The following is a 55907-nucleotide window of genomic DNA, read 5'->3' as shown; positions in this document are numbered from 1 at the left end:
CTGTTGCGTCCGTTGCGCATGGTGAAGGTGTACACGGCCGTGCAGCGACGGCGGGGGGAGCCCCGCCTGAGTCTGCACGCCCGAGTGATCACCTACGCGGGTATGTCGGCCGTACTGCTCGGGTTCGCCGGCGCTCTCGCCGTCTACCAACAGGAACACTCCGCGCCGGACGCCACGATCCGTACCTTCGGCGACTCGCTGTGGTGGACCTGCTCGACGCTGACGACTGTCGGATACGGGGACGTGGCGCCCGTGACCGCACCCGGCCGGGTGATCGCGGTGGGCCTCATGACCAGCGGGCTCGCCCTGCTGGGCGCGGTGACCGGCTCGTTCTCGTCCTGGCTGCTGCAGGTCTTCGGGCAGGAGGACGAGGGGAGGCCTCCGGGGAACGACAGCTCCCCGGAGGCCTCCTGACCTGTGTACCGACCGGAGCCGACTACAGCTGGACCCTGTCCTCGACGACCTTCGCGATCTTGGCGATGGCCTCGTCGACCGGGATGCCGTTCTCCTGCGAGCCGTCGCGGTAGCGGAAGGAGACCGCGCCGTTCGCCACGTCCTCGTCGCCGGCGATGACCATGAAGGGGACCTTCTGCTTCTGGGCGTTGCGGATCTTCTTCTGCATCCGGTCCGAGGAGGCGTCCACCTCGAAGCGCAGCCCCTTGGCCTTCGCCTTCGCGCCGAACTCCGCGAGGTGCGGGACGTGCGCGTCGCCGATGGGGATGCCGATCGCCTGGACGGGGGCGAGCCACGCCGGGAAGGCGCCCGCGTAGTGCTCCAGCAGCACGGCGAAGAACCGCTCGATCGAGCCGAACAGTGCGCGGTGGATCATGACCGGGCGCTGCTTGGTCCCATCGGGGCCGGTGTACTCGAGGTCGAAGCGCTCAGGCAGGTTGAAGTCCAGCTGGACGGTGGACATCTGCCAGGTGCGGCCGATGGCGTCCTTGGTCTGTACCGAGATCTTCGGACCGTAGAAGGCAGCGCCGCCCGGGTCCGGGACCAACGGGAGGCCCTGCTTCTCGGCCACCTTGCGCAGGGTCTCGGTCGCCTCCTCCCACACCTCGTCGGAGCCGACGAATTTCTCCGGGTCCTTGGTGGAAAGCTCCAGGTAGAAGTCGGTCAGGCCATAGTCGCGCAGCAGGTTCAGCACGAAGGTCAGCGTCGAGTCGAGCTCGTCCGCCATCTGCTCCTTGGTGCAGTAGATGTGGGCGTCGTCCTGGGTGAAGCCACGGGCCCGGGTGAGGCCGTGCACCACGCCCGACTTCTCGTACCGGTACACGGTCCCGAACTCGAAGAGGCGAAGCGGGAGTTCACGGTAGGACCGGCCCCGCGCATCGAAGATCAGGTTGTGCATGGGGCAGTTCATGGGCTTGAGGTAGTAGTCCACGCCCTCGTCGAGCTGCATGGGCGGGTACATGCCGTCGGCGTACCAGTCCAGGTGGCCCGAGGTCTCGAACAGCTTCCCCTTGGTGGCGTGGGGGGTGTAGACGAACTCGTAGCCCTCCTCCTCGTGCCGGCGGCGCGAGTAGTCCTCCATGACCCGGCGGATGACGCCGCCCTTGGGGTGGAAGACCGCGAGGCCCGAGCCGATCTGCTCGGGGATGGAGAACAGGTCCAGCTCACTGCCCAGCTTGCGGTGGTCGCGCTTCTCGGCCTCGGCGAGGAACTCCAGGTGCGCCTTGAGCTCTTCCTTGGAGGGCCACGCGGTGCCGTAGATGCGCTGCAGCATCGGGTTCTTCTCGCTGCCGCGCCAGTACGCGGCGGCGTTACGCATCAGCTTGAACGCCGGGATGTTCCGGGTGGTCGGCAGGTGCGGACCGCGGCAGAGGTCCTTCCAGCACAGGTCACCGGTCTTGGCGTCCAGGTTGTCGTAGATGGTCAGCTCGCCGGCGCCCACCTCGACGTCCGCGCCGTCGTCGTGGGAGGCCGAGCCCTTGAGACCGATCAGCTCCAGCTTGTACGGCTCCCCCGCGAGTTCATCCCGGGCGGCCTCGTCGGTGACGACGCGCCGCGAGAAGCGCTGTCCACGCTTCTGGATCTCCTGCATCTTCTTCTCGATGGCCTTGAGATCCTCGGGGGTGAAGGGCTTCTCCACGTCGAAGTCGTAGTAGAAACCGTCCCGGACCGGCGGGCCGATACCGAGCTTCGCCTCGGGGAACAGCTCCTGCACGGCCTGCGCCATCACGTGCGCGGTCGAGTGGCGCAGAATGTTGAGGCCGTCCTCCGAGGAGATCTCGACGGGCTCGACGACCTCGCCCTCACCGATCTCGTACGCGAGGTCCTTCAGGTCGCCCGCGATGCGTGCGGCGACAACGGTGCGCTCGCCGGCGAAGAGCTCGGCCGCCGTGGTGCCCGTGGTCACCACGCGCTCTTCCCGCTCGGAATCGCGTTGGATGATCACACGGACGTCTGACACCGGTCTCTCCTGACTGAGGGGGCGCGACAGCGGACACTGCGCGCCTGAATCGTACCGAGCCGGGAGGGTGCCAAGCGAAACGGTTTGCGCTGCGCTCACCGGCCGGGGACAGCACGTCCCTGCCCGGCGCCCCGCGTGCGGCCCCGCCGGCTCAGTCCTCCTCCGTGCAGGCCTCCTCGAAGAAGTCCAGGTTCTCCTGGAGAGACTTCATCAGGCGGTCCCGCTCCACCTCGTCCAGCCGCACCGGCATCACCTCCGAGGGGTCGGTCAGCCGGCGGAAGCCGCCCCGGCTCTCCAGCCGTCCATTGACCCGGATCGGCAGTCCCACCAGGTGAGCGTGGCCGGCTATCCGGTACGCCTCCTCGTCGAGCACCGTCCTGACGTGCGGGATCTCCGCCCCCGCCAGGACCCGAAGGCGTACGGTCCCGCCGCCACCCGGTGCCGACCGGCGCATCCGTACCACCGCGCCCGCGATCCGGACCGGTACGGACGGCTCGTCCGTCATATAGCGCGCCCCGGCGAGCCGGAGGGCGGGCAGGTCGCCGGGCGAGAACTCCACCGGCTCGGGCCGGGCCGCGCAGCCCTCGGGCACACCGGCCGCCGGCGCCCACTCCAGCGCGATGCCGGCCCCCTCCGAACCGCGGACGAGCGCGATGACCGCCTCGGTCAGCTCGCGGCTCACCCCCGCCTCGACCGCCGCGTCGAACGCCTCCATGCCGCCGGTCGTCCGCTGGTAGTCGGCCGCGTCGCGAGCGGCGTGCAAGGCGTGGTGGAGTCTGATCACCGCCGCCCGTCCCAGTTCGGCCGGTACGAACGCCGTCAGCCGGCGGCCGCCCGGCGCGGGCCCCACCAGTACGCCTTCCAGCGCGCCCTCCGCCTGCCGCCGGTGGCGGGCCCCGTAGTAGCCCGCGCGCGCCCGCGCCGCGAGCGCACCGGCCAGCAGCATGCGGCGGGCCGCCGAACGCAGTTGTTCCTCCGCCGTCCAGGAGGACGCCCCTGAGGGGTCCGGCGGCACATCGCGCCACCAGCGCACCTCGTCGCTGGGCACGGTGAGCCCGACGAGCACGTCGCGCGCCGAGGGCACCGCGCTGCGCGACAGCGCGGTGAGCGCCTCGCCGAGCAGGTCCTCGCTGTCGGGGAACGCCCTGTTCTCCGGTACGAGCAGGCTCGTACCGCCGAACCCCCCGCCCGGCGGCGTCCACCGCGCGTACCGCCCGGCGGCTCCCCCGCGCCGCTGCCACCCGTGCCGGTCCAGCAGAGCGCCGAGCACGGCGGGGTCGACCTGCGCGGGCTCGGGGCCGGTCGCCTGCGCCCAGAAACCGGCGGGCGCGGCGGGGTGCGATCGTGTGCCGGACGGCACTGCTTCGTTGACAGGCTCGTCGAACGGCCGGTGCATCAGGGTCTCCCTCCCGCCCCGACCCGCGTCATGATCTCGCAGAGCGCTCTGTCGTCGAATATCCGCGTGGTCGGAATGCGCACGGTGGTCCTGCGGCTGCCCGTCACCGGGTGGCCGGCCAGGTTGGTCCAGTAACAGCAGTGCCGCAGGTCGAGGCCGTCGTGACCGGCGCGCAGCCAGTCGTCCTGGGACCGCGGTACGAGCATCACGACCAGGATCTTGTGCACCGAGACCGGCGTACGGGCGAGCTTGACCAGGTGCGGGTTGTCGAGCGTGAAGGAGAAGGCCGGTCCTGCCGGGTGCGGCGGAATCTGGTACGTGCACTTGAGCTGTACCTTGATCGTCACTTCGTCGTCGACGGTGTGCCCGGGAGCGCTGTGGCTCACGTGCCAGTCGATGCCGTTGTCCGGAAACGGCTGGGAGAGCGAACATCCCGCAGCAGCCGCGACTGCGTGCAGGTAGCCCACCTGGAGAGTCTCCATGCAGGCGGTGGTGGCGAGTCCGCCGCGCAGCGGTGTGATCCGCTCGGGCAGCAGCCCTCCCCCGTTTCCTCCGGCACGGTAGGTGCCCCCAGGTTCGGGCTGCGGGAGCGCCATGACTCTGATTGCCTTCCGGGCCGTTCCGATCGGTTCTTCCCATGAGTGACCGTCAACCGACCAGTCCCCTCACCTGTGTTGTCTCCGCAGCGCGTAGCCCGCAAACGGCGTACGGCGCAAACAGCCCGGGTATCACCGAATCGGGCAGGGGGACGCACGCCATCTGCCAAACGGGTATGAGGAGTTCGGACATGACGTGCTGGTACGAGGGACCCCTGGCCGCCTTCGACACCGAGACCACCGGAGTGGACGTCGAAGTGGATCGCATCGTTTCGGCTGCCATCGTCGTCCAGGACACGACGGGCGCCCGGCCGCGCGCCACCCATTGGCTGGTGAACCCGGGGATACCGGTTCCCCCCGGAGCCACGGAAGTTCACGGCCTGACGGATGATCACCTCCAGCGCAACGGCCGCTGGCCGGCTCCGGTGGTCGAGGAGATAGCCAGGGCGCTGGCCGAGCAGAGCGCCGCCGGAAGGCCGCTCGTGGTGATGAACGCGCCGTTCGATCTGACGCTGCTGGACCGGGAGTTGCGGCGGCACCGGGCTTCGTCGCTCGCCCGCTACCTGGACAACCGACCGTTGTACGTGCTCGATCCCCGGGTGCTGGACAAGCATCTGGACCGCTACCGCAAGGGCCGCCGCACGCTCACCGATCTCTGCGCCCAGTACGGCGTGGTGCTGGACGGCGCGCACGACGCGGCCGCCGACGCCGCCGCCTCACTCGAGGTCGTACGGGCGGTGGGGCGCCGCTTCGCCTCCCGCCTGGAACGGCTCACGCCGGCCGAGCTGCACACCCTCCAGGCCGTGTGGCACGCGGCCCAGGCCCGGGGCCTGCAGGCCTGGTTCGCCCGTAACGGCTCGGAGGAGGCGGTGGACCCGCACTGGCCGCTGCGCCCCGACCTTCCGGCCGCCGCCTGATCGCTCGCACACAAGTAAGGCCGGTCCGTCAGCTGACGGACCGGCCTCTCCCGGTGGGCGATACTGGGTTCGAACCAGTGACCTCTTCGGTGTGAACGAAGCGCTCTCCCACTGAGCTAATCGCCCGGGAACGCACTGAACCATACAGGTGCGGGCCGGTTTCGTTCAAACCGGATTGCCGGTCCGGGGTACTCGCCCCTACTCACCGCGAATCTGAGTATCCGCGCCCATACCGACGCGGGGTGACCGGGGCCACACTCCAGGCCATGGACAACGTTCCGCCACCCGCCGAGGAACTGGCGATCCTCGACCGCGAGCTGGCTCACATCGAAGCCCGGCGGGCCCAGTTGCTGGCCCGCAGAGCCTGGCTGCTCAGTGTTCTGCAGCCCTCCGCGCCACAGCCCTTCGCGTCACAGCCCGCCGCCCCGGGGCCTTTGACCGCACCGCACTTCGCCGCGCCGGCCGCAGGCTCGGCCGCCGCCCGGGAGGCCGCGGGTCCGAGGGTGCAGAACGTGCTGCTCACGCTCGGCGCCATCCTGCTGACGATCGCCGCGATCGCCTTCACCGTGGTCAGCTGGGGCCATTTGGGCATCGGCGGACGCTCGGCCGTCCTCGGCGCCGTGACGGTGGCCGCCCTGACGGCGCCGGTCGCCCTGGTGCGACGGGGGCTCACCTCGACCGCGGAGTCCGTGGCGTCACTCGGCCTGGTGCTGATGGTGCTGGACGCGTACGCCCTGCACCGGGCGGCACTGCCGGACACGGACGGAGTCGGCTATTCGGCAGTCGTCTCGGCCGTACTCGCGCTGCTGTGGGCGGCGTACGGAATGGCGCTCGGCCGGCTGCGGCTCCCGCTGCCCGTGGCCGTGGTCACCGCGCAGCTGCCGATCGTACTGTGGGCCCTGGCGGCCGGCGCCGGACCGCTGCTGCTCACCTGGGCACTCCTCACGACGGCCGCGCTCGACACGGCGATCGCGCTGTGGGGGAAGGGCGTTGCCGTACGTGCCATCGCCTGTGCCGGCGCCTGGGCGACGGGTGGATGGGCCGCGCTCGGCGCCGGCTGGATGTCACTGGAGGCGGACACGACGGCCGGCGCGTTCGCGCCGGGCGTCCTGCTGCTCGCGGCGGCGGCGCTGGCCCTGTTCGGTGCATGGCGCGCTCCATCCCCCGAGGCCGCGCGGAAGGAACTCGTCGCCGCGGCCGCGTTGGTGGCCGGTCTCGCGGCGGTCACAGGGGTCGGCGGCGTGCTGCGCACCGACCTGGCGGACGCCTGGACCGTACTCGCGTACCTGCTGCCGGCGGTGGCCCTGCTGACCGTCGTACGCACCTCCCTGCCGGCCCGGATGCGCCTCGGGCTCGCGGCCGCGTCCGGCGCGGTGCACGCGGCGGCGCTGCTGTGGGCCATGCCCGTGGTGGCCCTCGCCCTGCTCGGCCCGCTCGGCCAGGCGGACTCCGTCTGGTCGGGGGCGCCGGGTGACACGCGGGAAGCGCTGGGCATCGGTGTGCAGTGGAACGGCATGACCGCCGCGCCCGCGGTGCTGCTGATCGTCGCCGGCGTGCTCGCGGCCGTTCACCAGACCGCCTCCGCCGGACGCCCCTGGGCACCCGCGGCTTCGTGCGGCGCTCTCGTCCTGGTCTGGTCGGCCGCGTTCGTCCTGCCGCCGGCGCTCGAACTCCCGTACGCTGCGGCGGTCGCCGCCCCCCTGCTGCTCACGGCGGCGGCCCTGGCGACGGCGGTACACGGATTCGGCGCCTCCACTGCTCCGGCACACCCCGCCGGGCCGGTACGGGTCGCGGCGCTCGTCTGCGCCCTCGCGGGGGCGCTCAGCGTCTCGCTGCTGTCCCTCGCCGCACGCCCGGCCACCTTCGCCGCGCTGGGTGCGCTGCTCGTCCTGTTCACCGCCGCGGCGGTGACCGCCCCTGGACAGGCGCTGCCCTTCCGGCGTCTGACACAGGAGCTGTCCGCCTGTGCCTCGGTCGCGTACGCGACCGGGCTGACGGCCGCCGCCTCGGCCGCCCTCGGCTTCGCTCCCCACCACGTGGCGTTCGCGGTGCTCGTGGTCCCCGCCGTGGTGGCCCTGCTCGCGTTCCGGCTCGGTGGCCACCCGAGGCTCGGGCCTCTCCGCGGTCCTGCCGAGATCACCGGCGCGGCCGTCGGTGTGCTCGCGGTGCTCCTCGCACTGCGGGACGCCCCCACCCTCGCCCTGGTGCTCGCGTTGTGCGGCGTCATCTGCGCGGGCACCGCGCTGCGGGCCGACCGCCGAAAGGCGGGGTATGCCGCCGCGGTGCTGTTCGTGCTGGCCACGTGGGTGCGGCTGGCGGCCTCCGAGGTGGTGATGCCCGAGGCGTACACGCTGCCCGTCTCCGTGCCTGCCCTGGCCATCGGGTGGCTCCGGCGGCGGCGCGACCCGCAGGTGTCCTCCTGGGTCGCGTACGGGCCCGGTCTGGCAGCGACCCTGCTGCCGAGCCTGTTCGCCGCCTGGGGCGACGGACACTGGCTGCGTCCACTGCTCCTCGGTGTGGCGGCCCTGGCCGTCACACTCACCGGGGCCCGGCTGCGGCTCCAGGCCCCGCTGGTGCTGGGCGGCGCCGCGCTCGCCCTGGTCGCGCTGCACGAGCTGGCCCCGTACGTGGTCCAGGTGGTCGGCGCCCTCCCCCGCTGGCTGCCGCCTGCCCTCGCGGGCCTGCTCCTGCTCGGCGTGGGGGCCACGTACGAGCAGCGGCTGCGCGACGCGCGCCGGCTGCGGGACTCGCTGGGCCGGATGCGCTGACCGGGTGGCCCGCGCCGCCTCGGAAATACCGAAGGCCCGGAGACTCTGAAGTCTCCGGGCCTTCGGTCCGGGTGGGCGATACTGGGTTCGAACCAGTGACCTCTTCGGTGTGAACGAAGCGCTCTCCCACTGAGCTAATCGCCCGGACGCAGGGGAAACATTACCCCATGTCAGCGGCTCCCCCGGACCGGCTTTTGGATCACTCGTCGACGTTCCACGGCATCGCGACACCGAACTTCCAGGCGTAGATGCCGACCAGCACGGCGACGATCACGAGACCGATCGTCGTCAGGATGATGTTGCGCCGGCGGACCCGGGGATCGAGCGCTTTCTGCGCAGCCTCCGTCACTTTCCGTTTCGTCCAGCGCAGGACGAGTTGCGCCCAGACGAATTCGGTGGCCCAGATCGCCATACCGCCGAAGATCACCAGCCACCCCGGACCCGGCAGCGGCAGCATGATCACACCCGCGCCCACGACCGCGAGTCCGACGATGAAGACGCCGACCTGCCAGCTCAGATGCAGGGTCCGGCGTGCCTTGATGAATTCCGGTGCCCGGGAGCCGAGCGCCGGCTCATCGTTCGTCTCACTGGTCGTGGCGCTCTCGCCCCGACCGTCACTCCCCGTATTCATGAGGTCCAACCTACCGGACTCGAACTGGTCACCGGTATGGACGCAAAGCATGAGAAAGCACTCCGCCGTAAGAGGGACCTGAAGACCCGCAAAACGGTCAGAGGGGTTTACAACGGCACCGTAGGTGGCATGTCGATTTCGCCGACGTGCGAATCCCCGAGCGCACACTGAGCGAAAGGCCCTGGCGCTTATGAACACCACGGTCAGCTGCGAGCTGCACCTGCGCCTCGTTGTGTCGAGCGAGTCATCACTGCCTGTACCCGCGGGCCTGCGGTATGACACGGCCGATCCCTATGCCGTGCACGCCACCTTCCACACCGGAGCCGAGGAAACCGTCGAATGGGTGTTCGCCCGCGACCTCCTCGCGGAGGGCCTTCACCGGCCCACCGGAACCGGCGACGTCCGGGTGTGGCCGTCCCGTAGCCACGGCCAGGGCGTTGTCTGCATCGCCCTGAGCTCCCCGGAAGGAGAAGCCCTGCTCGAGGCCCCCGCGAGGGCCCTGGAGTCGTTCCTGAAGCGGACCGACGCCGCAGTGCCACCCGGCACCGAGCATCGTCATTTCGATCTCGACACGGAGCTTTCGCACATCCTGGCCGAGAGCTGAGCCAGCGCGAGAGCCGCTCGACGCCGTCCGACTCGGGGCGACGGTGCGGGCCGCACAACCGCATATGGCAGATACCGGCGCTGTCTCCACGGAATCCACCGTGGGGACGGCGCCGGTGCGCTTCGGGGCGAGCCGCTAAAGTCGGCCAGCATCGGCGGGCATCCGCCCGCGCAGGCCAGGGAGCGAAACCGTGCTGATCCCCCACGACACCCGTCGGGCGCTCGACGTCGTCGTCGATCTGGTGAACACCGCCCCAGAGACCGACCAGCCCGACGGACTCTCGAATGTCGAGGCACTGAACGAGTTCGTACGGCTGCACAAGATCAGTGACGTCGGCGTGCTGGGCGCGCGCGACCTGGCCGCCGTCCGGGCCGTACGGTCGCGCTTCGCGCAGGTCTTCGCCGCCGGCGAGTCCCGTGCGGCGGCGGAGCTCATCAACGAGCTGGTGGCGTCGGCCGGGACCACCCCGCAGCTCACGGACCACGACGGCTACGACTGGCATGTGCACTACTTCGCCCCCGGAGCGTCGCTGGGCGACCATCTCGCGGCCGACTGCGGGATGGCCCTCGCCTTCATCGTGGTCTCCGGCGAGCAGGAGCGGCTGCGCCGCTGCGAGGCCCCGGACTGCCGACGGGCCTTCGTGGATCTGTCGCGCAACCGTTCACGCCGCTACTGCGACAGCCGCACCTGTGGCAACCGGCTGCATGTGGCGGCGTACCGGGCCCGGCGCAAGGAAGCCGCGGAATGAGTCTGCGAGGCCCTCACAGCAGATAGAGATCGTGCATCGCCGCTATCAGCAGCAGGCAGCCAATCACCCCGAGAAAGATCATCAGGGGCGGCTGGGAGAGCGCGAAGAGGCAACCGCGCTGCTCATCGGTGGGTACGGGGGGATCGCCCCGGGAGGTGTCCAGCATCTCGGGGGCATGATGACGCAGCGGCCGGACACGTCGAGGTCAACACGCCCATCGGGCACGGGTGTTCGTTAAATCCCGTGCTTCTTCAGGATCGCTTCGATGTCGGAGAAGTCCTCGCCCTGCGACGCGGCGGACCCCGGCTCGTTGGCGGCGGGCTGAGCCGCCTTGGTGCGGCCCGGCCCCAGCGAGGGCGCGGAGGCGGCCGGCGCGGCCGCTTCCCGGCGGGCGGCCCGGGCCTGCTTGCGTTCCTGGCGGGTGCCGCCGCCGCGGCGCTCCACCGCGCGCGTGGTCATGAGAAGCGCCCAGGCGAGGCCGAGCAGCCCGAATCCGGCCCAGACGGTGGGATTGAAGACCAGGTCTGAGACCCAGTCGATCACGCCGGTCAGCACCAGGCCGATGGGCACCAGCGCGTACGCGGCGATACGGGCAGCGGTCAGGAAGCGCTTGCGGTACGCCGTGATCGCGGCGATGCCCAAGCCGGCCACTGACACCGCGGAACAAATGGTCTCGACGAGCATCCGGTCCTCCTGCGGTGGGAGCTCTGTTCCTCCATCCTGCACCGGTCACCTGCACATAAGCCACGATCCGGTACGAGGTCAGGGAGATCTCGGGGGTGCGATCCTCCCCAGGGTCCCGGTTGGGGAGCTGCCGGAGATGCTGAAAGACTGTGAGCATGAGCGACTCCCGTCCCGGCCGTCCCGACCGCCCCGTCCTCGATGTGTGGTGCGAGCTGCAGTGTTCCGACTGCCACAGCGCCCTGGAGGACCTGCGGGCGCTGCGGGAGCGCTACGGCGACCGGCTCGATGTACGACTGCGGCACTTCCCTCTCGAGAAGCACAAGCACGCCTTCGCCGCCGCACAGGCCGCCGAGGAGGCAGCCGAGCAGGGGAAGGCCTGGCCCTACGCGGAGGCGGTGCTCGCCCGCACCGAGGAACTGGCCGGGAAGGGCGAGCGCTTCCTGGTGGACGTCGCACGCGAACTGGGGCTGGACGCCGAAGAGTTCGACACGGCGCTGATCGACGGCCGGCACATTCTGATCGTCGACGCCGACCAGGCGGAGGGGAAGGCGATCGGGGTGACCGGGACCCCGACCTACGTCATCGGCGGCGAACGGCTCGACGGCGGCAAGAGCCAGGCCGGCCTGCGCGAGCGGATCGAGGAGATCGCCGACCGGCTGCTGGCCGGCCAGGGCGGCGGCGGCCGGAGCGACGGCCGGTAACGACGGCTCGTGCGTTCCTGGGCAGTACAGCTAGAGCAGCTGCTTGTACAGGTGGTAGTCGGTCGTCTCGTAGCCGAGCGACTCGTAGAGACGCACCGCGGGGGTGTTGTCGGCGAACACGTTGAGGCCGAGCTCGGCCACCCCGGCTGCCCGTGTTTCGCGCTCGGCCAGCAGCATCAGCGCGCGCCCGTGGCCCCGCCCCCGGTGTTCGGCGGCCACCTCCACGTCGAAGACGAACGCGCCGGGCATGCCGGGCCGCACCGGACGCAGCGCCACCCACAGGGTTCCCACCTGGGTCCCGTCGTGCAGGAGGACACCCAGGTAGGTGTCCGGCGTGTGTCTGCCGTCCGGCAGCGCCGAGGAATGGTCGGACTCCGACTTCGCCCTCGCCTGGTCCTCCGGAATGCCCCGCCCCATCAGGCTGCGTACGTAACCCTGCCGGGTGCGCTCGATCCACAGCTCGTACTCCGGCCCGCTCATGGGCCGTCCTTCGCTGTCCGCGGGCAGCGAAGGCGGCTCGACGGGCAGGCGCTTGAGCATGTTGCGGCTGCGCACCACGTAGCCGAGGGCCGACGCGAGGTGGCGGGCCGCCGCGGCCTGCGCCGTGATGGAGGCTTCCACCCGGGTGCAGCCCCACCCCCTCAGCACCTCCTCGGCGGCCAGGACCGCGACGGTGGCGCGGCCCCGACGACGGTCCTGCTCATCGATCCGCAACGACGCGATACGGCCGACGGAGGGGCCGAACCGGTGATCGGTACAGAGCTCGATCGTGCCGACCGGGCGGCTGTTCACACATACCCGGTACTGCCGCGACTTCGCACCGCCGGCGCCGTGCTGTATCGGCCCGGTGGGCCGCAGGGTGGTGGTCATCAGGGGCTTTCTACCCCGAACGGCGCCTGCCGTCATCCGGATTACGGATCCAGATCCGACCCGGCCCGCTCGTCGAAGATGCGCATGGCCTTCACGGTCACCGGCCCCGGCGCGCCCGCCGGTTCGCGCTCGTCGACCCGGTGGACCGCCTGCACGTCACGCAGCGTCGAGGTCAGGAAGATCTCCTCGGCCCGCTCCAGGACGTCCATCGGCAGGTCGGTCTCGCGGGCTCCCGTCCACTCGACGGCCAGGGCACGGGTGATGCCGGCCAGGCACCCCGAGGCAACCGGCGGCGTGTGCAGTTCGCCGTCGACGACGACGAACACGTTGGAGCCGGTGCCTTCGCAGAGCTGCCCGACCGTGTTGGCGAACAGCGCTTCGGACGCGTCCTGCTGGTGCGCGCGGGCGAGCGCCACGACGTTCTCGGCGTACGAGGTGGTCTTGAGCCCGGTGAGGGCGCCGCGCTCGTTCCGGGTCCAGGGCACGGTGATCACCGCTGTGGTGTCGGGTCGCCTCTTCGTCTCACCCAGCGCGACAACCAGGGTGGGGCCTGTGTCGCCGCGGTCGGAGCCCAGCGGCGAGAGCCCGCCGGTGTAGGTGATGCGCAGCCGGCCGAAAGCCATGGGGTTGGCGTCCAGGACCGCCACGCAGGCCCGGCGCACCTCGTCCAGGTCGGGTTCGGGCAGTCCGAGGCCGCGCGCCGACCGCGCCAGCCGGTCAAGGTGGCGGGTGACGGCGAAAGCCCTGCCCTCCACCGCCTTGAGCGTCTCGAAGACGCCGTCGCCCACGGTCAGCCCGTGGTCGAACACGGAAACCCGTGCTCCTTCGGCGTCCTGCAGTGTTCCGTCGAGCCAGATCTTCACCGTACGGTCCCTCCACTCGCCACGTACTCTCCCGACGCTACCGCGAGCAGCCGGGCAGCCTTCAGCTCGGTCTCGTCCCACTCCCGGTCCGGGTCGGAACCCCAGGTGATGCCAGCACCGGTGCCGAAGCACAGATTCGGCCCGCCGATCGCGTCCCGGTCGATCCAGAAGGTCCGGATACCCACGGCCAGCTCGCCCGTGCCGCGGTCGGCGTCGACCCATCCGATGCCGCCGCAGTAGGGGCCGCGCGGCGCCGTCTCCAGGGCTTCGATGATCCGCAGCGCGCTGGACTTGGGGGCGCCGGTCACCGAGCCGGGCGGGAACGTGGCGGCCAGCAGCTCGGCCCAGCCGGCGTCGGCGGCCAGTTCGCCTCGGACGGTGGAGACGAGGTGGACCAGGCCGGGGTGGGCTTCCACGGCGCAGAGTCGTGGGACGGTGACCGACCCGGTGGCGCATACTCGCCCGAGATCGTTGCGGACCAGGTCCACGATCATCACGTTCTCGGCGTGGTCCTTCTCCAGCAGGTCTTCGCGGTTGCGCCCGGTGCCCTTGATCGGACCGGAGTCGACGACGCGGTCTGCGCGCCGCAGGAACAGCTCGGGCGAGGCGGTGGCGATCTCCACCCCGTGCGCTCTCAGGCGAATCGTTCCGGCGTAGGGAGCGGGGTTGCCGCGGGCCAGCAGCGACGTCAGCGCGTCGACGTCGGCGGTGGCGGGCTGGGGCAGAGGTGCGGACAGCACGCGGCACAGGTTGGCCTGGTAGACGTCCCCGGCCGCGATATGCGCACGTATGCGCCGTACGCCCGCGGTGTACCCGGCCCTGTCGAGCGAGGACGTCCAGTCCCCCGTACCGGGGCCGGCCCATGCGCCGGGCAGCGGGGCGGGCACCGGCTCGGCACGTACATCCCCGAAGCGGGCGCAGGTCAACCGGCCCTCGAAGTCGGCGGCGACCGCCCAGAAGCCGGTGGATTCGAGGGCGGTGGGATCACTGGTCACGTCGCGGAGGTCTGTCGCGACGAGGCCGCCGAAGCGGGCCATCGGGGGGAGGTCGTGCACGGCTGTGAGTCTATGGCGGGTGTCGAGGAGGTGCCGGAGCGGTGCTGGTGGAGGTGCACGTGAGGTACGTCGGGCTGAACGCAGCGCAGCACGCTGGGGAAACGCGTTTTTGAGCTGGACCGGGAATCCGCTAGAGTTCAACACGTCGCCGGGGAACGAAAGCGCCCCGGAGGCTGCACCTGCGGACGTGGCTCAGTTGGTAGAGCATCACCTTGCCAAGGTGAGGGTCGCGAGTTCGAATCTCGTCGTCCGCTCGAAGTGGGGGATCTTCCCGGACCCCCGCGCTCTGTGGTGGAGTGGCCGAGAGGCGAGGCAACGGCCTGCAAAGCCGTCTACACGGGTTCAAATCCCGTCTCCACCTCCAAGGACGATTAGCTCAGCGGGAGAGCGCTTCCCTGACACGGAAGAGGTCACTGGTTCAATCCCAGTATCGTCCACTGGATCCCCGCTCGTGCTTGACGAGGGCGGATCCGACCCGCGCGATTAGCTCAGCGGGAGAGCGCTTCCCTGACACGGAAGAGGTCACTGGTTCAATCCCAGTATCGCGCACGCAGCACGCCCCATCGCAGTTCACGCACCACCTCAGCAGCACCGTCCCGCGCGATTAGCTCAGCGGGAGAGCGCTTCCCTGACACGGAAGAGGTCACTGGTTCAATCCCAGTATCGCGCACCACCGCAAAAGCCCCCGGCCGTCTCCACGGCCGGGGGCTTTCTGCATCAGAGCTGCTCGGGTGGATCGATCGCTCAGGACGAGAAGAGCATCCGCCCGAAGCCCTTCTGGCGGTGGTGACCGTAATGGCCACCGTGACCGCCGTGCTGCGGGGCGCCCCAGGCAGGGGCGGGAGCAGCCGGGTAGGCCTGGGGGGCGGGCCCGGCCGGCGGGGCCTGCTGCGTCCACTGCGACTCCAGGCGGGTCAGCGCCTCCAGTTCCCCGTAGTCGAGGAAGATCCCCCGGCAGCCGCTGCACTGCTCGATCTGGACACCATTGCGGTTGTACGTGTGCATCGCTGCATGGCACTTCGGACACTGCATGTCGGCTCAACTCCTCGCCGTCGGGTCGGCATCGCCGGATGCATGCCCGGCGACGCTCGGCTCACCCTACGATGACGCCTCGAACGCCAACTCGGGCGGGAGTGCGGCGATTCGGCCACAGGCTTCGACCATCAGCTCTTCCACCTCGTCCAGTGCCCGGTTCTCCGCGGCCGACTTTGCCAGCGCGAGGGCGGCCGTCTGCACGGTCAAGGCGCGGGCGGGAACGTCCAGTTCGGGCCAGGGGTCGCCCTCGGGGCGCACGGCGGGCCCGCCGGCCGCCCGGTACGCGCCGAGGAAGCTCAGCCAGATCTCCGGGTCCAGCAGGCCTGCGGCGTACCAGGCGGCCGGGCGGGCCAGGTCCCAGGCCGGGTCGCCGAGGCCCATGTCGTCGACGTCTATCAGCAGCCAGGGGCCGTCGTGGGCCGGGTTCCGGACGAGCTGTCCGAGATGGAGGTCTCCGTGGCACAGCATGCCGCTGCTTGGCGCGGGCGCCTCGTTACGGGCCCACGCCGGGAGCCGGCGCCAGGCAGCGAGTACGGGGGTGGCGGCCGGACCGGGGTCGGCGGCCCTCATACGCCGTACCGCGCGGGCGGCCTTCGCCGGCCCGCGCATCGCCGGGAGTGGGCCGGGCAGTTCGTCCAGGGGCACGGCGTGCAGCCGGGCGAGCAGCCGGGCCGCGTCCTCCCAGGGGGCGGCTTCCGGATGCTCGGGATCGACGGGCGTGCCGTGCGGCCAAACCGTCACCGGACGGCCGTGCAGTACGGCGGACAGGGCGCCCTCACGGGCGAGGACGGGCAGCGGGGGCAGCAGGATGCCGCCCATGCGGGCGGCGGCGGCGACGCGGATCCGTATGTCGAGCGCCGCCCGGTCCGTGTCCGGGGCGTGCGCCTTGGCCACGACGCCCCCGCTGTGGACCACGGTGCCGTCGGGGCGGTCGGCGAGCGTTGCGTGCTGCCCGGTGGCGCGGCGCGGAGCGGGCACGCCGGCGGCGAGCGCGGCCAGTTCCTCGGCGAGCGGTACGGGCACGGTCTCCCCCGGGGTGCGTCGGTGCCGGGCGGATGACGGCCCTGCCCTGGGATGGTACGCGGGGCGGCCGTCCCGGGCATGGCCGAAGGGGTGGCCCGGGCGGCAGCGCCAGGGCCGGTGGCCCCTGAGAAAAGGGTTGGCCCGCACAGCTCCCCAGCTGCGCGGGTCAACCCTTTCCTGCCGTCCGCCGCACCCCCGTCCCCACGGGGCTGATGGGCCGGATGTCCCCGGCCCGGGCCGCTCTCCCGGGCCTGGGGCGCCGCTCAGCGCCCCAGCATCACACCCACGGACGACGCCTGTGTGACCACCGCTTCCCAGCCGCCGAAGACGACTACGAGCAGGGTCGCCAGGGGAAGCACCATCGCCGCCGCCACCAGGGGGTGGCGAGTGCCGGACCGGCGGCCGCCGAACGCGGCGTACGCCTTGCGTCCCTGCGTGCGGATCATGCTCCGCGATGCCGTGTCCGCCATGGTCCCTCTCCTGTCGTTTTGAGCGCGGCGAGCGTGTGACCTCGGGGGACGAGTGCTGCGCCCGCCGCTTGACTTCAACACTAGGGGCGGGGCGATACCCGGGCGTCATGCCCTCGTACCGATTCCCGGGCCTCCCGGAGGATGACGGGCACCCCGGCCGCCTACTCCCCTGGGTGGAGACGAGGTCCTAGGACTTGGGGTCTTCCCGGAGGGGCTTCTCCGAGGAGTCCTCCCGCGGCACCGGCTGCTCGACCAGAGCCAGCACCCGGTTCGCCATGAACCGCGCCGTGCGCACCACCGATCCGTTCCGGGTGACTTCGCTCACTTCCACGACCCCTCTGCGCACCGCCGTCTCCACCCGGCGCCCCGCCCGGCTTGCCACCACTTCGTACGTACGGGTCGTGTCTCCCGCGTCCACGACTATCTCCACGCGATCGCCCTTCATTTCCCAATCCCCCTTCTGCGACGGACCTTTGAGATCTCGCACGGGTGAGGAGAGAGCGCCGGCCGCCTGTCCCCTGACCACCCCTCAAGTTTCCCATCGGACACTGACAATCGGCCGGGCCGCGAGGGCGCGGCCTCTCCGCACACCGGCCCGATGGTCCGTAAGCTGTGCCACGTCAAACGGACCGGGCAGCGGGGATGAACATGGCGATGATGCGGCTCCGGCGCGAGGACCCGCGTGTCGTCGGCTCGTTCAGGCTTCACCGTCGGCTGGGCGCGGGCGGCATGGGCGTCGTCTACCTCGGCTCCGACCGGCGGGGTCAGCGAGTCGCGCTGAAGGTGATCCGGCCGGACCTGGCGGAGGATCAGGAGTTCCGTTCGCGGTTCGCACGTGAGGTGTCGGCGGCCCGGCGCATCCGCGGTGGCTGTACGGCCCGGCTGGTGGCCGCCGATCTCGAGGCGGACCGCCCCTGGTTCGCGACGCAGTACGTCCCCGGCCCTTCGCTGCACGACAAGGTGGCCGACGAAGGCCCCCTGCCGGCCGCCCAGGTGGCCTCGATCGGCGCCGCTCTCTCGGAGGGCCTGGTGGCAGTCCACGAGGCAGGGGTGGTGCACCGCGACCTGAAGCCGTCGAACATCCTGCTCTCGCCGAAGGGCCCCCGGATCATCGATTTCGGTATCGCCTGGGCGACGGGCGCCAGCACCCTGACGCACGTCGGTACGGCTGTCGGCTCGCCCGGGTTCCTGGCGCCCGAGCAGGTCCGCGGTGCCCTGGTCACGCCGGCGACGGACGTGTTCGCGCTGGGCGCCACCCTCGCGTACGCGGCGACAGCGGACTCACCCTTCGGACACGGCAGTTCCGAGGTCATGCTCTACCGGGTCGTGCACGAGGAACCGCAGCTGTACGGGGTGCCCGACGCCCTGGCTCCGCTGGTACGGGCCTGCCTGGCCAAGGATCCGGAGGACCGGCCCACCACCCTCCAACTGTCGATGCGGCTCAAGGAGATCGCGGCCCGGGAGGCGCAGGGCCTGTCGGAGATCCGTCCGCCCGCTCAGCGGAGCGAGGCCGACCGGCCCACAGGACGGCTCGCCGAGCACGCCGACCGGCCTACGCAGCACACCGAACGGCGCACGGCGAGTGCCCCCGCGCCCCGCCTACAGGCGCCGCGTCCCTCCTCGCCGCCCCGCCCCTCCTCGCCGCGCCCCACGGGATTCCGCCCGGCGGCACCGCGCAACACCACCCGCCCCGGAGCCCGTACGAACGGCAGACCCGTCCCCCGTACGACCTCGGCGGGACGGCGTCCGGCCGGACCGAACCGGCGTCTGCTCCGCCAGCGGCTCATCGTGTTCGTCGTGGTGACGGTGATCGTGGCGCTGGGGATCGCCGCGGCGCAACAGCTCTGACCTCCGGAGCTCTGACCTCCGGTCAGTCCTGCGGGCGGCCCGAGGCCACCGCGTAGAACGCGACCGCAGCGGCCGCCCCCACATTGAGCGAGTCCACGCCGTGCGCCATCGGGATCCGGACCCACTCGTCCGCGGCCATAAGTGCCTGCGTGGAGAGCCCGTCGCCCTCCGCGCCCAGCATCAGCGCAACGCGTTCGAGGCTGTGCGGGGCGGCGTCCTCGATGGGCGACGCCTTCTCGTCCGGGGTGAGGGCGAGGAGCCTGAAGCGCGCCTCCCGCACCGCGTCGAGGCCCCTGGGCCACGTTTCCAGACGCGCGTAGGGGACGGAGAACACCGCGCCCATGGAAACCTTGACCGAGCGCCGGTAGAGCGGGTCCGCGCAGTCCGGCGAGAGCAGTACGGCGTCCATGCCGAGGGCGGCCGCGCTGCGGAAGATCGCGCCGATGTTGGTGTGGTCGTTGACCGCCTCCATGACCACCACGCGGCGGGCCGACCCGAGGAGTTCGCCGGCCGTCGGCAGGGGCTTGCGCTGCATCGAGGCCAGGGCGCCGCGGTGCACGTGGTACCCGGTGACCCGCTCGGCGAGGTCCGGGCTGACCGCGTACACGGGGGCCGGGACCTCGTCGATGACGTCGCGCATCACATCGACCCACTTGGCCGAGAGCAGCATCGACCGCATCTCGTAGCCGGCGTGTCCGGCCCGTCTGATGACCTTCTCGCCCTCGGCGATGAACAAGCCCTCCGCGGGCTCCCGCTTGCGCCGGAGCTCGACGTCGGTCAGGCCCGTGTAGTCGCGCAGACGCGGGTCGTCGGGGTCCTCGATGGTGATGAGATCAGCCACAGGGTGATACTGCCTTGTCCTGGGTGTGGTGCCAACGGCTTGGAACGAGATCGGTTACCGGCGGTTACGCGCTCTTGGGGGCACCCGCGCCCGGCCCGACACCGACGACCTCGCCGATGACGATGACCGCCGGCGGACGAATCTCCTCGGCCCTGACCGTGTCGCCGACGGTGGCCAGAGTCGCGTCCACCCGGCGCTGGGCCGCGGTCGTCCCCTCCTGGATGACCGCGACGGGCGTCTCGGGCGACCTGCCGTGCGCGGTCAGGGCGGCGGCGATCGGGCCGATCCGCTCGACCGCCATCAGCAGGACGAGTGTGCCCCGCAGCTTGGCCAGAGCCGTCCAGTCGACCAGCGAGCGCGGGTCGTCGGGGGCGACATGGCCGCTCACCACGGTGAACTCGTGGGCAACCCCCCGGTGGGTGACCGGGATTCCCGCCGCCCCCGGCACACTGATGGAGCTGGAGATACCGGGGACCACGGTGCACGGGATACCGGCCTCCGCGAGCGCCTCGGCCTCCTCCATGCCGCGGCCGAAGACGAACGGGTCACCGCCCTTCAGGCGGACCACGGCCTTGCCGGCCTTCGCGTGCTCGATGAGCGCGTGGTTGATGGCCTCCTGGGCCATGAAACGGCCGTACGGGATCTTCGCCGCGTCGATCACCTCGACGTGCGGGGGGAGTTCGTCGAGCAGGTCGCGCGGGCCGAGGCGGTCCGCGATGACGACGTCCGCCTCGGCTAGCAGACGGCGGCCGCGCACGGTGATCAGGTCCGGGTCGCCCGGGCCGCCGCCGACCAGGGCTACACCAGGGGTGCGGGTGCGGTGGTGGGGCGCGGCGAGAGTGCCGTCGCGCAGGCCCTCGACGATCGCGTCCCGCACCGCGGCGGACCGGCGCGGGTCGCGCCCGGTGAGCACTGCGACGGTCACGCCTTCGCTGCGCCCGGTGGCCGGGGTCCAGGCAGTGGCCGCCTCGGCGTCGTCGCTGCGTACGCACCAGGTGCGGGTTCGTTCCGCCTCGGCGGACGCCCTCGCGTTGGCTTCCGCGTCGCCCGTCGCGACGAGGGCGTACCAGGCGTCGGCGAGGTCACCCTCCGCGTACGGGCGGCGCTCCCAGCGGATCTCGCCGGCCTCGGCCATCGCCTCGACGGACGGGGTCGCGGACGGTGACACGAGGACGATGTCGGCGCCGGCCGCGATGAGCGCGGGCAGGCGGCGCTGGGCGACCTGGCCGCCACCGAGGACGACGACTCGCCGTCCGGACAGACGCAGTCCGACGGGATAGGCGGGGTGCTCGGCGGGCTCGGCCATGGCTGTGCGGCTCCTCGTGCGGTCTTGCGTGTACGGGCCGCTGCGACGGTGGAGCGGCGCTGGTGGGGCGGCTTTCCGGGCCCCGCGCCCACCTTACGGTCCGGGGCCGGGGCGGGCCGGGGTGGGGATGGGCCGGTGGGGAGGCGGACGGGGCCCGCGGGAGTGCCATTCGGTAGCACATGACGTACGGCGCTTCAGCCGGGTCACTCCGGCTGCCCGGCGCCACCCATCACGCTGCTACGTCCCGGACGTCACTCCCTCCGAGCCCCGTCCCCTCCCGCGCGTCATTTCTCCGTCACACCCGCCGAGTCGAACGTCGCCACCTCGTGCATCGCACGGGCTGCGCTCTGGACCACCGGAAGCGCCAGGAGCGCGCCCGTACCCTCGCCGAGGCGCAGGTCGAGGTCGACCAGCGGGCGCAGGCCCAGCTTGTTGAGCGCCGCCACATGGCCCGGCTCGGCGCTGCGGTGGCCGGCGATGCAGGCCGCCAGGGCCTCCGGCGCGATGGCGCGGGCGACCAGGGCCGCGGCTCCGGCGCTCACGCCGTCCAGGATCACCGGGGTGCGCAGCGAGGCGCCACCGAGAAGGAGGCCGACGATCGCGGCGTGCTCCAGGCCGCCGACCGCCGCGAGGACGCCGATCGGGTCGGCGGGATCCGGCTGGTGCAGGTCGAGCGCACGGCGTACGACGTCGACCTTGCGGGCGTGCATCTCGTCGTTGATGCCCGTACCACGGCCGGTCACCTCGGCCGGGTCCGTGTCGGTGTAGACGGAGATCAGGGCGGCCGACACGGTGGTGTTGGCGATGCCCATCTCACCGGTGAGCAGGGCCTTGTTCCCGGCAGCCACCAGGTCGCGGGCCGTCTCGATACCGACCTCGATGGCGGAGAGGACCTCTTCGCGGGTGAGCGCCGGGCCGGTGGTGAAGTCGGCCGTGCCCGGACGCACCTTGCGCGGGAGGAGGCCGGGCGTTGCGGGCAGGTCACCGGCGACGCCGACGTCGATCACGCACACCTCGGCGCCGACCTGGTTGGCGAAGGCGTTGCACACCGCGCCGCCACCGAGGAAGTTCGCGACCATCTGCGAGGTAACTTCCTGGGGCCAGGCGGTGACACCTTGCGCGTGCACGCCGTGGTCGCCGGCGAAGATCGCGACGGCGGCGGGCTCGGGGATGGGCGGCGGGCACATCCGCGACAGTCCGCTCAGCTGGGCGGAGATGATCTCCAGCATGCCGAGCGCACCGGCCGGCTTGGTCATCCGCTTCTGGCGTTCCCAGGCCTCGCCGAGCGCCTTGGCGTCGAGCGGACGGATGTTGGAGATGGTCTCCTGCAGCAGGTCGTGCGGCTCCTCGCCGGGAAGCGCGCGGCGGCCGTACGTCTCCTCGTGCACGACCCAGGCCAGCGGGCGGCGCTTGGACCACCCGGCCTGCATGAGCTCGGGCTCCTCCGGGAACTCGTCGACGTACCCCACGCAGAGGTAGGCGACGACTTCCAGATGCTCGGGGAGGCCGAGCGCGCGCACCATCTCGCGCTCGTCGAAGAAGCTGACCCACCCGACACCGAGCCCCTCGGCGCGGGCCGCGAGCCAGAGGTTCTCGACGGCGAGTGCGGAGGAGTACGGCGCCATCTGCGGCTGGGTGTGCCGGCCGAGCGTGTGTCGGCCGCCGCGGGTCGGATCGGCGGTGACGACGATGTTGACCGGGGTGTCGAGGATCGCCTCGATCTTCAGTTCCTTGAACTGCTTGGCCCGGCCCTTGGGCAATGACTTGGCGTAGGCCTCGCGCTGACGGGTGGCCAGTTCGTGCATCGACCGGCGGGTCTCGGCGGAGCGGATGACAACGAAGTCCCACGGCTGGGAGTGACCCACGCTCGGTGCGGTGTGCGCGGCCTCGAGTACGCGCAGGAGGACCTCGTGCGGGATGGGGTCGGAACGGAAGCCGTTGCGGATGTCCCGACGTTCACGCATCACACGCAGGACGGCCTCTCGCTCGGCGTCGTCGTAGCCGGGTGCGGGCGCGGGGCGCGCCGCCTCGGGGGCGGCGGCCACGGCGGTTCCAAGCTCGGGTGCCGCGGATTCGGGCGCCGGGGCCGCGGCTTCCGGCTCGGTCTCAGGCTCGGCCGCCGACGCGGTTACGGGCTCCGTCGCTGCCTCGGACGCAGACTCCAGGACTGCGGACTCGGGCGCGTCCGGGGGCTCGGCTTCGGTGACGGCCAGGGGCTCCGGCTCGGGGTCCGCGGCGAGCGTGCCGGTCCCGGGCTGCGGCGCGAGCTCCGCGGCGGGGTCCTGCGCGGTGGGAGCGTCCTGCGCGGTGTGGAACTCCGGTTGCTCGGTGACGGCCTCCGCCGCCGGGCCGGCTTCGGCTGCCGGCACCGGCTCGGGATGCGGAGCCGCCTCGCCGCCGTCACGCGGGGTGGGAACCAGCGGAACCGCCTGCGGGTCCTCGTCGACCGTCTGCTGCCCGCCGGGCTCGTGCGCCTCGTCCGCGGCGGCCCGCCCTTCGGCCTCCGCCGCGGGGGCGGGGGCCGCCGGGTCCTGGTGCTCGGGCCGGGACTGGATCTCGGCCGGGTACGGAGCCGGCTCCTGGCCCTGCTGCCGGCCTTCGTGCCGGTCGCCCTGGCTCCGCCGCTCGCCCTGGTCCCGGACCGGCTCGTGGTGCTGCGGCCCGTTCTCGTCCATGGGCTCGGACGCCTGCTCGGGCGCCGGCACGGCTTCGGAAACGGCCTGGACGGGGACCGCCGGGGCGCTCTGCTCGTCCGGTGAAGCCGGCTCGGGCGCGGGCGCCGGCTCAGGCGCGGGCGCCGGCTCATGCGCTGCGTTGTCTGGGCCCGCCGCGGCCACAGCGGCCTCGGCGGCCGGTACCGGCTGCGGTTCGGAGGCGGCCTGCGACCGGCCGACCGCCCGGGACGCGGCACCCTCGGGGGTCACCCCGGGCACGGCCGCCTCGGCGACGGGAACCGGTTGGGGCTCCGCCGGGGCCGGCGCCAGGTTCTCCCGGGACGGCAGCGAACCGTCCACCGGGACGAACTGCCCGACCGGCTGCGCCGGTTCCGGCACCGACGGGGCCTCGGGGACGACCGTTTCTGCGGGGGCCGGGGCAGTCTGGACCACCTGTGCCGCCTGCGGGCTCCACGGGCCGCCCGCGTGCGGCGGGATCTCGCCGAGCTGCGGGCCCGGCAGGACGCCGGCGCCGGTGCGCGGCACATCGAGGTACTCGGGGCCGTTGGTGGGCGGACCCGCGTGCCGTACGGGGGCCGGGTTATGCGGCGCCGAAGCGGGGCCTCGGTCCGCGAGAGAGCGAACCACCCCGCCGGTGGCCTCCGGCACGGGCGGTCCCATGTGAAGCGGTCGCCGCGCGGGAGCGGGGGCGGCCACGGGCGGCGCGACACGTACACCACTGAGGTCGACGGAGCCGGAGTCGCGGCCGCCGGCCTCGTGGGCGTCGGGCTGCGGGTCCGGAACGGGCATCGCTGCGGGCGCGGCGACCATGGCCGGGGGCACCGGCTGCGGGTCGCTCCACGCGCCCTGCGCGCTCGGCATCAGCAGCAGGTCGTCGTCCTCGGCACCACTCTCCGCAAGGTGGGCAGCGTCTGCGGGGTCGAGGAAGGAGTACGCGCCTGGAGCGGAGATGCCAGGCTGGTCCACCATGCCCGCGTTCTCCGGCATTCCCTCGCCCGGAACCTGGCCGGTGTCAGTCATGCGTACCCCTCGCCCATCGGTTGTGCTCCTTCGACCAGCTCGCCCGGGCGCCCGGTCGCGGCACACCTGTCGCCCGTCATGAAGAACGAGCGTGTGCGCCGCGCGGCACGAACACCCGCCGACATGAGTCATTGTCGCGGCCGTTTCGCCGCCATGGCAGCCATACGTGCCACGGCCCGCTGTGGACTGCGCCACGTCGCGCGTCCTCCGGTTCCGCCATACCACACAGACACCCAAACCGGGCGCCCTTTTGGGACATTGGCGAACGAAGCACCGAACGCCCCCAGGCAGTACAACGATCGGCCAGCCTACCCCGCGTGGCGCGACGGAGGGATCACGGGGCGCGATCCAGGCGCCTTCCGGAGAGCAGGAAGGCCACCGCGCGCTCGCGTTCGGACCAGGTGCGGGTGTCGAGGTCGACGGACTGCAACAGGGCGCATTCGACGGCATAGCCGCTCTCGGAAAGCGTCCTGCCGACCGCCTCCGCCTCGTCGCGCGTCGCAGCGTGCGTGACGATCCGCTCGGGGCGCCGGTCGGCGCACGCGGACACCACGGGGACTCCGCCGCCGCCGATGCGTACGACGTCGGGTTCGGGGAGCCTCTCCAGGACGTGCGGTGCGCGTCCGTTGACGACCTGGAGCTGGACATGGGCGTGCCGGGCGGCGGCATCGACCCGGGCGCAGGCGGCGGGGTCCTGGTCGACGGCGATGACGGCTGCGCCGAACCGGGCGGCCTCCACGGCAAGTGATCCGGTGCCGGTGCCGATGTCCCAGACGAGGTCGCCGGTGCGCGGGCCGAGGCGGGCCAGTTGTGCGGCACGCAGCTGGATCGATTCGCCCTCCGCCGGGCCGGGCTGTCCCGGTTCGGCCGGCAGGGCCCAGCCGCGCTCCGGCGACGGGCCTCCCGGTTCGTGGCCCGCGATCCAGCCGGCGTCCCGGTCCGCGCCGCCCCCTCCGCCGCCTCCGATGGCGATCACGACATTGGGGTCGCGCCAGCTGTGGTCGGCGGCCTTGTCCGAGGTCAGGACAGTGACCTGCTCCCGCTCGGTGCCGAGTTCCTCGCAGATCACAAAGGTGCGGTGGACGCCTTCGAGGAGCAGGGCGAGTTCGGCGGGGCCCGCTCCCGGCGAGGTGAGGACGGCGACCTTGGGGTGCGCCCGGCAGACGTTGACGGCGCGGCGCAGCGTACGGGGGTGGGCGACGACGACGTGGGCGTCGTCCCACGGCATCCCGGCGCGCGCGAAAGCGGCGGCCACGGAGGAGACGGCGGGCACGACTTCGACCTCGAGGCCGTGTTCGGGGGCGCGCAGAGTCCGTACGACACCGAAGAAGCCGGGATCACCGTCCGCGAGGACCACCGCGCTGCCGCGGTGTCCGGCGATCCGGCGGGCGGCGAGACCGACGCTGCCGAGGCGGATCCTTTCCGCGGATGCGGGCACCTCGGGGAGTGCCAGGTGGTGTGCGGCACCGGCCACCAGCGTGGCGGCCGAGAGGGCGGACCTGGCGGCTGCGGTCAGGGGCGAACCGTCCCAGCCGATCACCGTGACCCGGTCGGCCATCGTCGTCAGTCTCCTGGATGTGTCGCAGGTCGGGGCAGCCCGCACAGCGGCGGGCACGGTGAGACTACCTGGTCATCAGGTCAGTTCCAGTCGGTGTACCCGGCGTAGCCGCCCGCGTCGGCCATCTCGTCGGAGACCCCGTCGAGGTCCTCGGGGAGCAGGCTCCAGACGATGAGGTCGGTGCGCAGATCGGTCCAGCTGCCGTCCTCCGTCTGCGTGCGCGCTATCCACGCGTTGCGAAGGACGCCTTCGCTGATGCAGCCGATCTTCTGGGCGACCTGCTGGGAGGCTGCGTTGTCGGCGGCCGTACGCATCTCCAGGCGCTCGAACCGTTGATCCCGGAACAGCCACTGGGCGACCGCGAGCACCGATTCGGAGGCGTAGCCCTCTCCCCGCGCCCAGGGCGCCGTGACGTAGGACATCTCGGTGGACCGGCAGCGCCAGTCGGTGTTGCGCAGATGGACGACGCCGACGAGCCGCTGGGTCAGGAACTCGGTCACCGCGAAAACGATCCCCCGGCCCTCGGTGCGTTCGTCGTGCGCCAGCCGGGTGGCCCAGTCGTGGGCATGGGCCGTGGTGTAGGGGTGCGGGACCGAGGTCCACGCGGTGACGAGTTCGTCGTTCATCATCTCGGTCAGCGCCGTGACATCGGGCTCCTCGAAGGGGCGCATCACCAACCGGTCCGTGCTGATGGAGATGTCCGGAAAGGTGGTAGTCATGCGCAACTCCATGCCAGAGACCGTTGTCAGGGCCGTAAAGGCACAGCATGCAGCATCGGTACGCGGATGCGCATGGCCGGGTGGACGCGCGAGGGCCCCGCGCACCGGGCGGGGTGCGCGGGGCCTTCGCCCACAAGGGCCGTACGGGCGTCAGGACTTGACGGCCCCGAAAGCCGGAATGACCGAGCCGTCACCGAACTTGCTCTCGATGAACTGCTTGACCTCGTCGGAGTTGAGGAGCTTGGAGAGCTTCGCGATCCGCGGGTCGTTCTCGTTGCCCGCCTTCACGGCAAGGAAGTTGGCGTACGGGTTGCCCTCGCCCTTCTCCAGGGCGAGCGCGTCCGTGGAGGGCTTGAGCTTGGCACCGATGGCGAAGTTGCCGTTGATCACGGCGGCGTCGAAGCCGTCGAGGCGGGGGGCGATCTGGGCCGCCTCCAGCTCGGTGAACTGCAGGCCCTTGGTGTCCTTGATGTCGGCAAGGGTGGCATTGCTGCCGGCGCCGTCCTTCAGCTCGATCACACCGTTGTCGGCGAGCAGCCTGAGTGCGCGGCCCTCGTTGGTGGCGTCGTTGGGGACCGCGACGGTCTGGCCGGGCTTCAGGGCGCTGAGCTTCTCGACCTTCTTCGAGTAGAGGCCGAGCGGCTCGATCTCGACATTGACGACCGGCACGATGTGCGTGTTGTTCTGCTTGTTGAAGTCGTCGAGGTAAGGCTTGTGCTGGAAGAAGTTGGCGTCGACGTCACCGTGCTCGGTGGCCTTGTTCGGCTGGACGTAGTCGTCGAAGACCTTGACGTCCAGCTTCAGCCCTTCCTTCGCCGCGAGGTTGTCCTTGACGTACTCGAGGATGAGGGCGTGGGGGGTGGGGCTGGCGGCGACGGTGAGCGTGGCGGCCGGATCTGCCTTCCTGCCCGCGGTCGTTTCCTTCTTCGGGTCGGAGGGCGCGCTGCAGGCGCCGAGCCCGAGAGTCAGGGCGGCGGCGGCCGCGAGGGAGGCGGAGATCTTTACAGGGGTACGCACGAAGAGTGCCTTTCTTGCGGGGTTGAACTGTCCGGCAAAGGGTCCGGACATGCGGGGTCAGGAAGTCTTGGCGGGCGCCGGACTCGGCCGGGTCCCGAAGAGCCGCAGACCTGCGGCGGCCGTGGAGCGGCCCGAGCGGTGGGCCAGGCGCCGCACGACGAGGTCGCCGGCCAGCTGCACGAGGGTGACGAGGACGACCAGCAGGGCGATGTTGGCGATCATCCAGCTGCTCTCGAAGCGCAGGTATCCGCGGGTGTACGCCAGGCTGCCGAGGCCGCCGCCGCCGACCGCGCCCGCCATCGCGGAGTAGCCGATGAGCGTGATCACGGTGGTCGTGATGCCGGCGATCAGCGACGGCAGCGACTGGGGCAGCAGCACCTTGAAGACGGTGGTCCATGTTCCGCCGCCCATCGCCTGAGCGGCTTCGACGAGGCCGTGGTCGACCTCGCGAATGGCGGTCTCGGCGAGCCGGGCGAAGAACGGGACGGCGCCGATGGCCAGCGGCACGACGAAGGCGGTGGGTCCGCTGACCTGGTTGGTGACCCAGGCGGAGAACGGAATCAGAACGATCATCAGGATGAAGAACGGCAGCGAGCGGCCGATGTTCACGATCGCTCCGACGGCCTTGTTCACCACGGTGTTCTGGAGCAGCCCGCCTCGGTCGGTGAGGATGAGCAGGATGCCGAGGGGCAGTCCGCCCAGCACCGCGTAGAAGGTGGACCAGCCGACCATGTAGAGGGTGTCCAGAGTGGCGTTGACCAGCTCGGGCCGCATTTCGGTCCAGTTCACTTGGCGCCGACGTCGATCTGAAGGCCCTGCTCGCGCAGGAAACCGATCGGTACGACGTTCTCCTCGAAGCGTCCGGGGAGTTCGATCCGCATACGGCCGACCTGCTTTCCGCCGACGGTGTCCATCGCGGCCCCGAGGATCGATATGTCGACGTTGTAGGTACGCGAGAGCTGTGAGATCACCGGCTGGGTCGCCGCGTCGCCGTGGAAGGTGACGTCGACGACCGTGCGGTCGTCGCCGGAGGCCGTTCCGCTGACCGGGAAGAGTTCGTGGGCCAGCTCGGAGCCCGGCGTGGCGAGAAGTCCGGCGACGGTTCCGGACTCGGTGATCCGCCCGTCCTTCATCAGCGCGGCCGAGTCGCAGATCGTCTTGACGACATCCATCTCGTGCGTGATGAGCAGAACGGTGAGGCCGAGCTGCTGGTTGAGGTCGCGCAGCAGCTGGAGGATCGAACGGGTGGTCTCCGGGTCGAGTGCGCTGGTCGCCTCGTCGGAGAGCAGCACCTTCGGGTCGCCGGCGAGGGCGCGGGCGATGCCGACACGCTGCTTCTGCCCGCCGGAGAGCTGCGCCGGGTACACCTTCGCCTTGTCGGCGAGGCCCACGAGGTCGAGCAGTTCCAGCGCCTTGCGGGTGCGCTCCTTGCCGGAGACGCCGAGGATTTCCAGCGGCAGTTCGACGTTGGCCTGCACGGTGCGCGAGGAAAGCAGGTTGAAGTGCTGGAACACCATGCCGATCCGGCTGCGCGCCTCGCGCAGCTCCCGGCCGGCGCGGCGACCGCGTCGGGCGAGGGCGGTGAGGTCCTGGCCGTCGACGGTCACCGTGCCGGCGGTCGGACGCTCCAGGAGATTTACGCAGCGGATGAGGGAGGACTTGCCGGCGCCGCTCTGGCCGATGACTCCGAAGACCTCGCCCTCCCGCACGTGCAGATCGACGCCGTCCAGGGCGGTGACCTCACGGTCTCGCGACTGGTAGACCTTCTTCAGGCCCGTTGTGGTGATCACAGGGATTTCCGTCACTGTCGAGTGCGCGGCGCAGTGTCCGCCGGGCACGGGCAATTCGTCAGGGAACGCGAAACGGCTGAATCGGTGGAAACCGGTAGTCAACGCGTGCGCGGGGCAGGCACGTTCCGCGGTTCACGGACGTGGCTCGGCCGGGTCTCGCTTCGGGGCGCGAGGCTGCAGGAGGGGGCCCTCAGAAGGCGCACATTCGACACATACAGCGAGCACCGGGCGTAATCATCGCCTCGGTCGCAAGGGTGCGGCTGCTCGTCGTGGTCATGGCCCCAGTAAACCAGACGAGTATCCAGAGCCGATCACCGCTGTCCGAATAGCGGACACGCCTGGACAGGCTCCGACCGCCCGGGCGACTGCCACTCCGCCGCCCATGACCTGGGCGAACGCGGTCGACAGGTCCCTCGCTCGCCGGGCGGCGACGGACGGGCGGGGCCGTCGCTGTGGCCAACACCACGGCCGCCCCGGGGCCGGGCGCACCAGGTGTTTTGGCCCGTAATACCCTCGCTGCATGCTTGACGCCCTGACGGTGACACTCTGTGTGACCGCCCTCGCCCTCGCCGTGTGGTGCGGATTCGCCGCGTTCCGCGACCAGCCCACCAAGGACTGGCACTTCATCGGCATGGCCGTGGTCTCCGTGCTCGCTCTGGTCCAGCTGATCGTCGGGTTCGTGCAGCTGGCCCGGGGCGAGAAGCCCGACGAGGGCGGCGTGATCTTCGTTTCGTATCTGATCGGTGCTTTCGCGGCCGTCCCGGCCGCCGGCTTCCTCTCGCTGGCCGAGCGCACCCGATGGGGCTCGGCAACGGTCGCGGCCGGCGCGGTGGTGCTGGCCGTGCTCGAAGTCCGGCTGTACGACATCTGGGGAGGCAGCGGTGCCTGAGCCCGCCACCGGCCGGCGCGAGCGCACGCGTACCCGGCTGGTCACCGGCCCGGGGCTGCTGCTGGTCTGGGTGTACGGAGTGATCACCGTCGGCGCGGTCTCGCGCTCCGCCTACCAGATCGCCACCGAGTACGACCGGGCGCCGCTGGCCTACGCGCTCTCCGCCGCGGCGGCGCTGGTGTACGCGTTCATCACGTACTCGCTGGTGCGCGGCGGGGAGACGGCCCGCAAGGCGGCCCTGGTGTGCTGCGCCGCCGAGCTGACGGGCGTCCTGGCCGTCGGCACCTGGACGCTGGTGGAGCCCTCCGCCTTTCCCGACGCCACCGTGTGGTCCGACTTCGGCATGGGCTACCTCTTCATTCCGGTGATCCTGCCCGTGACCGGGATGCTGTGGCTGCGAAGGTCCAGGGCCGCCGCGGGCCCGCTGGGCGCCGGGCGCTAGGCCCTGTCCGGGTCCCGCCGGTACGACGCCATTCGATCAGCCGGGCTTTAATTGACACGTGGGGTTCGCACACCAGGCCGCCCCTTTCTGCCTGGAAGTGATTCCTGTGGCTCACCGTTCCCGGCCGCGGCGGCTTCTGATGCTCGCCACCGCTACCGCCCTGGCCGTAGCAGGCGTAGTGCCGCCCACCAGTGCGGCTCTCGAGACGCCGCGTGCCGGCACCTCGACCACGATGGCAGCCGGGCACGGCGGTCACGGTCGCGAGAACCACGGCATCACCATCCCCGCCGTGGAGTGGGTGAAGACGACCGACTCCCCCAGCGGCATCACGGCCGAGCTTCCCGGAAGTTCCACGGTCAGGAAGTCGGCTGTGCCCGTCGACGGCAAGATCGTCGACGTTCGTCTGTACGGGGTGGAGGTGGCTGACGGGTTTGTGGGCTTCGTCGTCTTCGACCTGCCCGGCACCCAGCAGGATCTCGACAAGATGCTTCAGGGCTCCCTCGAGGCCTACGAGCAGGTGACCGGCGAGACTCTCACCAGCAGCCGCATCCGGAAGTCCACGGTCGACGGCCACCCGGCGCTCGACGCGAGGCTCTCCACCGAGGGGGGCGTCCGCCTGGTGGGTGCCACTCGCTTCATCGCCGACGACGCCCACCTCGTCCAGGCCGTGACGCTCGTTCCTGAGGCGAACGAGAAGGCCATGAACCAGATGCATCAGCGGCTCATCGCCGGCATCCGCATGCCCTGACCCGTCTTCGAACGCTCCTCGAACCGCCCGGACCCGCACCACGGTGCCCAACGGCCGTCACTCGTTTCGGCTCAGCGGCCCCACCACATGGGCCAGGTCGGTGATCTCGTAGATGAGCTGGTCGTTGCCCGAGCGGGTCACGTTGATCTCCACTTCGGGGAGGCAGTGGGAGTTACGGGTGATCTCCTCCCGGACCACGATGCCGTCGGACGACTCCCTGAGAAGAATCCACCGCCCCCCGCAGCCAAGTGACGGGTAGTCGACGCTCGCGACCCGCTGCCCGACCTTTCCGCCGGTGTAGTCCACCTTCACCGAGTAGTCCTGGGAACCGCCCTGCCGCAGCAGGCCACTCCACTTTCCCCGGTAGGTGAAGGACTTCGAGGCGGGCTTCCTGGTGGGGGACGAGGTACTGCTGCTCCCGTCCTTTCCGGCGGTCGCGGGCGATGACACCCACGGGGCCGAGGCGCCGGGATCCGCCGTCCGGTCGTCTCCCCGGCCGCCGTCGTCCGGCTTCACCAGCATCACCAAGGTGGCCAGTACGGCGACCGCGCAGACGGTGCTCAGGACCGGTACGAGGGCACGACCACGGCGCGTGTCGCCGCCCGCCGGCGAGACGGTCGGCCACGAGGCGGGAGTCCGCGGGGCCGCGGGCCGCAGGGACGGAGGGTAAGGGTGGGGGTGGGGCTGCTGGACCTGAGGCGGGGGCTGGGGCTGGGGCCGGGGCTGCGAGTGAACGGTCGGCAGGGCGTGGACACCCTGGGAACCGTCCAGCCGGGTCTGCGGCGGATCGTCCAGGCTGAGAAGGCGGGCGGTCCGGAGGCCTATCTCCGCCGTCAGCGCCGGCGGGAGCCAGGTGCTCTGATGCTCGCCGGCCGTCGCCGCGGTCGCGGCCTCGGCGATCTCACGCAACGGCGGGCGCTGTCCGGGGTCCTTCGCCATGCAGCGCAGCACCAGCCCGGCCAGCGGTCCCGACAGTCCCTCCAGGTCCGGCTCCTCCTCGATGACCCGCATCATCAGCGCGTAGCTGCCGCTGTCGGAGTCGCCGAACGGATGCCGGCCCGTGGCAGCGAAGGCAAGTACCGAGCCGAAGCTGAAGACATCGCTGACCGCGAGGACATCCCGGCCCCTGACCTGCTCCGGGGACATGTAGCCGGGAGAGCCGATCACCGCGCCGGTCCGGGTAGCGACACTGGCGTCGGCCGCCCGCGCGACGCCGAAGTCGATCACCCGGGGGCCGTCGAGGGAGAGCATCACGTTGGACGGCTTGAGGTCCCGGTGCACGAGCCCACTCTCGTGGATGTTCCGCAACGCTCCTGCCAGCCCGGCGGCCAGCGACCACACCGACCGTTCGGGCAGCCGATCGCCCGGCCCGGTCACCGCCTCGTGCAGGGTGAGGCCGGGCACGTAAGCGGTGGCGAGCCATGGGGTGGCGGACTCCGTGTCGAAGTCGAGAACGGGTGCCGTCCAGGCGCCGTCGACCCGCTGCGCGGACCGTACCTCGGCGCGGAACCGCCGCCGGAACTCGGGGTCGTGGGACAGCTGCGCGTGGATCACCTTGACCGCGGCCATCCGGCCCTGGGCCGAGCGCCCCAGGTACACCAGCCCCATGCCGCCCGCGCCGAGCCGGCCGAGCAGCCGGTAGCTGCCGATCCATGACGGGTCCTCCGCCCTGAGTGCCTCCACGGTGATCCGCGCCCCCCGACTGGTCTCACGAGCCGTGCGCACACATTCTCGCACCGCGTACGGCCCTGGCGGGCCAACTCGAGGGTGTCCGGGCGCCGTAGAGGACCTAAGCGCTGGCGACGAATGCCCGGGGGTCCGCCTCCTTCTCCAGCGTGACCAGCGTCAGGGCGGGCCCGATACGCCGGCTGGCCACCGCGGCGTAGCCACGGCTGCGGTAGAGGCGCAGATTGGTTTCGCTGCGGTGTCCGGTGAAGAGCTGGAACCGCTTCGCCGCCCGCTCGGCGGCGAAGTACGTCTCTATGGCGGCCAGCAGTCTGCCGCCCAGCCCATGTCGCCGCATCCGCGGGTGCACGATCAGCTTGGCAATCCGGGCGGTACCCGCCTCGTCCACGCTGCCGCGCACCGAGGCCACCACTTCATCGCCGAGGCGGGCCACCAGTCCGTAGCCGCCGGCGAGTTCGGCCCTGATGCCGGCGAGCGTCTGGGTGAGCGGCTCGATGGCGTAGTCGCCGTAGAGCTCGGCCTCGCTCTGGTAGCACAGGTACTGCAGTTTGCAGATCTGCTCGGCGTCCTCTTCGGTCGCCGCAGAGATGGTCACGCTCATGCCCATGTGTGCATGCCTCCCGCTCACCTGGTTCCCGCTCGGTCTACGGCTCCTTTCCCCAGGGTTCAGGAGCCCCAACCTCCGCCCGCAGCATTCTGCGCAGACACCCCAGGCATCGGGAACGCACGGGCCCGAGACTGCCTTGTGAGATACCCAGCTCTCCTGCGATTTCCCGGTAGGTCGGATCGTCCGGGGAGAGCATCGCGCCGAGCAGTTCGGGGCACCGGCCGGGGAGCCGTCCGACTGCCGCCCGCAGGGCGCGGTGTCGCTCGCCGGCCAGCGCCCGGCCCTCCGGGGAGGAGTCGTGTCCCGTCGCCGGTTCCGGGCCGTCGGCGTGGTACGCGGCTTCGCGCCGCCTTCTGCGGCGGGCGATGCGCGCCTCCGTCCGTACGGCGGAGCGCACCCAGCGCGCGGGTTCGTCCGGTCCCGTCTCGCGCTCCAGCAGTCTCAGCCATACGGCCTGTTCGATGTCGGCCGCCTCGATTCCGGCCGCCGACGCCTCGGCCGCGGCTTCGGCGCGGAGGAGAGGGCGCAGTGCGGCCACCAGCTGTGCGGTACTCGTGGTCATGCCGGGCGGGACGCCGGGACGGGACGGCCCGGTTTCCCATAAGGCCGGAAGTCACCCCAACCGGTCCACAGCGGCACAGAGTTGACGCGGACTCGGACCCGGAGCGAAGGGCTCCGGGCCCGGGGGCAGCGGTCCGTCAGTCGGTCTCGTCACGGGTGAAGTCGGCCGCGGCCAGCAGTCCCGTGTCGGGGTGGTCGGTGAAGATCCCGTCGATGCCCTGCTCGAAGTACGTCCTGAAGGCGCCGAAGGAGTCCCCGTACGCGTTCGGGTCCGTACCGCGCCGGAAGTCCAGCGGCAGGAAGCTGTTCTCGTTGCGCATCGTGTACGGGTGGAGGATCAGCCCCTGCGCGTGAGCGTCGCGGACCAGGGTGGTCGGCGTGCCCAGCTTTCCGGCGGCGTCCTTCGGGATGATCAGGTCCAGCGTCGGCCCGATGCCCTGGGCGAAGCCGGCGATCCACTTCAGCCCCTCGGGCGTGACCAGATCCGCGACTGTGCGCGGGTCTCCGGCCTGGACGAAGTCCCAGGGCCGGGAGGCCGCGGAGGAGAGCAGCACCACGCGCGGCGAGGCCACCAGCTTCGACAGCCGCTGGATGCTGGTCGGCTCGAAGGACTGCAGGAAGACGGGCGAGTGCTTCTTGTCCCGGCGGTACTTGCGCAGCAGCCGCGCCAGCGGCTCCTCCAGGCCGAGGCCCAGGCCGCGGAAGTAGGTGGGGTGCTTGGTCTCGCAGTGGAGCCAGATGGGCCGGCCGCGCCGGCGGCCCTCCTTCTCGGCCCAGCGCAGCACCTCCTCGAGGGTGGGGATCTCCCAGCGGCCGTCGTAGAGCGTGTTCTCCTGCCGGACGCCCGGGATGCGCTCCTTGGCCCGCAGCGTCTTGAGTTCGGCGAGCGTGAAGTCCTCGGTGAACCAGCCGGTCTGGGAGACCCCGTCCACCGACTTGGTGGTCTTCCGGCTCGCGAACTCGGGGTGCGCAGCGATGTCGGTCGTACCGGTGATGTCGTTCTCGTGACGGCAGACGAGATGGCCGTCCTTGGTGGGCACGAGGTCCTGCTCGACGACGTGCGCACCGAGGTCGAGCGCGAGCTGGTACGAGCCCAGCGTGTGCTCCGGCCGGTAGCCGCTGGCGCCGCGGTGGGCGATGACGGTCGGCACCGGCAGGTCGCGGTAGGAGGAGCCGTGCCCGCGACGCTCCCGGGCGGCTGCCGGACCGCCGCCGAGGCCGAGCCCCAGTGAGGCGCCCCCGATGCCGAGCACCGCGGCCCCGAGCAGCTTGCGCCGGCCGGGGCTCGTACCGGCGGCCTCGTCGCGTCCCGCTGCCTCACCCTGCGTCATGAGCGCTCCCTCGATGTGATGTTCCGCACCTGCCGAATGGCGGACCGATGGTAGGCATTTGCATGTGACGCAGGGGAGAGGATGTAAATAACGTGGTGGAAACGTATGTCAACACTGCGTATCCCTTGGGTGAACCCGATGTGCGATCAGACCCGACCCGCGAGTATCGTCCTCACCTGCACAGACTTCACACTTCTACAGAGACACTCACGCCGCCGGAGGGCCCCGTTGTCCCGATTCGCGCTCATCAAGGCAGTGCTCGGACCGATCATGCGCCTGATGTTCCGCCCAAAGGTGGAAGGCGCCGAGAACATCCCGGGCACCGGTCCGGTGATCCTCGCGGGCAACCACCTCACGTTCATCGACTCGATGATCATGCCGCTGTTCTGTGAGCGTCAGGTGTTCTTCATCGGCAAGGACGAGTACGTCACCGGCAAGGGAGTCAAGGGCCGGCTCATGGCCTGGTTTTTCACCGGCTGCGGCATGATCCCGGTCGACCGCGACGGCGGCCGCGGCGGTGTCGCGGCGCTGATGACCGGCCGCCGGGTGCTCGAGGACGGCAAGGTCTTCAGCATCTACCCCGAGGGCACCCGCTCCCCGGACGGCCGTCTCTACCGGGGGCGCACGGGCATCGCCCGCCTGACGCTGATGACCGGCGCCCCGGTGGTGCCCTTCGCGATGATCGGTACGGACAAGATCCAGCCGGGCGGCGCGGGTCTGCCGCGCCCCGGCCGGGTCACGGTCCGGTTCGGCGAGCCGATGGAGTTCTCGCGTTACGAGGGCATGGACCGCGACCGCTACGTGCTGCGCGCGGTGACCGACTCGGTCATGAGCGAGGTCATGCGGCTGTCCGGCCAGGAGTACGTGGACATGTACGCAACGAAGGCGAAGGCCGCCGCCTGACACCGTCTCCGTGGGCCGGCGCCTGGTCGGGCCGGCAGCACCGCGTGACGAAGGGCCGCACCCGCGGGGTGCGGCCCTTCCGCATGTCACGATGTCACGCGTGCTCGATGCCGTCCTCGAGCTTCTGGCCGCGCAGCATGAACCACGCCGCGACCGCGGTGGCGAACAGCACCGAGGCACCCACCGCGCCCGCCGCGTGGAAGCCGCTCGCGAAGGCCTCCTGCGCCGCGGAGAGCAGAGCCCCGCCCTGCTCCTGCGGCAGTGCCTTCGCCGACTCCACCGCGCCGCCGAGGGAGTCCCGCGCCGCGTCCGCCATGCCCGCCGGAACGCCCTCGGGGACGGTGAAGCCCCGGTAGACCCCGGTCACGACGGAGCCGAGCACGGCGATACCGAGCGCGGCGCCCAGTTCGTACGCCGTCTCGGACACGGCGGAGGCGGCGCCGGCCTGCTCCTTGGGGACGGTGGACAGAATGACGTCAGCCGTCACCGTGAAGGCGAGCCCCGCGCCCAGTCCACCGAGGAACAGCGCGAGCCCGAGGGCCACGACCCCGGTGTCGGCGCTCAGGGCCGTACACGCCGCGAGAGCCAGTCCGACCGCCGTCAGGCCACCGGAGACCGTGCTGCGCACCGACGCCCTGCGGGCCAGGTGGCCGGCCATGAGTCCGGCGCCCACCGCGCCGATCGCCGCGGGGAGCTCGATGAGGCCCGCCTCCAGCGGCGAGCGTCCCTGCACGAGTTGCAGGAACTGGGAGAGGAAGAAGACCAGGCCGGACAGGCCCAGGATGGTCAGCAGGTCGGCCAGGACGGCGCCGGAGAAGCCCCGGTGGTGGAACAGGCGCACATCCAGCAGCGGCGAGGGCAGAGTCAACTGCCGCCGGACGAACCAGATCAGGGCGGCGAGTCCGATCACACCCGTCCCTGCCATGTCCCAGCGGAAGCCGTGAACCGCCGCCTCCTTCACGGCGTACACCACGGCGACCATGCCGATCAGGGACAGACCAACGCTGATCAGGTCCCACGGGCCGGGGTCGGGGTCGCGCGACTCCGGCAGCAGTTTGATGCCGACGAGCACCAGCACCGCCATCACCGGCAGGTTGATCAGGAAGACCGAGCCCCACCAGAAGTGCTCCAGCAGGAATCCGCCCACCACGGGTCCGACCGCCGCGCCTGCCGAGGCGGCGGCGCCCCAGATACCGACGGCGAGGCTGCGTTCCCTGGGGTCGTGGAAGATGTTGCGGATCAGCGCGAGCGTGGACGGCATCAGGGTGGCGCCCGCGACGCCGAGCAGCGCCCGTGCGAGGATCATCATCTCGGGGCTCGTGGCGTACGCGTTCAGCACGGACACCGCCCCGAAGGCGACGGCACCTGTGAGCAGAAGCTTCTTGCGGCCGATGCGGTCGCCCAGGCTGCCCATGGAGACGAGCAGGCCGGCGATGACGAACGAGTAGACATCGCCGATCCACAGCAGCTGGGTGCCGGACGGTTTCAGGTCCTCGCTGAGGAACGGTGTGGCGAGGCCGAGTACGGTCGCGTCCACCGCCACCAGCAGTACGGCCAGGACGAGGACGGCGAGCGCGAGCCACCTGCCCGGACTGCGTACGGTCTCCGACTCCGTCGCCCGCCGGTCGGTACTCGTCATTTCTCCACGCTCCGTCGTGCGCCGCCGAGCAACAACTCGGCGATCATGTACTGGAAGTCCTTTGCCGCGACCCGGCCGTCCTGTACGGCCCAGGCGCAGGTGCCGATGAGGCCGTACAGCGCCTCGGTCAGCCAGGCGGGGCTGAGGTCGATCCGGAACTCGCCCTCCTCCTGGCCGCGCCGGAAGAGCGCGGAGACGCGGGCGTCGAGCCGGGCCCAGCCCTCGTTGACCTGTTCGCCCTCGAAGAGCTGGTTCTCCGTCACCAGGAAGGCGAGCAGCCCGGCGCCCGGCTCGGTCTCCGCGATGAGCCGGCGCAGCGCGTCGCTCGCCGCGCCCTCGTCGAGGCGGGCGGCGTCGAGCGCCGCCTCGAACTCCCGGATCCCGAGGTCTTCGAGCGCCTTGACGAGGGCGTCGCGCCCGGCGAAGTGCCGGTGCAGGGTGGCGCGCCCGATGCCGGCCGCCTTCGCCACCTCGTCCATGGTCGCGGTCGACTTACGGGAGAGGAGGGCGGCGGCGGTGCGCAGTACCTGCTCGCGATCGACTGTCATGAGACAACCATAACCCAAATGAGACGTTGATGTCTCACAATAATGCCGCGCCGCTTCAGCGGCCGGGGAGGGATCCTGTGCCCATGAAGCCGCTGCTGCTGATTGACGTCGACGGCCCGCTCAATCCGTACGCCGCTCCCGCGACCCGCCGCCCGGCGGGCTACGCCACCCACCGGATGCGGCCGACGGGGTGGGAGACCCGGCCGCTTCGGGTCTGGCTCAACCCGGAGCACGGCGCGGAGCTGCGGGGGCTGGCGAGGCAGTACGAGCTGGTGTGGGCCACGACCTGGAAGGCCGAGGCCAACGAGTGGATCGGGCCGCACCTCGGACTGCCCGAGCTGCCGTACATCGATTGGCCCGAGATGCACGGAAAGGCCCCTCGCGGGATCTTGTGGAAGACGCAGTACGTGCTGGAGTACGCGGCGGGACGGCCTTTCGCGTGGTTCGACGACGAGATCACGTCGATGGACCGGGAGTGGGTGGACCGGCACCACCTGGCCGCCGCCCTGCTGCTGCACGTCCATCCCGGTATCGGGCTGACCCGGCCGGACTTCGACGCGCTCGCGGACTGGGCGGCGGCACTGGGGGTCTGACCGCGCGGATGACTGCCGCGCGAGACGGCTTCCCGCGGGACGGTGCGAGGCATGTACCGGCCGCCTGCTCGCGCTGGTGGCCGAGGGCAACGAGGAGGGCCCCACACTGCTGGCGTCACTGAAGCGGGACCCGGGCGCGGTGGGGCTGGACTCACTGCTGACGGAGATCACCAAGCTGACGTCGGTACGGAAGTTCGGCCTGCCCGAGGGACGGTGGGCGGCTTCCCTCACGCCCAGGGTTATGGGGTGCGGCCTGGGCGGTCCGATGCCCCACGCGATCACACGGTTCTCGTGACAGCGCCAGGGATCGCCCCAGGGATCTGTCGATTAATAACTGATTGATTTGGTCACGTGGCAGCTCGTGCCCGGCGATGGCCGCGAGTTCTTGTGGGGTCGTGGCCCTGATGGCGCCGGGTGAGGTGGTGTGGCCGATTGCTTCGAGATCGGCGCCTGTCTCTTTGACGGCTCGGAAGATGCGTCCGGCGCTGACGCCGCACAAGGCGGCCAGAGTGGTGCGGGGTGTCTTCCAGCGGTGTGTCAGAACGGCGATGAGGACACGGTCGGCCGCGGAGAGGAACTGGGTGACGCTCCGCCGCGTGCTGGGCCTGCTCGATCCGGCCCAGGTCAGCGCGGCCGGCTTCGCCTACCTGCGGCCACTTCTGGAAAACGCCGCACGGCAAGCACCCACCCCGCGCACCCCCGATGGACTGATCGAGCGGGAACAACGCCGCGCGCACCGCCAAGCCGAGCGGGCCGCAGCACCCACAGCCCGGCGGCGGTCCGTGGCCGTGGACGGCAAGTGCCTGCGTGGCACCCGGCGACCGGACGGCAGCCGCGTCTTCGTGCTGTCCGCCGTCCGGCACGGCGACGGCATCACCCTGGCCTCCCGTGAGATCGGCGCGAAGACCCGTCGGAGACTTGTTCGCGTGATCTCCGGGGCTGAGAAAAGCGCAGCGAACTGCGCTCGGAGAAGCCCTGATTCTGCACCGTTGGACGCGGGTTCGATTCCCGCCATCTCCACAATTCCCATGTTGAGACGAAGGCCCGGCTGCTACGGCAGCCGGGCCTTCGTCGTGTGCTCAGCGCAATGAGAACGTGCTGATGCGCAGGCCTTCGCTCAGGACCAGGTACACGTCCTGGCGGCCCTTCGCGGTGCTCAACGCGGCTGTCACGGTCGTGTACGTGTACTTCGAGCCCGTGCCGGCGACCTGGGCCGTGCCCGCGAGCGGGCCGGTCGGGGAGCCCAGGCGGATCTCCACCGTGCCGGTCCCGGCGGAGGCCTTCGCCATCTGCGCGGTGAGCACCCCGGCGCCCGCGCCCAGCTGCACGTCGGAGTACCTGAGCCAGTTGCCGGAGCCCGTGGACGCGACGGAGTCTCCGCGCTCCTTGGACTCGTCGACCAGCCGCACGCCCGTCGCGTAGTCGTCGAAGTTCACGGCCCGCGTCGTGCGGGACAGATCACGGGCCGGGATCGTCTCGCCGCGCACCTTCAGGCTCGTACGGCCGCGGATGTCGTCGGATGCCGAGCCGACCATCAGGTCGTACGTGCCGCTCTCCACCACCTGCCTTTCGCGGGTGACGTCCCAGTGCGCCAGGTCCGCGGTCTTCAGCGGCAGCAGCACGCTCTTCGTCGCGCCCGGCTTCAGCGACACCCGCTGATACGCCTTGAGCTGCTTGACCGGCTGCTTGTCCCGGGAGGTCCGCTGGTGGACATAGAGCTGGACGACCTCGTCGCCCGCCCGCTTGCCGGTGTTGGTGACCGGGACCCGGACCCCGCCGCGCACCACCTCCGGCTTGCCGTACCGGAAGCTCGTGTACGAGAGGCCGTGGCCGAAGGCGTACAGCGGATCGCCCCGGTAGTAGAGGTAGGTGGAGTCCGACTTGATGATGTCGTAGTCGAGGATGTCGGGCAGCTCCTGCTCGGACCGATACCAGGTCTGGGTGAGCCGTCCGGACGGGTTCACATCGCCGAACAGCACGTCGGCGAGGGCGTTTCCGGTCTCCTGGCCCGCGTGGGTCGTCCACAGCAGGGCGGGGACACTGGCCTGCTCCCGGTTCAGGGTGGTCGGATAGCTGTTCTCGACGACCACGACCGTGCGCGGGTTGGCCGCCTGCACGGCCCTGACCAGTTTCTGCTGCTTCTCGGCGAGCCCCATGTCCGTACGATCGTGGTCCTCGCGGCCGTTGATCGCGGGCATCGAGCCGACCACGACGACCGCGGTGTCCGCGGCCCTGGCGGCCTTCACGGCCTCGTCGACTCCGCTGCGTACGACGTCCTTGGCGTAGTGCGCCGCGTCGGCCTCGGTGACCAGGGTGAGGGTGCCGTCCGTGCCCGGGCCGAGGTACTTCTTGTCGCCAAACCAGTCGTAGGCGGTCTCGTAGCCCGCATAGCGCAGCAAGAATGAACCGTCGTCCTGCTGCTCCAGCTTGAACTGCTGCTGGACGAACCAACCGCCGGGCTGGTCCTGGTCGTTGCGGAACGAGCCGTTGGTGTTGCCGATGTACTTGCCATTGGCGACGCTGCGCAGCGTCAGCACGCCCGCGCCCCAGTCGAAGGCGTCGAACTGGGTGTTGTCGGTGGCCGTGGTCGCGCTCTCCGCGATCGGGGTGGCGTCACCCGCGGTGATGTACTTGCCGGTCGCCGTGTTCTTGAGGGCGATGCGGTCCGTGCCCTCGCTGCTGGTGACGGTCGCGCCGGAGCCGAGGCGGGCGGCGATGCCCTCCTTGGGGGTGACCTGGTAGGGGAGCGTTCCCGAGTACCAGTCGGAGTAGAGGGTGTCCGCGAGCGGGCCGACGACGGCGACGTTCCTGGTCTTCGAGGCGTCGAGCGGGAGCGCCTTGTTCTGGTTCTTCAGCAGCACCATCTGCCCGGCGGCGGCCCTGCGGGCCAGTTTCTGATGGGCGGGGGAGTTGATCACCGACTTGTCGATGGAAGCGTACGGGCCGCCGTCCGGGTCGAACTCGCCGAGCCGGAAGCGGATCGAGAGGATGTGGCGTACGGCGTCGTCGACGTCGGACTGCTTCAACAGACCATTGGCGAGTGCTGTCTTGACGGCCGTGGTGGTGGGCGCGGAGTCCGTGCCGTCGGTGGTGAAGCTGTCGACGCCGGCCTTGATGGTGGCGGCGTCGGCCTCGGCGAGGGTGTCGTAGTAGCCCTGCGTCCCCGGCAGCAGGTTGTTCGGCGCCCAGGCGTCGGTGACGTTGAACAGGTCCTTGTCGGTCCAGGAGCGCACGGCGTCGTCGAGGTCCGGATTGACGGTTGCCGGGCGGCCGTTGACGAGGTTGTACGAGGTCATCACTCCGGTGGCCGCGTCGGCGGCGATGGCGGGCTTGAAGGCGGCCTCCTCGTACTCGTGCAGCACACGTGGCCGGAGGTCGGAGGAGCTGGTGGCGCGGTTCACCTCGTTGTTGTTGGCGAGGTAGTGCTTGAGGGTCGGGGCGGTCTTGAGGTGGTCGGGGTCGTCGCCGGTGAGGCCCTTGCCGTACGCGGTGGCTATCGATCCGGTGAGGTACGGGTCCTCGGAGTAGCCCTCCTCGTTGCGTCCCCAGCGGGGGTCGCGGAGCGGATTGACCACTGGGGCCCAGACGTTGAGGCCCCAGCCGTCGGGGCGCTCCTGCTGGAAGCCGCGGACCTCGTCGCCGACGGCCGAGCCGACCTGTTCGATGAGCGCCGGGTCCCAGGTGGAGGCGAGCCCGACGGCTTGCGGGAAGACGGTGGCCTCGCCGAGCCAGGCGACTCCGTGGAGGGCTTCGGTGCCGGTGCGGAAGGGCTGGATGCCGAGACGGGGGATGGCAGGCTGGTACTGGTGGAGGAGGGAGACCTTCTCGTCGGGGGTGAGGCGGGCGAGGAGGTCCTCGACGCGGGTGTTCAGTGACAGCTTGGGATTGCGGAAGGCGGGGGCGTCGGCGGCGGGAGCGTTTCCGGCGGTGCCGAGGCTTGCGAGCAGGGCGAGTGCGATTGCGGGTACGGCTATGCGCAGGGTGTGGTGCGATCTCTTGCTTCTTGTGCCTTTCACGTTCGCGGCTCCTTCTTCGTCGAAGCGGTTCGATGACGGTGGTGCGGTGTGCGCCGTTCGTCGTGGGCGGGCTGGAATTCCCCCACCCCGCCCCTTTCCGTAACCGGGCTCCGCCCCGGACCCCGCTCCTCAATCGCCGGAGGGGCTTGAGGGAGCCGGCGAGGCTGGATTGCTTCAGCCCGCCCGGGGCGCGGTCGATGCTCGTGCTGTGAGGCGGGGCGGCAGCAAGGTCGTGTCCGGGACTTCCATCCCGTCGAGTTTCCGCATCAGGAGGTCCACGGAGCGGGTGCCGACCTCCTCCGCGGGGATGGTCACCGACGTGACCGGGATCGGGGTCTGTTCGGCCAGTTCGTCCGGGCAGATCGCCGTCACCGAGAGGTCCCCGGGGACGCGGAGGCCAAGGGACTCGAAGGCCTTGATGAGCGGTTCGACGATCGGCTCGTTGTGCACGACCACACCCGTCAGCGCGGGGTGTTCGCGCAGCAGCCGTTCGGCCATGGCGCGGGCCGCCGCCGGGGTCGCGTCGCAGGGGTGGATGGACGAGGTGAGGCCGTGCCGGTCGGCCGCCGCGGTGAAGCCCTGGACCACCCGCTGCGCGAAGCCCGTCTCCCGTACGTACACCTCCGGCGGCGAACCGAGCAGAGCCACACACCGGTGGCCCAGCAGCGCCAGATGCTCCACGCATGCCTTGCCCGCCGCCCGGAAGTCCAGGTCGATGCAGGTGAGCCCCTCGGCATCGGCCGGGAAGCCGATCAGCACGGACGGACGGTCCAGAGCACGCAGCAACGGCAGTCGGCTGTCGTGCAGTTGGACGTCCATGACGATCAGCGCGTCGACCAGCGCCGTGTCGGCGACCCGGCGCAGCCCCTCCTCGCCCTCCTCCTGGGTCAGCAGCAGGACGTCGTGGTCGTGCTTCCGCGCCGCCGTGACCACGGAGACGGCGAATTGCATCACGACCGGCACATGGATCCCGGTACGCAGCGGGATCACCAGCGCCAGCACATTGGAGCGGCTGCTGGCCAGCGCTCTGGCGCCCGCGTGCGGCCGGTAGCCGAGCTCGCGGATGCTGGCCTCGATGCGCTGCCGGGTCGCGTCGGAGATCGGGCGCTTGCCGCTCAGGGCGTACGACACGGTGCTGGGGGTCACCCCGGCATGGCGCGCCACATCAGTGATCTTGACCAAGACAGCCCCCTGTTCGAACGATCGGACCGGCCACTAGCCGAGCTCGGCGGAGAGGAAGCCGGTACCGGCGGCCGCCCGAACCGTGCGGCCGCCCACCACCTCCAGCTGCCAGGGCCGTGATGTGTCGCTCGCCGAGGCGCGCAGAGTGTCCCCTTCGCGTACGAGCGTGAAGACGGACTCCCCGACGGTCACCGTCACCCGGGCGCCGCGCCCGATGCCGTACGCCCGCAGGGTCACGCCGTCCGCGTGGTCGTAGTCCGGGCGGTCGTCGACCGCGCCGACCGGGATCACCGCGCCCGGCCGTACCAGCAGCGGCGCGCTCAGGAAGTCGTGCCGCTCGCGCACCCAGCGCGGACCTTGCACCTGCTCGCCGGTGACGAAGTGGGTCCAGGTGCCCTCGGGCACGTAGTACGACACGTCGCCGTCGTCGCTGAAGACCGGAGCGACCAGCAGATCCGGGCCGAGCATGTACTGGCGCTCTAGCTGCGCGCACGCGGGATCGTCCGGGAATTCCAGCACCATCGCCCGCATCATCGGGACGCCCTCACGGTGGGCGGTGCGCGCTGTCTCGTACAGATATGGCATGAGGCGCAGCTTCAGCCGGGTGAAGACCCGCAGGACGTCCACTGCCTCTTCGTCGAAGAGCCACGGCACGCGGTACGAGGACGAGCCGTGCAGCCGGCTGTGCGACGACAGGAGGCCGAAGGCGATCCAGCGCTTGAAGAGCGCCGGGTCCGGTGTGCCCTCGAACCCGCCGATGTCGTGGGACCAGTAGCCGAAGCCCGTCAGACCGAGGGAGAGCCCGCCGCGCAGCGACTCGGCCATCGACTCGTACGTGGACTCGCAGTCGCCGCCCCAGTGCACCGGGAACTGCTGGCTGCCCGCCGTCGCCGAGCGCGCGAAGACCACGGCCTCGCTCTCGCCGCGGTGCTTCTTCAGGACGTCGAAGACCGTCCGGTTGTAGAGGTACGTGTAGTAGTTGTGCATCCGCTCGGGGTCCGAGCCGTCGAAGTACTCGACGTCCGTCGGGATGCGCTCGCCGAAGTCGGTCTTGAAACAGTCCACGCCCATCTCGAGCAGGGCTTCGAGCTTCCCCGCGTACCACGCGGCCGCCTCGGGATTGGTGAAGTCCACCAGCGCCATGCCCGGCTGCCACAGGTCCCACTGCCAGACGCCGCCGTCCGGCTTCCTCAGCAGATAGCCGTGCGCCCGGCCCTCGGCGAAGAGGGGTGAGCGCTGGGCGATGTACGGGTTGATCCAGACGCATATCCGCAGGTCGCGCGCCTTCAGCCGGGCCAGCATGCCGCTGGGGTCGGGGAAGACCCGCGGGTCCCACTCGAAGTCGCACCAGTTGAACTCGCGCATCCAGAAGCAGTCGAAGTGGAAGACGGACAGCGGAAGTTCGCGGTCGGCCATCCCGTCGATGAAGGAGGAGACGGTCTCCTCGTCGTAGGAGGTGGTGAAGGAGGTCGAAAGCCACAGGCCGAAGGACCAGACGGGCGGCAGCGCGGGCCGGCCGGTGAGCGCGGTGTACTTGCGCAGGATCTCCTTGGGCGTGGGGCCGTAGATCACGTAGTACGTGAGGCGCTGGTCCTCGACACTGAACTGGACCCGGGAGACCGCCTCCGAGCCGACTTCGAAGGAGACCCGGCCCGGGTGGTCGACAAAGACGCCGTAGCCCGCGTCGGTCAGATAGAACGGCACGTTCTTGTAGGCCTGTTCGGTGGCCGTGCCGCCGTCGGCGTTCCAGACGTCGACGACCTGACCGTTCTTGACGAGAGGCCCGAAGCGCTCGCCGAGGCCGTAGACGCCGGTGCCGACGCGCAGATCCAGCTGCTCGCGCAGATAGTGCCCGCCGGAGCCGGTCTGCATGATGCCCATGGCCTTGGGGCCGCTGCTGGTGAGGGTGCGGCCGCGGGCCAGGAAGTCGACGTGCCAGGGGCCGCCGCGGGCCACCCTGACGGACAGTTCCCCCGCGGTCAGCAGTGCGTGCTCCTCGTCGTACGAGATCTGGGCGCTGAACTCCTCGTGCGTGAGCCGGAATTCGGGTCCCGGCGCGGTCTCCCCCTCGAAGTGGGTGATCGTCACGCCGATGACATCGGGCATGGGCGCGTGCGCGGCAAGGGTCACGACCGGTCCCTTCAGCAGATCGCCGCGGTGGCGGATGGGCTGGGTGGGGGCGTGGATATCGAGTGATCCCGATGCGTGGTCCGCCGTGACGTCGAGTACCTCGACCGGGTGGGCGGCGCTGACGCCCTCGCGCAGCATCCAGTAGCCGTCGGTGAACTTCATGGGGAAGCCCCTTACTTGACCGCGCCCACGGCGATGCCGCGGGTCAGCGTCCGCTGGAAGAGCAGGAAGAAGACGATGGCGGGGAGCACGCCGAGCAGCGCGGCGGCGTTGGTCATGGTGGCGTCCATCAGCCGCTGCCCCTGCAGGACGCCGAGCGCCACCGAGACGGTCTGGTTGTCGTTGGAGATCAACATGACCAGGGGCAGCAGGAATTCGTTCCAGGTCCAGATGAAGAAGAAGACCAGCAGCACGCCGATGGTGGGCCTGCTCACCGGCACGACGATCCGCCACAGCACCTGCCACCGGCTCGCGCCGTCGATGCGGGCCGCCTCGATGATCTCCCGGGGGAAGGCGCCGAGCACGGCGGAGAGCAGGTAGGTGCCGAAGGCCGCCTGGATGACGGTGAAGACGATGATGACGCTCAGCCGGGTGTCGTACAGGCCCACTTGCTTGGACAGGTAGTAGACGGGATAGACCAGGGCCTCCTGCGGCAGCATGTTCGCCAGCACGAAGAAGGCGAGCACCCAGGGGCGGCCCTTGATCCGGCCGATGCCGATCGCGTACGCGTTGAGGACGGACAGCACCACGGCGAGCAGCGCCACCGACCCGGAGACCAGCACCGAGTTGAAGAGCTTCTGTCCGAAGTCGACCCGCTCCCAGAAGTCCTTCAGACCGTCCAGATAGAGGCCGTCGGGCAGGCTGAGCGGCCCGTTCGCGGAGTACTCGGCGGGCGACTTGACCGCGTTGACCGTGACGATCAGAAACGGCAGCACCATGAAGAGCGCGCCCACGATCAGGGCGACCAGCACGGGATATCTGCTGAGCAGTACGGGAGATCTGCGGACCGCGGTCAATGCGCGTCCTCCGCCCTGGTCTGCAGGCGCAGGCCGATCAGGGCCAGCACCAGGATGATCACGGTGAGTACGGTCGCGACCGCGGAGCCGTAGCCGACCTGCGTCTTCTCGAAGAAGTTCTGGAAGGAGAAGTACGAGGGGACACTGGTCGCCCCGCCAGGGCCGCCCTTCGTGAGCACGTACACGGCGCCGAACACCTTGAGCGCGGCGATCGTGCACCACAGCAGGACGACGTAGATCTCCGGGCGGATCTGCGGGAGGGTGACGTGCCAGAACCGCCGCCACCAGCCCGCGCCGTCCAGTTCCGCGGCCTCGTGCAGCGCGGGGTCGACCCGCTGCAGTCCGGCCATGAAGATGACGAGCGGGAAGCCGATCTGCACCCAGACCATCACGGCCATCACGCTGTAGAGCGCGAAGTCCGGGTCGCCCAGCCAGTCCTGCTGGAGGGAGCCGAGTCCGACGGCTTGCAGCAGCTCGTTGAGGGAGCCGCTCTCGGGGGCGAGGATCCAGCTCCACACGATGCCCGCGACCGCGATCGGCAGCACCTGCGGCAGATAGAAGCAGGCGCGCAGGACGGCCGCCCAGCGGGAGCCGAAGTGCTTGGCAACGAAGTCGAAGAGCGCGGCCGCGAGGACGAGGCCGATGGCGGTGGGGACCACCGCCATCGCGATGACCATCGCGAGGCTGTGCCGGAAGGACTCCCAGAAGGCGGAGTCCTCGGCCAGCCGGCGGTAGTTGTCGAGCCCCGTCCAGTTCGGCGTGCCGACCCCCTGCCACTCGGTGAAGCTGACGCCCGTGTTCATCAGGAACGGGACGACGATGACGGCGAAGAAGGCCAGCGCGCCTGGCAGCAGATAGAGCGCGTACGAGTTCCGTGGGCGGCCCGGGCCCGGGGGCCGCTCGCGGCCGCGGGCCCGGACACCCACCGGGCCCGCCTTGGTCACGGTGGTCACTGCTTCGGTGCGCCCGCGTCGTACGCCTTCTGCAGCGCGTCGAGGTAGGCGTCCGGCTCGGTGCTGCCGGTGATCAGCTTCTGGGTCTCCGACACCAGGACGTCGTAGAAGCCGGGGACCGGCCAGTCGGGATAGAAGGCGAGGCCGTCGCGGTCGGAGACGGTGTTGAAGTTCTCGATGAGACTCTTGGCCTGCGGGTCGGTGATCGCCGCCGGATCGGCCGAGACCGGGACGCCGCCCTTGTTGCCGAGCAGGTTCTGGATGTTCTTCTTCATCGTGATGTCGATGAAGTCGTAGGCGAGTTCCTTGTTCTTGGAGCCCTTCGGCACGACCCAGAGATTGCCGCCGGAGCCGAGGGTCATGTTCGAGCCCGGCCACAGGGAGGTGCTCCAGGCGAACTTGTTCTCCGCCTTGAAGCGGCCGTACCACCAGCTGCCGGAGAACAGGATCGGGTTCTTGCCCGCGATGAAGGCGACGCCCGCGTCCTCGGCCTTGGCGCCGCTGGAGGTCTTGGCGATGTAGCCCTTCTTCACCCAGTCCGCGAAGGTCTCGGCGCCGTACGTCCAGGCCGCGTCGTGGAAGTCGGTCTTCCCCTTGTACAGCTCGTACTTGTCCACCCAGGAGCGGTCGGCCTTGGAGAGGGCGAGCTGGTAGAGGTACTGCTGGGCCATGTACTCGGCGCCCGCGTTGGCGAGCGGGGTGACGCCCTTGGCCTTGAAGGCGTCCATGGCGGTGGTCAGTTCGTCGAAGGTGGTGGGGACCTTCACGCCGTGCTGTGCGAAGAGGTCCTTGTTGTAGAAGACCATCGTGTACTCGGCGTAGTTGGGTATTCCGTACCACTTGCCGGAGCCCATCACGCCCTGGGCGTCGTACTGGCTGGTGGTGCGGACGCCGGCGCTGAGCGACTTGTCCCAGCCCCGCTTGCCGACCTCGGCGGAGAGGTCGGTGAGCAGGCCCTGCTTGGAGAGCAGCCCGGCGGTCGCGTTGCCCTTGTTGTACTCCATCAGATCGGGTGCGTCGTCGGAGTTGAGGACCATCGGAGCGGTCTTCTGTATCTGCTCGAAGCCCTTCTCCTCGAACGTCACCTTGACGCCCGGGTGGGTGTCCTCGAATTCCTTGATGGCTTCCTTCCAGGCAGCGCCCATCGCGCTGTCCGGTCCTTCGTAGTGCCAGAGCTTGAGGGTCTTGCCGTCGGAAGAGCCGCCGTCCGAGCCTTCGCCGCATGAGGCCAGGAGCAGCGACCCCACCAGGGCCACCGCCAGCCCCGCCGCACGCCTTCGTGCCGTCAACATCCAGTGCCTCCGGATGGGTTGGAAGGGCCGACACCGCCGTCGACGCCGTCGTCGAATCGTTTCGACTAAATTCGTTGAAGCGCTTCGACGGAGGACCGTAAGGGCGTGTCCGGAACCAGTCAATGGTGCTGACCGGAAACGGTGCGGAAGTCCGAGGGGCCGGACGAACGGGCTCGCCGACCGGCTCCGCACGGGCCGACAGGGACAGCAGCAGCGCAACGGCGGCGGCCGTGACCGGGATCGCGTACCCGGTCGTCGGGCTCGCGTGCTCCACCGTCCAGCCCGCGCTCGCCGAGCCCGCCGCGATGCCGCCGAGTATCGCGGTGACGGCGAGTGTCATCCCCTCATTGAGGCTGCCCGCCGGCGTCAGCCGCTGGACCAGCGTCATGCCGGTCACCATGGTCGGCGCGGTCGGCGCGGTCGCCGCGCCCGCCAGCAGCAGGGCCACGGCGAGCAGGGCGGCCGAGCCGGTACGGGCGGCGAACAGCGGCAGTGTCATCAGCGCGGTCATGGCGGCGAGACAGACCGCCAGCCGTCCCGCCAATCCCCGGGCCGTGGGCACGGTCCCGTACAGCAGGCCCGCCGCGCATGATCCGGCCGCCTGGGGTCCGAGCAGCAGGCCCGCCGACGGGCCGTCGAGCAGCGCGAGCGTGCTCACCTCCAGCGCTCCGAAGACCGCGCCGGTGGCGAGGAAGACCGTGAGCAGCCCCAGCATGCCGGGCGCGCGCAGCGGGGAGCGCGATCCGGCCGGGCGTCCGGCCGGCGGCGGCTCGGTGGAGCGCTGGGGCGGCGAAGACGAGGATGCCGGTCATCATCAGGATCGCGCCGACCAGCGTGCCCGCTTCCGGGAACAACGCCGAGCACAGCAACGGGGCGAGCACCGGGCCGAGCATGAAGCACAGCTCGTCGGCGGCCTGCTCAAAGAGTTCGCGCTGTGCAGCGCGGCCGGGTCGCCCTGGTGGAGATGGGCCCAGCGGGCGCGGGACATGCCGCCTGTGTTGGGGGTGGTGGCGGTCGCGGCCGTGTCGCCCTCGCGCAGCAGCTGCATGACGAGGTCGAGCTTGGGCCGGGACGCTTTTGCGCCGCTCGCCTTGTCGACGTGGATGTTGTCGCGGTCGACGCCGGCCCGCAGCAGGGCGTCGATCTGATGATCGGGGTTCTGGTCGGCGGTCGAGACCCGCGCGTAGCCGATGAGCATTGTCGGAAACTAAGACGCCCGCGAGAAGACCGTCCAGCAGATCGCCGACATATTCAACGTGCCCCGCTCCACGGTGTACGGGCACCTCGACAAGACCGAGACTGTGCCTCGCCAGCCGAAGAAGACCGCCGCCGCGAAGCCCTGAAAACTACCAGCGGGCTACTTGCTCCCTGGTGTCCGAGCTAGGACTGCGGGGCCTGCCACGCGCACCCCTGCTGCGCGTCAGCTCTTGGCGGTCGCCCAGGCGTGCTGGAGCGCGAGATCAGCCTTGACCTCGGCGAGCTGGACCGCGACCGCGGAGGGCGCGGTGCCGCCACGACCGCTGCGGGACGCCAGGGCGCCGGCCACGTTGAGGACCGAGCGCACGTCGGGCGTGAGGTGCTCCGAGATCTTGGCGAACTGCTCGTCGGTGAGCTGATCGAGCTCGATGCCGTGCTGCTCGCACTCCTTGACACACTCCCCCGCGACCTCGTGCGCCACCCGGAAGGGCACGCCCTGCTTCACCAGCCACTCGGCGATGTCGGTGGCGAGCGAGAATCCGGCAGGGGCCAGCTCCTCCATGCGCTCGCGGTTGACGGTCAGCGTGGCCATCATCCCGGTGAACGCCGGGAGCAGGACCTCCAGCTGGTCGCAGGAGTCGAAGACCGGCTCCTTGTCCTCCTGGAGGTCACGGTTGTACGCGAGCGGCAGCGCCTTCAGGGTGGCGAGAAGACCCGTGAGGTTGCCGATGAGGCGGCCCGACTTGCCGCGGGCGAGCTCCGCGATGTCCGGGTTCTTCTTCTGCGGCATGATCGACGAGCCGGTCGAGAAGGCGTCGTGGAGGGTGACGAAGGAGAACTCCTTCGTGTTCCAGATAATGATCTCCTCGGCGATCCGGGAGAGGTTGACGCCGATCATCGCGGTGATGAAGGCGAACTCGGCGACGAAGTCGCGGGACGCCGTGCCGTCGATGGAGTTGCCGGCGCTGCCGTGCTCGAAGCCGAGGTCGGCGGCCACCGCCTCCGGGTCCAGGCCGAGCGAGGATCCGGCCAGCGCGCCCGATCCGTACGGGGAGACCGCCGTGCGGGCATCCCACTGGCGCAGCCGTTCAGCATCACGGGAGAGCGACTGCACATGGGCCAGGACGTGGTGGGCGAACAGGACGGGCTGGGCGTGCTGGAGGTGCGTACGGCCCGGCATGGCGACATCCGGGTGTCCCTCGGCGAGGCCCACCAGCGCGTCCTGGAGTTCGGCGATCAGCCCACCGATGATCCGGGCGTGGTCGCGCAGGTACATCCGGAAGAGGGTGGCGACCTGGTCGTTCCGGGACCGGCCGGCGCGCAGCTTTCCGCCGAGGTCGGGGCCGAGGCGCTCCAGCAGGCCGCGCTCCAGCGCCGTGTGGACGTCCTCGTCGGCAATGGTGCCGGTGAAGGTCCCGGACGCGACATCGGCCTCCAGCAGGTCGAGTCCGGCGATCATGCGCTGGAGCTCGTCGGCGGTGAGCAGGCCCGCCTTGTGGAGCACACGGGCGTGGGCGCGGGAGCCGGCGATGTCGTACGGCGCGAGCCGCCAGTCGAAGTGGACGGACGCGGAGAGCTTGGCCAGGGCCTCGGCCGGGCCGTCGGCGAAACGGCCGCCCCAGAGCCGGACATCACCGGTGTTGCTGCTCACTGCTGCTCCTCAAGAGGGTGGATGGACGACCGCCCCCTGGGGGCCGTCTTCCGGATCATGCCGGGCCCGCGACGCCCGGCATGATCCGGACAACCCCCGGCCATCCGGCCTGGGGGACCCCACCCCGCCGCGGAGGAACGGGGAGGGAGGCGACTTTCCTGCGCGTGTCGAATCAGGCGAGGTCGCGCTTCGCCGCGATCTTCGACGACAGGCCGAAGATCTCGATGAAGCCCTGCGCCTTGGACTGGTCGAAGGTGTCGCCCGAGTCGTAGGTCGCCAGGTTGAAGTCGTACAGCGACTCCTCGGACTTCCGGCCGGTGACGACGGCACGGCCGCCGTGCAGCGTCATCCGGATGTCGCCGGTGACGTGCTGGTTGGCCTCGTTGATGAAGCCGTCCAGGGCGCGCTTCAGCGGGGAGAACCACAGGCCGTCGTAGACCATCTCACCCCAGCGCTGCTCGACCTGCCGCTTGTACCGGGCCAGCTCGCGCTCGACGGTGACGTTCTCGAGCTCCTGGTGGGCGGTGATCAGCGCGATTGCGCCCGGGGCCTCGTACACCTCCCGGGACTTGATGCCGACGAGCCGGTCCTCGACCATGTCGATCCGGCCGATACCCTGGGCGCCCGCCCGCTCGTTGAGCTGCTGGATGGCCTGGAGGACGGACACGGGCCTGCCGTCGATGGCGACCGGCACGCCCTCCTTGAAGGAGATGACGACCTCGTCGGCCTCTCGGGCGACGGCCGGGTTCGAGGTGTACTCGTAGATGTCTTCGATCGGCGCGTTCCAGATGTCCTCGAGGAATCCGGTCTCGACGGCCCGGCCGAAGACGTTCTGGTCGATCGAGTACGGGGACTTCTTGGTGGTCGCGATCGGGAGGTTCTTCTCCTCGCAGAAGGCGATCGCCTTGTCCCGGGTCATCGCGTAGTCACGGACCGGCGCGATGCACTTCAGGTCGGGGCCGAGAGCGGAGATACCGGCTTCGAAGCGGACCTGGTCGTTGCCCTTACCGGTGCAGCCGTGGGCGACGATGCCGGCGTTGTGCTTCTTCGCGGCGGCGACGAGGTGCTTGACGATCGTCGGCCGGGAGAGCGCGGAGACCAGCGGATAGCGGTCCATGTAGAGCGCGTTGGCCTTGATCGCCGGGAGGCAGTACTCGTCGGCGAACTCGTCCTTGGCATCCGCGACCTCGGCCTCGACGGCACCGCAGGCGAGCGCGCGCTTGCGGATGACGTCCAGGTCCTCGCCGCCCTGGCCGACGTCCACGGCAACGGCGATGACCTCGGCGCCCGTCTCCTCGGCGATCCAGCCGATGGCGACGGAGGTGTCCAGGCCGCCCGAGTAGGCGAGTACGACGCGCTCGGTCACGGGTTTCTCCTTACGGTGCATTCAGCGACAGGCATAACTATGCACTACTCCGTATGTTTCGTCAACGCGTCTCGATGTGCCGCGGTCGCCCCGGGCGACAACCGGAGGGCACCGGGCCCGCCCCGCACCTACGATCGGCGCTTCGGGCGGGGAGCGCACGATGGGGCCACAGTGAGCACGGCACACACGTCCGGCAGGGCCGTGGCGGAGCGACTGGCGCAGGGCGAGCCGGTCGGCACCGTCATCGACACCGCCGATGCCGCCGCCTGGACCGGACTCGACATCGAGCTACGCGCCCCGGCCCACCGGCCCGAGGTGCCGCTCCCCATCCGACCGCGGATGGCAGGCGGGCCGATCCGGGGGTGGAGCGGCCGGCTGCCGGCGGTTCGCCGCCGCACCGAGCCGCTCGGCGAGAGCGAGCTCGCCCTCGCCCTCTGCCACCCCGACCGCCGGATCCGCGAAGCCGCACTCGGCCGGGCGGCAGCCTTCCCGGCGCTGCTGCCGCTGGTCGTGATCCGCGGCGCGGACTGGGTCACCCCGTGCGCGAGCGGGCCCGGCTCCTGCTGGCAGACTCGCTGCCCACCGCCGGGCCCCGCCTCGGCGCGCTCGCCGCCCTGATCCTGCTGGTCGCGGGCCGCCGCCACGGCGGCTTCGGCCGCGACCTGCTGGAGCGGACCCTGCGCGAGGTGCTCCGCGCGGCCGCCGACGACGGCGATGTGGTGATCCAGGATCTGTGCGCGGAGGCTGCACTCTCCGCGGTGCGGAACGGCGCGTAACGACGAGGTGGTGGGTCCGCTGCTGGGCTCCCGGCAGCCACGGGTGCGTTCCGCGGGGGTCAACGCGCTGCGCCGGGCCGGGCGCACCGCGCAGGCGGAACCGTTCCTCGCCGACCGCTCCGGTCTCGTACGCGCCTGTGCCTGCTGGGTGCTGCGGCAGCAAGCGACCGATCCGCTCCCCCTCTATCGCTCCCTGTGCGCGGACCCGAAGGCCGGGGATCTCCCGCCCGGCGCGCCGGTGGGCCTCGCCGAGTGCGGCACGCGGGCCGACGCCTCGCTGCTCGTGCCGCTCCTCGCCCACCCCGTGGGGGCGGTCCGGGCCCAGGCGGTCGCCGGTCTGCGCCTGCTGGACACGACGGACCCGGAACTTCTGCGCCCGCTTCTGGACGATCCCTCCCCCTCGGTGGTGCGGGAGGTGGTCACGGCTCTCGTGGGGTCGCTGGAACGGCTGCCCGAGGAGTGGCTCGCCCGACGCCTCGCCGAGGACCGGCCCACCCACACCGGACGGGCCGCCTTCCGCCTCATGCGCGCGGAGGGCGGAGTACCCCAACTCCGGGCGCCCGTAAGCCTCTGACGGACGAGAACCCCGGACTACGGGCTCTGGCGGGGTCGGCCGTCCAGCAGTGGGTGCCGACGGCCGCCGTGCCGCACGGGGACGCGGAGGTGGCCGCGCTCCACCTTGTCGCGCTCCCGACTGCCCACTACGGCAGGACGGTCACGGGTCGCATCTACCAGCGGAAGGAGGTGTTCAGGTCCTTTGTGGTACGGGTCCGTTGACGAGAACCCACGCCGAGCGTGCACGGTTGCGCACGTTGACCCCGGCGACGTGGTCG

At 70.7% G+C, this 55907-nt stretch carries 51 protein-coding genes, 7 tRNA genes and 2 pseudogenes (1 of these 60 running past the window's edge); 22 read left to right on the top strand and 38 right to left on the bottom strand.

Features of this window, described 5'->3' with window-relative positions; genetic code table 11:
- Positions 1–414, top strand: the 3' portion of a protein-coding gene (locus tag AB0M62_RS17175; RefSeq protein ID WP_366075122.1) for a potassium channel family protein. It extends 219 nt beyond the left edge of the window; 414 of the gene's 633 nt are visible here — the last part of the coding sequence; the start codon falls outside the window, past its left edge; its stop codon occupies positions 412–414.
- Positions 415–436: 22 nt separating this feature from the next.
- On the opposite strand, the gene thrS is transcribed toward AB0M62_RS17175, so the two are convergent.
- The 3 genes from thrS to AB0M62_RS17160 all read right to left on the bottom strand — a co-directional run bounded on the left by thrS (position 437) and on the right by AB0M62_RS17160 (position 4405).
- Positions 437–2413 (bottom strand): threonine--tRNA ligase, encoded by a 1977-nt coding sequence (thrS, locus tag AB0M62_RS17170; RefSeq protein ID WP_366075011.1) that lies wholly within the window; start codon positions 2411–2413, stop codon positions 437–439.
- 151 nt (positions 2414–2564) lie between these two features.
- On the bottom strand, positions 2565–3809 hold the full coding sequence (locus AB0M62_RS17165; protein ID WP_366075009.1) for a hypothetical protein: 1245 nt from the start codon (positions 3807–3809) through the stop codon (positions 2565–2567).
- Positions 3809–4405 carry a DUF4365 domain-containing protein gene (locus tag AB0M62_RS17160; protein WP_366075008.1) on the bottom strand — a complete coding sequence of 199 codons (597 nt, stop codon included), beginning with the start codon at positions 4403–4405 and terminating at the stop codon, positions 3809–3811. Before AB0M62_RS17160 ends, AB0M62_RS17165 begins: the two co-directional genes overlap by 1 nt.
- A 191-nt stretch (positions 4406–4596) precedes the next feature.
- Here AB0M62_RS17160 and AB0M62_RS17155 point away from each other — a divergent pair, with 191 nt between their 5' ends.
- Entirely contained in the window at positions 4597–5322 is a 726-nt protein-coding gene (locus tag AB0M62_RS17155; protein WP_366075007.1) for a 3'-5' exonuclease, read from the top strand.
- 54 nt (positions 5323–5376) lie between these two features.
- Here the strand turns inward: AB0M62_RS17155 and AB0M62_RS17150 are convergent.
- A tRNA-Val gene (locus tag AB0M62_RS17150) sits at positions 5377–5448 on the bottom strand.
- A 140-nt stretch (positions 5449–5588) separates the two neighbouring features.
- Here AB0M62_RS17150 and AB0M62_RS17145 point away from each other — a divergent pair.
- Positions 5589–8090: a hypothetical protein gene (locus tag AB0M62_RS17145; RefSeq protein ID WP_366075006.1), complete on the top strand. Its 2502-nt coding sequence runs from the start codon at positions 5589–5591 to the stop codon at positions 8088–8090.
- Between the two features lie 72 nt (positions 8091–8162).
- Here AB0M62_RS17145 and AB0M62_RS17140 read toward each other — a convergent pair.
- Together AB0M62_RS17140 and AB0M62_RS17135 are read right to left on the bottom strand one after the other, a co-directional pair.
- A tRNA-Val gene (locus AB0M62_RS17140) sits at positions 8163–8234 on the bottom strand.
- Positions 8235–8289: 55 nt separating this feature from the next.
- Positions 8290–8721 (bottom strand): TIGR02611 family protein, encoded by a 432-nt coding sequence (locus AB0M62_RS17135; protein WP_366075005.1) that lies wholly within the window; start codon positions 8719–8721, stop codon positions 8290–8292.
- Between the two features lie 190 nt (positions 8722–8911).
- Here AB0M62_RS17135 and AB0M62_RS17130 point away from each other — a divergent pair, with 190 nt between their 5' ends.
- On the top strand, positions 8912–9325 hold the full coding sequence (locus AB0M62_RS17130) for an SsgA family sporulation/cell division regulator (RefSeq protein ID WP_003959770.1): 414 nt from the start codon (positions 8912–8914) through the stop codon (positions 9323–9325).
- Between the two features lie 190 nt (positions 9326–9515).
- Entirely contained in the window at positions 9516–10073 is a 558-nt protein-coding gene (locus AB0M62_RS17125) for a CGNR zinc finger domain-containing protein (protein ID WP_366075004.1), read from the top strand.
- A 13-nt stretch (positions 10074–10086) separates the two neighbouring features.
- On the opposite strand, the gene AB0M62_RS17120 is transcribed toward AB0M62_RS17125, so the two are convergent.
- The gene (locus tag AB0M62_RS17120; RefSeq protein ID WP_366075003.1) at positions 10087–10239 is read right to left on the bottom strand and encodes a hypothetical protein; all 153 of its coding nucleotides are present in this window, start codon (positions 10237–10239) and stop codon (positions 10087–10089) included.
- A gap of 68 nt (positions 10240–10307) precedes the next feature.
- Positions 10308–10757, bottom strand: coding sequence for a hypothetical protein (locus AB0M62_RS17115; protein WP_366075002.1), 450 nt, complete (start codon positions 10755–10757; stop codon positions 10308–10310).
- Between the two features lie 155 nt (positions 10758–10912).
- Between AB0M62_RS17115 and AB0M62_RS17110 the strand changes: the two genes are divergently transcribed.
- Positions 10913–11458, top strand: coding sequence for a DsbA family protein (locus AB0M62_RS17110; RefSeq protein WP_366075001.1), 546 nt, complete (start codon positions 10913–10915; stop codon positions 11456–11458).
- 30 nt (positions 11459–11488) lie between these two features.
- Here the strand turns inward: AB0M62_RS17110 and AB0M62_RS17105 are convergent, their stop codons facing one another.
- The 3 genes from AB0M62_RS17105 to AB0M62_RS17095 are packed head-to-tail and all read right to left on the bottom strand — an operon-like array spanning position 11489 to position 14246.
- Positions 11489–12328: a GNAT family N-acetyltransferase gene (locus tag AB0M62_RS17105; RefSeq protein WP_366075000.1), complete on the bottom strand. Its 840-nt coding sequence runs from the start codon at positions 12326–12328 to the stop codon at positions 11489–11491.
- A gap of 41 nt (positions 12329–12369) precedes the next feature.
- Positions 12370–13191 carry an aminodeoxychorismate lyase gene (locus AB0M62_RS17100; protein ID WP_366074999.1) on the bottom strand — a complete coding sequence of 274 codons (822 nt, stop codon included), beginning with the start codon at positions 13189–13191 and terminating at the stop codon, positions 12370–12372.
- The gene (locus AB0M62_RS17095) at positions 13188–14246 is read right to left on the bottom strand and encodes a chorismate-binding protein (RefSeq protein WP_366074998.1); all 1059 of its coding nucleotides are present in this window, start codon (positions 14244–14246) and stop codon (positions 13188–13190) included. Before AB0M62_RS17095 ends, AB0M62_RS17100 begins: the two co-directional genes overlap by 4 nt.
- Before the next feature lie 181 nt (positions 14247–14427).
- On the opposite strand from AB0M62_RS17095, the gene AB0M62_RS17090 reads away from it, so the two are divergent.
- The 5 genes from AB0M62_RS17090 (at position 14428) to AB0M62_RS17070 (ending at position 14919) form a co-directional block, all read left to right on the top strand.
- A tRNA-Gly gene (locus tag AB0M62_RS17090) sits at positions 14428–14500 on the top strand.
- Between the two features lie 36 nt (positions 14501–14536).
- Positions 14537–14610 (top strand) — tRNA-Cys (locus tag AB0M62_RS17085).
- Position 14611: 1 nt separating this feature from the next.
- Positions 14612–14683, top strand: a tRNA-Val gene (locus AB0M62_RS17080).
- Between the two features lie 40 nt (positions 14684–14723).
- Positions 14724–14795: transfer RNA gene (locus AB0M62_RS17075), tRNA-Val, on the top strand.
- A 49-nt stretch (positions 14796–14844) separates the two neighbouring features.
- Positions 14845–14919, top strand: a tRNA-Val gene (locus AB0M62_RS17070).
- Between the two features lie 71 nt (positions 14920–14990).
- Here the strand turns inward: AB0M62_RS17070 and AB0M62_RS17065 are convergent.
- The 4 genes from AB0M62_RS17065 to AB0M62_RS17050 all read right to left on the bottom strand — a co-directional run bounded on the left by AB0M62_RS17065 (position 14991) and on the right by AB0M62_RS17050 (position 17219).
- The gene (locus AB0M62_RS17065) at positions 14991–15278 is read right to left on the bottom strand and encodes a zf-TFIIB domain-containing protein (protein ID WP_366074997.1); all 288 of its coding nucleotides are present in this window, start codon (positions 15276–15278) and stop codon (positions 14991–14993) included.
- Positions 15279–15344: 66 nt separating this feature from the next.
- Positions 15345–16280 carry an aminoglycoside phosphotransferase family protein gene (locus AB0M62_RS17060; protein WP_366075121.1) on the bottom strand — a complete coding sequence of 312 codons (936 nt, stop codon included), beginning with the start codon at positions 16278–16280 and terminating at the stop codon, positions 15345–15347.
- Between the two features lie 287 nt (positions 16281–16567).
- The gene (locus tag AB0M62_RS17055) at positions 16568–16774 is read right to left on the bottom strand and encodes a hypothetical protein (protein WP_366074996.1); all 207 of its coding nucleotides are present in this window, start codon (positions 16772–16774) and stop codon (positions 16568–16570) included.
- A 187-nt stretch (positions 16775–16961) separates the two neighbouring features.
- Positions 16962–17219: a hypothetical protein gene (locus AB0M62_RS17050; protein WP_366074995.1), complete on the bottom strand. Its 258-nt coding sequence runs from the start codon at positions 17217–17219 to the stop codon at positions 16962–16964.
- A gap of 203 nt (positions 17220–17422) precedes the next feature.
- On the opposite strand from AB0M62_RS17050, the gene AB0M62_RS17045 reads away from it, so the two are divergent.
- A complete protein-coding gene (locus AB0M62_RS17045) occupies positions 17423–18622 on the top strand; it encodes a serine/threonine-protein kinase (protein ID WP_366075120.1) in 1200 nt (399 codons plus the stop codon).
- 22 nt (positions 18623–18644) lie between these two features.
- On the opposite strand, the gene AB0M62_RS17040 is transcribed toward AB0M62_RS17045, so the two are convergent.
- The 8 genes from AB0M62_RS17040 to AB0M62_RS17005 all read right to left on the bottom strand — a co-directional run bounded on the left by AB0M62_RS17040 (position 18645) and on the right by AB0M62_RS17005 (position 29548).
- Positions 18645–19463 (bottom strand): RNA methyltransferase, encoded by an 819-nt coding sequence (locus tag AB0M62_RS17040; protein WP_366074994.1) that lies wholly within the window; start codon positions 19461–19463, stop codon positions 18645–18647.
- Positions 19464–19527: 64 nt separating this feature from the next.
- On the bottom strand, positions 19528–20769 hold the full coding sequence (cobA, locus tag AB0M62_RS17035) for a uroporphyrinogen-III C-methyltransferase (RefSeq protein ID WP_366074993.1): 1242 nt from the start codon (positions 20767–20769) through the stop codon (positions 19528–19530).
- Positions 20770–21053: 284 nt separating this feature from the next.
- Entirely contained in the window at positions 21054–24464 is a 3411-nt protein-coding gene (gene cobT, locus AB0M62_RS17030; RefSeq protein WP_366074992.1) for a nicotinate-nucleotide--dimethylbenzimidazole phosphoribosyltransferase, read from the bottom strand.
- A gap of 334 nt (positions 24465–24798) precedes the next feature.
- Positions 24799–26022 carry a precorrin-6y C5,15-methyltransferase (decarboxylating) subunit CbiE gene (cbiE, locus tag AB0M62_RS17025; protein WP_366074991.1) on the bottom strand — a complete coding sequence of 408 codons (1224 nt, stop codon included), beginning with the start codon at positions 26020–26022 and terminating at the stop codon, positions 24799–24801.
- 80 nt (positions 26023–26102) lie between these two features.
- Entirely contained in the window at positions 26103–26741 is a 639-nt protein-coding gene (locus tag AB0M62_RS17020) for a GNAT family N-acetyltransferase (protein ID WP_366074990.1), read from the bottom strand.
- Between the two features lie 150 nt (positions 26742–26891).
- Positions 26892–27758, bottom strand: a complete 867-nt coding sequence (locus AB0M62_RS17015; RefSeq protein WP_366074989.1) for a MetQ/NlpA family ABC transporter substrate-binding protein — start codon at positions 27756–27758, stop codon at positions 26892–26894.
- A 57-nt stretch (positions 27759–27815) separates the two neighbouring features.
- The gene (locus AB0M62_RS17010; RefSeq protein WP_366074988.1) at positions 27816–28547 is read right to left on the bottom strand and encodes a methionine ABC transporter permease; all 732 of its coding nucleotides are present in this window, start codon (positions 28545–28547) and stop codon (positions 27816–27818) included.
- On the bottom strand, positions 28544–29548 hold the full coding sequence (locus tag AB0M62_RS17005) for an ATP-binding cassette domain-containing protein (protein WP_366074987.1): 1005 nt from the start codon (positions 29546–29548) through the stop codon (positions 28544–28546). The genes AB0M62_RS17010 and AB0M62_RS17005 overlap by 4 nt, the downstream gene beginning before the upstream one ends.
- A 520-nt stretch (positions 29549–30068) precedes the next feature.
- Here AB0M62_RS17005 and AB0M62_RS17000 point away from each other — a divergent pair.
- From AB0M62_RS17000 to AB0M62_RS16990, 3 genes are all read left to right on the top strand, one after another.
- Positions 30069–30437: a hypothetical protein gene (locus AB0M62_RS17000; protein ID WP_366074986.1), complete on the top strand. Its 369-nt coding sequence runs from the start codon at positions 30069–30071 to the stop codon at positions 30435–30437.
- Positions 30430–30879 (top strand): hypothetical protein, encoded by a 450-nt coding sequence (locus AB0M62_RS16995; RefSeq protein WP_366074985.1) that lies wholly within the window; start codon positions 30430–30432, stop codon positions 30877–30879. The genes AB0M62_RS17000 and AB0M62_RS16995 overlap by 8 nt, the downstream gene beginning before the upstream one ends.
- Positions 30880–31018: 139 nt before the next feature.
- Positions 31019–31627: a hypothetical protein gene (locus AB0M62_RS16990; RefSeq protein ID WP_366074984.1), complete on the top strand. Its 609-nt coding sequence runs from the start codon at positions 31019–31021 to the stop codon at positions 31625–31627.
- Positions 31628–31684: 57 nt separating this feature from the next.
- On the opposite strand, the gene AB0M62_RS16985 is transcribed toward AB0M62_RS16990, so the two are convergent.
- The 4 genes from AB0M62_RS16985 to AB0M62_RS16970 form a co-directional block, all read right to left on the bottom strand.
- On the bottom strand, positions 31685–33310 hold the full coding sequence (locus AB0M62_RS16985; RefSeq protein ID WP_366074983.1) for a serine/threonine-protein kinase: 1626 nt from the start codon (positions 33308–33310) through the stop codon (positions 31685–31687).
- Between the two features lie 106 nt (positions 33311–33416).
- Complete coding sequence (locus AB0M62_RS16980) at positions 33417–33920, bottom strand: GNAT family N-acetyltransferase (protein WP_366074982.1); 504 nt, start codon at positions 33918–33920, stop codon at positions 33417–33419.
- A 37-nt stretch (positions 33921–33957) separates the two neighbouring features.
- A complete protein-coding gene (locus tag AB0M62_RS16975) occupies positions 33958–34482 on the bottom strand; it encodes a sigma-70 family RNA polymerase sigma factor (protein WP_366074981.1) in 525 nt (174 codons plus the stop codon).
- 136 nt (positions 34483–34618) lie between these two features.
- Positions 34619–35812: a glycerophosphodiester phosphodiesterase gene (locus AB0M62_RS16970; RefSeq protein ID WP_366074980.1), complete on the bottom strand. Its 1194-nt coding sequence runs from the start codon at positions 35810–35812 to the stop codon at positions 34619–34621.
- Between the two features lie 138 nt (positions 35813–35950).
- On the opposite strand from AB0M62_RS16970, the gene AB0M62_RS16965 reads away from it, so the two are divergent.
- Positions 35951–36715 (top strand): lysophospholipid acyltransferase family protein, encoded by a 765-nt coding sequence (locus AB0M62_RS16965; RefSeq protein WP_366074979.1) that lies wholly within the window; start codon positions 35951–35953, stop codon positions 36713–36715.
- 94 nt (positions 36716–36809) lie between these two features.
- Here the strand turns inward: AB0M62_RS16965 and AB0M62_RS16960 are convergent, their stop codons facing one another.
- A complete protein-coding gene (locus AB0M62_RS16960; protein WP_366074977.1) occupies positions 36810–38354 on the bottom strand; it encodes an MFS transporter in 1545 nt (514 codons plus the stop codon).
- A complete protein-coding gene (locus tag AB0M62_RS16955) occupies positions 38351–38902 on the bottom strand; it encodes a helix-turn-helix domain-containing protein (RefSeq protein ID WP_366074976.1) in 552 nt (183 codons plus the stop codon). Before AB0M62_RS16955 ends, AB0M62_RS16960 begins: the two co-directional genes overlap by 4 nt.
- 83 nt (positions 38903–38985) lie before the next feature.
- Here AB0M62_RS16955 and AB0M62_RS16950 point away from each other — a divergent pair, with 83 nt between their 5' ends.
- The 3 genes and pseudogenes from AB0M62_RS16950 to AB0M62_RS16940 form a co-directional block, all read left to right on the top strand.
- Positions 38986–39495, top strand: a complete 510-nt coding sequence (locus AB0M62_RS16950) for an HAD domain-containing protein (protein WP_366074975.1) — start codon at positions 38986–38988, stop codon at positions 39493–39495.
- Between the two features lie 76 nt (positions 39496–39571).
- Complete coding sequence (locus AB0M62_RS16945; RefSeq protein WP_366074974.1) at positions 39572–39790, top strand: hypothetical protein; 219 nt, start codon at positions 39572–39574, stop codon at positions 39788–39790.
- Between the two features lie 271 nt (positions 39791–40061).
- Positions 40062–40403 (top strand): annotated as a pseudogene (locus AB0M62_RS16940) (ISAs1 family transposase); the annotation flags it as partial.
- 171 nt (positions 40404–40574) lie between these two features.
- Here AB0M62_RS16940 and AB0M62_RS16935 read toward each other — a convergent pair.
- The 9 genes and pseudogenes from AB0M62_RS16935 to AB0M62_RS16895 all read right to left on the bottom strand — a co-directional run bounded on the left by AB0M62_RS16935 (position 40575) and on the right by AB0M62_RS16895 (position 54298).
- On the bottom strand, positions 40575–43373 hold the full coding sequence (locus tag AB0M62_RS16935) for a glycoside hydrolase family 3 C-terminal domain-containing protein (RefSeq protein ID WP_366075119.1): 2799 nt from the start codon (positions 43371–43373) through the stop codon (positions 40575–40577).
- Between the two features lie 312 nt (positions 43374–43685).
- Positions 43686–44693, bottom strand: coding sequence for a LacI family DNA-binding transcriptional regulator (locus AB0M62_RS16930; protein ID WP_366074973.1), 1008 nt, complete (start codon positions 44691–44693; stop codon positions 43686–43688).
- 33 nt (positions 44694–44726) lie between these two features.
- On the bottom strand, positions 44727–46985 hold the full coding sequence (yicI, locus tag AB0M62_RS16925) for an alpha-xylosidase (protein WP_366074972.1): 2259 nt from the start codon (positions 46983–46985) through the stop codon (positions 44727–44729).
- An 11-nt stretch (positions 46986–46996) separates the two neighbouring features.
- Entirely contained in the window at positions 46997–47761 is a 765-nt protein-coding gene (locus AB0M62_RS16920) for a carbohydrate ABC transporter permease (protein ID WP_366075118.1), read from the bottom strand.
- A 74-nt stretch (positions 47762–47835) separates the two neighbouring features.
- Positions 47836–48765, bottom strand: a complete 930-nt coding sequence (locus AB0M62_RS16915; protein ID WP_366075117.1) for a sugar ABC transporter permease — start codon at positions 48763–48765, stop codon at positions 47836–47838.
- A 23-nt stretch (positions 48766–48788) separates the two neighbouring features.
- Complete coding sequence (locus tag AB0M62_RS16910) at positions 48789–50084, bottom strand: extracellular solute-binding protein (RefSeq protein WP_366074971.1); 1296 nt, start codon at positions 50082–50084, stop codon at positions 48789–48791.
- A 196-nt stretch (positions 50085–50280) separates the two neighbouring features.
- A pseudogene (locus AB0M62_RS16905) lies at positions 50281–51282 on the bottom strand (recombinase family protein); the annotation flags it as partial.
- Positions 51283–51504: 222 nt separating this feature from the next.
- Positions 51505–52932 (bottom strand): argininosuccinate lyase, encoded by a 1428-nt coding sequence (argH, locus tag AB0M62_RS16900; protein ID WP_366074970.1) that lies wholly within the window; start codon positions 52930–52932, stop codon positions 51505–51507.
- A 172-nt stretch (positions 52933–53104) separates the two neighbouring features.
- The gene (locus tag AB0M62_RS16895) at positions 53105–54298 is read right to left on the bottom strand and encodes an argininosuccinate synthase (protein ID WP_366074969.1); all 1194 of its coding nucleotides are present in this window, start codon (positions 54296–54298) and stop codon (positions 53105–53107) included.
- Positions 54299–54469: 171 nt separating this feature from the next.
- Between AB0M62_RS16895 and AB0M62_RS16890 the strand changes: the two genes are divergently transcribed.
- The 3 genes from AB0M62_RS16890 to AB0M62_RS16880 are packed head-to-tail and all read left to right on the top strand — an operon-like array spanning position 54470 to position 55648.
- Positions 54470–54916, top strand: a complete 447-nt coding sequence (locus tag AB0M62_RS16890; RefSeq protein ID WP_366074968.1) for a hypothetical protein — start codon at positions 54470–54472, stop codon at positions 54914–54916.
- A complete protein-coding gene (locus AB0M62_RS16885; RefSeq protein WP_366074967.1) occupies positions 54838–55074 on the top strand; it encodes a hypothetical protein in 237 nt (78 codons plus the stop codon). Before AB0M62_RS16890 ends, AB0M62_RS16885 begins: the two co-directional genes overlap by 79 nt.
- 10 nt (positions 55075–55084) lie before the next feature.
- Positions 55085–55648, top strand: coding sequence for a hypothetical protein (locus AB0M62_RS16880; protein ID WP_366074966.1), 564 nt, complete (start codon positions 55085–55087; stop codon positions 55646–55648).
- Positions 55649–55907 lie beyond the last annotated feature (259 nt).

Source organism: Streptomyces sp. NPDC051219 (genome assembly GCF_040682335.1).
GTDB lineage: Bacteria > Actinomycetota > Actinomycetes > Streptomycetales > Streptomycetaceae > Streptomyces.
This window is presented reverse-complemented; position numbering and strand designations above follow the sequence as displayed.

Bases quoted from the DNA above. Each gene is read 5' to 3' on its own strand.
- AB0M62_RS17165 (WP_366075009.1), bottom strand. From the start codon at position 3,809: ATGCACCGGCCGTTCGACGAGCCTGTCAACGAAGCAGTGCCGTCCGGC.
- AB0M62_RS17160 (WP_366075008.1), bottom strand. From the start codon at position 4,405: ATGGCGCTCCCGCAGCCCGAACCTGGGGGCACCTACCGTGCCGGAGGA.
- AB0M62_RS17155 (WP_366075007.1), top strand. From the start codon at position 4,597: ATGACGTGCTGGTACGAGGGACCCCTGGCCGCCTTCGACACCGAGACC.
- AB0M62_RS17145 (WP_366075006.1), top strand. From the start codon at position 5,589: ATGGACAACGTTCCGCCACCCGCCGAGGAACTGGCGATCCTCGACCGC.
- AB0M62_RS17135 (WP_366075005.1), bottom strand. From the start codon at position 8,721: ATGAATACGGGGAGTGACGGTCGGGGCGAGAGCGCCACGACCAGTGAG.
- AB0M62_RS17130 (WP_003959770.1), top strand. From the start codon at position 8,912: ATGAACACCACGGTCAGCTGCGAGCTGCACCTGCGCCTCGTTGTGTCG.
- AB0M62_RS17120 (WP_366075003.1), bottom strand. From the start codon at position 10,239: ATGCTGGACACCTCCCGGGGCGATCCCCCCGTACCCACCGATGAGCAG.
- AB0M62_RS17115 (WP_366075002.1), bottom strand. From the start codon at position 10,757: ATGCTCGTCGAGACCATTTGTTCCGCGGTGTCAGTGGCCGGCTTGGGC.
- AB0M62_RS17110 (WP_366075001.1), top strand. From the start codon at position 10,913: ATGAGCGACTCCCGTCCCGGCCGTCCCGACCGCCCCGTCCTCGATGTG.
- AB0M62_RS17105 (WP_366075000.1), bottom strand. From the start codon at position 12,328: ATGACCACCACCCTGCGGCCCACCGGGCCGATACAGCACGGCGCCGGC.
- AB0M62_RS17065 (WP_366074997.1), bottom strand. From the start codon at position 15,278: ATGCAGTGTCCGAAGTGCCATGCAGCGATGCACACGTACAACCGCAAT.
- AB0M62_RS17055 (WP_366074996.1), bottom strand. From the start codon at position 16,774: ATGGCGGACACGGCATCGCGGAGCATGATCCGCACGCAGGGACGCAAG.
- AB0M62_RS17050 (WP_366074995.1), bottom strand. From the start codon at position 17,219: ATGAAGGGCGATCGCGTGGAGATAGTCGTGGACGCGGGAGACACGACC.
- AB0M62_RS17045 (WP_366075120.1), top strand. From the start codon at position 17,423: ATGGCGATGATGCGGCTCCGGCGCGAGGACCCGCGTGTCGTCGGCTCG.
- cobA (WP_366074993.1), bottom strand. From the start codon at position 20,769: ATGGCCGAGCCCGCCGAGCACCCCGCCTATCCCGTCGGACTGCGTCTG.
- cobT (WP_366074992.1), bottom strand. From the start codon at position 24,464: ATGACTGACACCGGCCAGGTTCCGGGCGAGGGAATGCCGGAGAACGCG.
- cbiE (WP_366074991.1), bottom strand. From the start codon at position 26,022: ATGGCCGACCGGGTCACGGTGATCGGCTGGGACGGTTCGCCCCTGACC.
- AB0M62_RS17020 (WP_366074990.1), bottom strand. From the start codon at position 26,741: ATGACTACCACCTTTCCGGACATCTCCATCAGCACGGACCGGTTGGTG.
- AB0M62_RS17000 (WP_366074986.1), top strand. From the start codon at position 30,069: ATGCTTGACGCCCTGACGGTGACACTCTGTGTGACCGCCCTCGCCCTC.
- AB0M62_RS16990 (WP_366074984.1), top strand. From the start codon at position 31,019: ATGCTCGCCACCGCTACCGCCCTGGCCGTAGCAGGCGTAGTGCCGCCC.
- AB0M62_RS16980 (WP_366074982.1), bottom strand. From the start codon at position 33,920: ATGGGCATGAGCGTGACCATCTCTGCGGCGACCGAAGAGGACGCCGAG.
- AB0M62_RS16975 (WP_366074981.1), bottom strand. From the start codon at position 34,482: ATGACCACGAGTACCGCACAGCTGGTGGCCGCACTGCGCCCTCTCCTC.
- AB0M62_RS16970 (WP_366074980.1), bottom strand. From the start codon at position 35,812: ATGACGCAGGGTGAGGCAGCGGGACGCGACGAGGCCGCCGGTACGAGC.
- AB0M62_RS16965 (WP_366074979.1), top strand. From the start codon at position 35,951: ATGTGCGATCAGACCCGACCCGCGAGTATCGTCCTCACCTGCACAGAC.
- AB0M62_RS16960 (WP_366074977.1), bottom strand. From the start codon at position 38,354: ATGACGAGTACCGACCGGCGGGCGACGGAGTCGGAGACCGTACGCAGT.
- AB0M62_RS16955 (WP_366074976.1), bottom strand. From the start codon at position 38,902: ATGACAGTCGATCGCGAGCAGGTACTGCGCACCGCCGCCGCCCTCCTC.
- AB0M62_RS16950 (WP_366074975.1), top strand. From the start codon at position 38,986: ATGAAGCCGCTGCTGCTGATTGACGTCGACGGCCCGCTCAATCCGTAC.
- yicI (WP_366074972.1), bottom strand. From the start codon at position 46,985: ATGAAGTTCACCGACGGCTACTGGATGCTGCGCGAGGGCGTCAGCGCC.
- AB0M62_RS16920 (WP_366075118.1), bottom strand. From the start codon at position 47,761: ATGGTGCTGCCGTTTCTGATCGTCACGGTCAACGCGGTCAAGTCGCCC.
- AB0M62_RS16910 (WP_366074971.1), bottom strand. From the start codon at position 50,084: ATGTTGACGGCACGAAGGCGTGCGGCGGGGCTGGCGGTGGCCCTGGTG.